Genomic DNA, 57037 nt, shown 5'->3' with positions numbered 1-57037 from the left:
GATACCCATTCGTTGCTCCTCGCGTTTGACAGTTTGTCATTGCCAAAGGCGGGGCGGGTTTCCGCTGGTCGCGAGTTGTCGCGGATTGTCATCAATGCTGCTTGCGCGAATGTGTCTGCGCAGCTAGATGGCCATTTCCAGCAGTTTCGCAAGTGGTTCGAATCCCCTTAGCTCCACTGTTTGACCTGGTGAAACACTTGCAGAATCACCCACCGAACCCACATACCCATATGCGTCATCACGTCCCGGCCGCTACCCACTTGGATTCCAGGCCGACAGTCGTGGAATCCATGCCGGTACGTTGCGCCGGTATTCGAGGTATTCGTCGCCGTAGCGCTTTTTGAGATGGGGTTCTTCCCAGCCGCGGATAAACACCGCCAACACTGCGAAAAACGCTACCGCCCACAAGAGCAGCGGTGTGGCCGCGGTGATGGCCGCCTCGGCGAGCAGAATGCAGACCACCCCGGTGATCATCGGGTTGCGCACGTGGCGGTACGGCCCGCGCACCACCAGATGGACAGGCTCTCCGAGTAGTTTGCCGACCCCCAGCGTGCCCTTTCCTGTTCGGTCGAAAAGCGTATTCGTCCACACGAATAGGCCCAACCCGACGACGATCAAGAGACCGCCTATGACCGCCAGCCCGATCCGTGCGGGAGACGTCAGATCCGGTGCACGCACACCATTCGCGGTCGCGATGAACAGGGGTGTCACCAGCGTCATCGTGACCGGCGCGATCAGGAATGAAATCAGATGCCGCCACCACAGACGCCGGTCAGTTGCCTCTGCTACGTCCACCATCTCGCCCCTCCTTGGCCCAGCGATGCGTCGAAACTTCAACTCCTGCTGAACATCAAAGTACGCGCACGGCAAACAATCTTCAATACCCGTTGAAGTATCCTGTTGGCCATGCCAGAAGCGCGGCGTCCGGGCCGCTGGCGGACCGGACAACAGAGCAAGCAGCGCATCCTCGACGCTGCGCGCAAGCGATTCATCCGTGACGGATACGAGCGGGCCACGGTTCGCGCAATCGCTGCGGACGCCGGCGTCGACGTCGCGATGGTCTATTACTTCTTCGACAACAAGGAAGGGCTGATCAACGCGGCTGCGCTCACTGGACCTGAGCACCCGCTGCATCAGCTGGCCACGCTCCTCGATGAGGGGACCGAGCAGATCGGGCTCCGACTGGTGCGTCGATTCATTGAAAGCTGGGACGCAGGAGTCGTTTTCGAGCCACTCGTAGCCCTATGGCGATCAGCGCCGATCCACCCGCGGGCGCGAAACGTATTGCAGGACAACATCGCCGGCCCGGTTGCTCAGCAAGTCGCCGCGGAATTCGGGGTAGCCGACGCCGAACTGCGAGTGGAGTTGGTGGCCAGTCATCTCATAGGACTGGCATTCGCGCGCTACCAATTGAAAATCGAGCCAACCGCCTCCGCTGACATCGAGGATCTGGTCGCATGGGTCGGACCAACGGTTCAGCGCTACCTGGCCGATCCGAGCCCCATCCCCTGAGGAAGGGTGACAACGAAGACCGCAGCTCCGTCTCAGGCAGCCTGGGTGACGGTGACGCTGCGAAAGTGCTCGATACCGTCTTCGTCGGTCAGGTCGTTGACGACTTCGGCGAGTTTGGTTTTGACGTCACTCGGTGATGAGTATCGCGTAGTCGATTGCTGGCCGTCATCGAACTCGATGGTGACGAGGTAGTGGCACACAGTGACCTCCTGACGCAATAAGAGATGGCTCAACGCTAACCCGAAATCGCCGATTTCGCCTCCTGAACAGCTGCGAACCTGCTGTACATCTCGTCAGCCCAACGCCGCTCAGCCCGGCCATCGTCTTGCAGTCGCTACCGACGCGGTGGTCTGACCGGAGTCGGCGAGGCGGCCGCACTCCGCAGTCCCGGGGCGTAGGTCTTTATCAGTGGACCAATTTTTGTGTTATTGCAGGTGGAGGCCTATTTCCTGGATATTTCATGGGGTTATGTCACACCGCAAGCGGTGGCGTTCGCCCGCGCCGCGGTGCGGGCGTGGCGATCCGCCGCAAGATCGACACCACGGTCGTGATCCTCGCTGGATCACAGCCATATCCGCGTTTCGCGGCGCGCCTGAGCACCCAGGCGCCCCCGCCGCGCGGAGGAGTAGGATTCAGTCCTACTCAACAATGGAGGTCGCTCATGCGAACGACGCGGCAATTGAGCATCACACTCCCCAACGACATGGCTGAAGCGCTCCGCGAGCGGGTGCGCTCAGGGGAATACGCCAGCGAAAGTGAGGTGATCCGCGAGGGCCTGCGGGCATTGTTCGCGCGCGATCAGGCTATTGAAGCCTGGCTTCGTGACGAGGTTGCCGCGGCGTACGACGCCGTGGTCGCCGACCCTTCGCGCGCCGTCACTGCGCAGAGGGTGCGGGCGCGGCTGGCCGCCGAGCGGGCTGGGAGCGTGTGAGTCCCAGCGTCGTCTTCACGCCCGAGGCGGAAGATCAGCTCGCCGAGCTGTACCGCTATATCGCCGCCGCGGGGTCGGCCGAAGTCGCGGCGCGGTACACGGAAGCGATCGTTGCTTACTGCGAGGAGCTGGCCGCATTCCCGCATCGCGGCAGCGCGCGCGACAACATCAGGTCCCGACTGCGCACAATCGGCTTCAGGCGACGGTCGTTATTGCATTCGCTGCGTTGGACCAGACCGTGGCGATCATCGGTGTCTTCTACGGCGGGCGCGATTACGAGGCGGTTCTGAGTGACCCAGAGGGTGCTGCGGAGTAGCCGACTCGGCCACGTGTCAATTACCTGTTTCCCAGGTTCGGTGGGGTTCGAGTCCCCTTGCTCCACTCCTGAGCTTCAACCCCAACGTCTGGCAGCCCGAGGTGTTGGCACCTGGGTCGCCTCAAGTGCGACGGAACGGCCAAAGTGCTCGATCTTGGTGATGAAGGGCGATGTCATCGCCCGCACGAGTGCGCCGTAGCCGACACCGAAGTCGATCTCGTCGCCGACCGCGACAGGGTGATCGCCCAGGTCGACCACCAGGTGGTCGCTGCTCATCCCGAGGATGGTGATGCCCTCGGGTGGCTGCAGGCCGTCCGGGTCCACATCCTGGCGGCCGAGCGCCAGGATTGCTTGGGGCACGGTCCGGCTGCCGGTGCGGACCGGCGCCTCGCCGAAGGCCGCCTGAGCACGATCTCCCCAGGGTTGAGCCGGTTTCACGGCGACCTCGATGACCTCGGCGGTCAAGGTGAAGGCGTCCGTGTGCAGGCCGGGGATCGGTGTCCGGTACAGCGGATCGACGCCGAGAAGGATGGCTTCGCCGAGTCGCAGCTCGTTGATCCGGCCGACGTCGTCGGTTTGCAGTGCCCAGCTCAGGTTCGCCGAGTTTCCGCCTGAGACGACGTCGAGCGTGATCCCGTGCTGTGCCTCGATATCGTTCGCGAGCCCGGTGAGGATGCCCATGTTCCGGTCGTCGGGCACGACACCGTTCTGGCACGCGAGGTTGGCGCCCAGCCCGACGAGCCGGAGCGAGGAGTGACCGAGGACGGCCCGCACGGCCTCGGGGACTTCGTTGAGCGCGATGCCCTCGCGTAGGTCGCCCAGCTCGATCATGAGCACGACGGCGTGTATCCGCTTCTGCTGGGACGCGGCCTGATCGAGCGCCGCCAGCACGACGGCCTCGGTGTTCAGGCTGACGTCGGCGACGTCAACGACCTGTGCCGCCTGGCTGAGCATCGGTGAGCGGACCAACATGCGTAACGGTGACCGGTCGAGTCCGGCCAACCGGGCGAGGTTCGGCACCCGGGAATCACCGAGGCCGCGGGCGCCGCCGCGCAGCATCGCCGCGCCGACTCCCGGCGAGCCCAATACGGCCTTGGTGATCCCGGTGACCCGGATGCCCGTCGCGGCGAGCCGGTCAACCAGGATCCGCGTGTTCTGCTCGACCTTGCCCAGATCGGTCTCGATCCGAAGCGTCACACCGGGGTGGTCGTGTCGGCCGCCGCCGCGAGCGCGGGGAAGGCCGTCAGCACCATGTCGACCAGATCCGACGCGGGGCGCGTCAGAGGGTCGGTGACCGGGAGGCCGAGCTGCGAATGATGCTCGGAGATGGCGTTGCTCAGCTCGTCTTCGGTCATCTCTTCGTGGTTGATCGTGACCCCGATGACGCGGGTGTCGACGAACGCCTCGATCAGTGCGATCTCGCTGGCCGCGGTCGGCATCGCCACCATCGGGAAGTCGCCGAGCACCGCGCGCTTCGGCGCGTGCTGCACGATCACGCCGGCCGGGCGGCTGCCGCGCAGGATGTGAGCCGACGTGATGTACGCGGGGTGGCTGAGCGCGCCCTGGCCCTCGACCACGATCACGTCGGGGTCTTCACCCTCGAACGCGGCGACGACCTGGTGCTCGACCTCGCCCGAGCAGAACTGGGGGACTAGCGCATCCAGCGCGACGCCGTACTTACCGCCCTGGATCAAGGTGGTCTGACCGGTGCCGACCATGACCGCTTTGATGCCGCGCGCGTTCAGCGCCTGGACCAGCAAGGTGGCGGTGGTGCGCTTCCCGATCGCCCCGTCGGTACCCAGGATCGCGATCCTGAGGCACGTGACGTCGAAGATCCGGCCGGAGAACAGATGCAGGTCGCGCTTGGCCTTCGGTCGGCGTACATCGGTGATGGTGATGCCGGCGATCACTGCTGCCGCCACGAATTCGGGGTCGTCGTTGAGGAACTCGTGCAGGCCGTTGATGATGTGCATCCCGCGGGCGATGCCGTCGAGCAGCACGATCCGCTGCTCCTCTGACAGCAGGCCGTCGGCGGGCGCCAGCCCACAGATCAGGTAGTCAGGTACGCGGCCGGCGTGAGAGATGGACTCGGCGAGCGAGGCCAGCACCGGGATGCCGTTGGCGGTGCCGTCGAGGAACTTCCCGGCATCGACTCCGGCCCGTAGGCTGTCGATGACGCTGAGGATCTCGTACTTATCCGAGTGCCGGACCAACCCGTTGGCGGTCTTGCCGTCCTGCTCACCGAACTGGCCCTCGCAGTAGACGATCGCGGTGGAACCAGCAGGCAGCGCGAAGGGAGCTCCCCGAAGGGTCCACTCGCCCTGTAAGGACGCGTCGAGAGAAGGGGTACCGCTGGCGAGCGAAGTCATAAGCTCCTCTGAGAAGTCTCAGAAGGCGACGGGATCGTGGCGGGGCGGTGAGCCCAACGCTCAGCGAGAGGTCTGCCCTGAGGGCCGGCAATATTACCGGCGGGTTAACCGTACCGGATCGGTTCTGCAGGCCGCATCTCGGCACGTCCAGGTAGGCCACTAGGGCTCTGCACAGCGAAAGAGGGTTTAGCGCCCGCCGTGGATCGCGCCGACGGTGAAGTCAGCCGCCTGATCGGGCATGCCGTTGGTCTTGTAGGAGCTGTGGGCAGCGCGGCTGAAGCCTTGACCCGATGAGCACACCGGGTCTTGGGATGCGCACAGGTCGATCGTCTTGTTCGCATACAGCGGCCCGATGTTGATCGGTGGGGCATTGCGATCGACCAGGTTCAGAAACCCGTTGGACGGCTTGCCGAACAGGGTTACCGCAGCAACGTGCGAGGCGACGTTGGGCGGCAACGGACCGGCGATGCCTTCGGGCAGTGCGTAACCGGGTGGCACGCTGTCGGCGGTGATGTAGGCCGCGATCGCCGCGCCCTGGGAATAGCCTCCCAGAACGATTTTGCTGCTCGGGCAGGTGTTCACCGTGTCGAGGACTTTGTTGGCGGCGTCGGTGATTCCGTCGGCGGCTTGTGAGAAGTTCAGTGACGCAGGATAATTGACCGGGTATACGTCGACTGAGGTACCGCCCAGGCGGGATGTCAGCGCGTCGGCGAATTGCTGCCCGACCGCGCCGGGGCCGGGTGGCTCCAGGGTGCCGCGGGCGAAAATCACCTCGACGTCCGCGCATGGTCCACCGTCGGCCGCCGTGCTGATCGCTGGGGCAGCGACTGCCGCCGCCCACAGCATCGTCAGGACCGCTGTCCACTGCAGGACCCTCGTCAGTCCATAGCGGGTTGTCTCGTGCACGCTGGTGCCTTTCGCTGGGCGAGGATGCTTTTTGGAGCGGTGGATGACGGACGCGCAATGCGGCCTGGCGACGCTGCCATCAGTCATCTTGATATCGGTGCTGTCAACGGTCAAACTCAGATCGTTGTAACACCCGGTGTGGCCCTGTTCATTCCTGCCGCCGCGGCCGGAAAGGAAACCGCAGGTGACCAGCCGGACTGAAAGTGAAACAACACGTAACGAATCGGCAGTTGAAGCTGCGTTTTTCGGCAACGCGGCGGGAGTCGGTGTCGTCGATTAGGTTTTCGCTTGTATTCGCAATACGCTTGCGCGCGGTTTGTTCTCGACTCAGGAAAGCGGCCATGTCTATTCAGCCCGCGCTGGCGCGCCCACGACGGGTGCGTAGCGCCCGCACACAGCGTTTCGCATCCCGCGTCAAATCTCCAACGGTCGGTCAGTGTTTCGATGTCGAAGTCACTCGCGACGCGGACGGGTGGATGATCCGGATTCCCGAAATCGGCAAAGTCACCCGCGCCAGCCGTCGAGCGGCGGTGGAACCGGCGGCGCGGGAATGCATCGCAACGTGGACCGGCATCCCAATCGGCTATGTCGCCGTCTACGTCACCACCGAGATCGGCTAGCGCCGAATAGCTACTGGCCGTATTTGTTGGCCGAGGTGTATCTCGGGCGTGACCTCACCGCGACGGTGACGAACAACGCTCATCATCATGATGGTTTTCGCGGCATTCGCCGCGTTGGCAATGGCGGCTTGCGTCGGCTACTACTTCGGTCGGCGGGCGCGGTCGCCGTCGACCTGGAAGAAGCGGACGAGTCGGATCGCGTTGGGAAGGATGGCGGCCAATTTGCTCGTGTTGGTAGCTGCGCGCCGCATCCGGCACAGGTTCCGGGCTCAGCCCATGGTCGAGCTGTTCGGGCTGAGAGTTATTGCGCCGCTTGCGTTGTTGCGGAGTAGCGTTACGCGGATGCGCTCCTTCCGGGGTGCGCCAGGGTGGTGAATGAACGTATGCCGGCGCTCGAGGGCAAGATCGCGTTTGTGACCGGTGCGTCGTCGGGCCTCGGTGCCGAGACCGCCCGGCTGCTATCACGCCAGGGCGCAACGGTTTTCGGTATCGGCCGGGACACCGCACGGTTGGCGGATGTTTTCGCCGACGTCGAGCATGGTGCATACGCGTCGGTGGACATCGCATCGGCACAGGCCTGTAGGGATGCGGTCGAGCAGTGTGTCCGAGAATTGGGTGGCCTGGACGTCCTGGTCAACGTTGCTGGCCGACACCAGATGCGCCGCACGGAGTCGATGACCGACGACGACTGGACCCAAGATCTGGCGGTCAACCTCGACGGGCCGTTCCACCTGTGCAGGGCCGCACTGCCTTATCTGCTGGAGCGAGGCGGCAACATCGTCAATGTCAGCTCCATCGCCGGCGTCGAAGGCCAGGCCTATTCGGCCGGCTACTGCGCCGCCAAGCATGGCCTGATCGGGCTCACCCGCGCTCTGGCCGTGGAGTACACAGCGGATCGCCTGCGCGTCAACGCCGTTTGTCCGGGCGGCATGCTGACGCCGCAAATCGAACAGTTCACCGCGCCAGAGAACCCGAACTACGACCTGATCATGCGCACGGCCTCACCGCGCGGCATGATGCAACCCCTCGACGTGGCGAATGTGATCGCCTTCCTGGCCAGCGACGCCGCAGCCGCTATCCACGGCGCCGTCTACCGGGTCGACAACGGCAAGGGGGCCGGGTAGCCGATGTAGCGGTCTCGCCGACCGAGGGATGGGTCAGTCGGCCAACGCCCGTCCCACGATCAACGGATCCGGCTCGCCCACGATGTCAGCGTCCTTGTCGTCGTAGTCGAATTTGGCGAGCAGGTAACGCATGGCGTTGATGCGGGCCCGCTTCTTGTCGTTGCTCTTGACAACTATCCACGGCGCGGCATCGGTATCGGTCGCGGCAAACATCTCCTCCTTCGCCGCGGTGTAGTCGTCCCATCGATTCAGCGACTCCATATCCGTCGGCGAAAACTTCCACTTCCGTACCGGGTCTACGAGTCGGATGGCGAACCGGGTCCGTTGTTCGGCCGGTGAAACCGAAAACCAGAACTTGGTCAAGCTGATGCCGTCGTTGACCAGCATCCGTTCGAAAAGAGGTGCCTGCCGGAGGAATTCAGCGTGCTCCTCGGGGGTGCAGAAGCCCATCACCTTTTCGACGCCGGCGCGGTTGTACCATGACCGGTCGAACAGAACCATCTCGCCGCCCCCCGGCAGGTGGCCGATGTAGCGCTGGAAATACCACTGCGTTTGTTCGCGTTCGGTCGGCTTCTCCAAGGCCACAGCTGTCGCGCTGCGCGGGTTCAGGTGCTCCATGAATCGCTTGATGGTGCCGCCCTTGCCGGCCGCGTCCCTGCCCTCGAACACGATCACGTGACGGGCGCCTGTGCGTTTGCCGTGTTGTTGTAGCTTGAGCAGTTCGATTTGAAGCCGCCGCTTCAGGTGCTCGTATTCATCGTCGGGCATGCGGTGGTCGTAGGGATATCGCTCACGCCAGGTGTCGACATGTTGGCCGTTTCGGTCAAGCAGAACGGGATCGTCGTCATCACTGTCGTCGACGATGTATCCATGCTCGGGCGTCGACAGGGTTCCTAAATCTATCTCTGCCATGACCCGACGCTAGCGCAAATTGGGCAGAGGAGACTCTTGACCTTAAGCATGGTTGAGGTTTTAGCCTCATCGCTATGGCTCAATTGGCATACCCGTCCAACGACGGTTGGCCCGACGAATTGGCGTCGATCGGTGCGCTCCGATTCGCTCGGCGCTCAGCACATTTCGAGGACACCGTGCGCTTCTACCGCGACCTGGTCGGCCTGCCGCTATGCGCCACGTTCGAGGACAGCTATGGCAGCACCGGGGCGATATTCGGCTTGCCGGGATCGGCGCTGACTTTCGAGATCGTCGAGGCCACCGAAGCGGTTGCCGTCGATGATCACGAGCAGTTGTGCCTGTATTTTCCGGGCACCGCGGCCCAACAGCAAGCGACCGCACGACTGACGGCGGCAGGCGTCAGGCCGGTTGATTCTCATCCGTATTGGGAGGCGACCGGATCGGTCACCTATCGCGATCCGGATGGTCGTGAAATTGTGTTCGCGCCGTTCGTTTTCGGCATCAGCGAACCCGTCGAAAGCAACGTCTCCGGCGCGCACTGGACCGCGCCTTGATGACACCAAATCATCGAGTGGTGTTGCTGCCCCGTTTACCGGTGATGCCCACGTAAATCGCGATCAAAACGACGGCGATGATGATCCCGACCAGAAAGGCGGTAAGCGCGAATCCGCCTCGTTCCGAAGGGTAGACGAGCTTGTAGCTGACCCACGATCCAACAAACGAGCCGATGGCACCGAGCAGAATCGTCACGATGACGCCGATGTTCTGCTTGCCCGGCAAGATGAGGCGCGCCAGGGCTCCAACGATCAGCCCGACGAAGATTGCCCCGACAACCGTTCCGATCATTTCCGCTCCTTGGCAGTAGATCCTCGGTTACCCGTTTGCGCCGGTCCCACTCAAGAGGTCCTTGCGTGGTGCCTTGAAAAGCGGAAGGCCACCGGGGTCTGGTGCACCGGTGGCCGTCCTCTCTGCTGGCTCGTTGCAGCTAGTGCTTGAAGGCGTCCTTCACCTTCTCGCCTGCGTCCTTGAGGCTGGACTTTGCCTGGTCGAGCTTCCCCTCGGCGCGCGTGTCGTCGTCACCGGTGGCCCTGCCGAGGGCCTCTTTAGCCTTGCCGGCGACATCGTCGATCTTGTTGCTCGCCTTTTCGTGGGCTCCCATGCGCTTCAGCTCCCTCTGTTCTGAACAGTGCTGCTTTGCGTCGGGATTAATACCCGGCCACCACGGCGGTCAAACCAGGTATGCGAGATTGACACGATGCGGGTCGCGATTCTCGACGATTACCAAAATGTCGCGCTGAGCATGGCTGACTGGTCGGAGGTGGCCGCCAAAGCCGAGATCACCGTGTTCAACGACCACCTCGCCGATCACGACGCCGTTATCCGGCGGCTGGCGCCGTTCGACATCGTCTGCGTGATGCGCGAGCGCACCCCGTTGCTGCGTGACGTCATCGAGCGCCTGCCGCGGCTGAAGATGATCGCCTCGACTGGGCCGTTCAACGCCTCCGTCGACATCGCGGCCGCCAAGGAACGCGGCATCTACGTCAGCACCACCGGTGGCTACGTGGAGTCGACGGTCGAACTCACCTGGGCGCTGATCCTGGCCGCCGCCCGCCGGATCGTCGACGAATCTGTGTCCGTGCGTGCCGACGGTTGGCAGACCGCCGTCGGCCGACAACTGGGCGGCACTGTGCTGGGTGTCCTGGGATTGGGGCGCATCGGCAGCCGGGTGGCCCACGTCGGCAAGGCGTTCGGCATGGAGGTCATCGCGTGGAGCACCAACCTGACCCCCGAGGCCGCCGAACAAGCCGGTGCGACCTACGTGTCTAAAAACGAGTTGTTCAGCCGCGCCGACGTGTTGACCATCCATCTGGTGCTCAGTGAACGCTCCCGCGGCCTGGTCGGCAGCACCGAACTGGGACTGATGAAACCGACGGCGTTGCTAGTCAACACATCTCGCGGCCCGATCGTCGACGAGCCGGCTCTGATCGACGTCCTGCGATCGCGGCGGCTCGGCGGAGCCGGTCTCGACGTCTTCGACACCGAGCCGCTGCCGGCCGGGCACCCGCTGCGGTCGCTGGACACCGTGGTCGCCACGCCGCACATCGGCTACGTCGCCGAGCAGGTCTACCGGGTCTTCTACGGTGAGGCCGCGGCCAAGATCTCCCGTTGGCTGAGCCGGCGTAGCGGCGGCTGATTTCGACGCACGGCGGCGCGACCAGCACGCGTCAACCAGACCGGCTACCGCTGACACCGCCGCCGCAAGCGCCCAGCCCAGCAGGATGTCGACGACGAAGTGTTCGGCGGAGTACACCAGCACGAACGCCATCGCCACGGGATAGATCACCAGCAGCGGCCGCCATCCGCGCCTGACCCGCCGCCACAAGAAAATCGAGATCATCGCGGTCAACGCGGCGTGCAATGAGGGAATCGCCGCGACCAGATTCACACTGGCCTGCCCGGAGTTGACCAGTGCCCCGGCCGACTGCAGATGTAGCGTTCCCCAGCCACGGGTGGAGATCCGCTCGACGAACAGGTTGGCGCCCGGCCGGCTCATATGCATCGCGCCCAGCAGCCCGCCGTCGGGAACACCGGCCGGGCTCCGGTACATGCAGGGCGCGTTGGACGGGCCGGCGGCGATGTCGGCCGGTGTGCAGCGCGCGCCCGCCCACGGCGGGGCCGCCGGCAAGACCACATAAATGACAACAGCGGCGAAGGACAACGCGACGAACCGGCGGACAAATGCCGCCCAATCGGTCCTGTTGTAAAGCCAGAGCACGCCGGCGACCACGTAAGGAAGGATGAAGAACGACATGTAGATGCTGCTGATAAGCACTTCCCACCATGGTGGCTGCGGCAGCTTGATGCGTTCCTGCAACCACACGGTCGGGACGGTGCCGAAGAACAACCAGCGATCCGCGTCGGGCTGGAATCGCCAGAGGGTAGGCGCGCCGAGCATGTCGGCGGCACCCCGGCTGAGGTCATAGAGCACCAGCACAAGCGCGAACGGCAACCAGTCGCGCATGACCGCGAACACCTTGTGCCCGCGGCCGATGCTCGCGACCATGAGTCCGGTGACGATGTAGAGCAGCAACAGTTCGCGGTTGAACGCAACCCCGTTGGTGGCGGTCCGATAGGTCACCACCAGAGCCCAGGTGGCGACGGCCGCGCGGCGTGCCCACGTGAGCCAACGCTCGCGGCCGGCCGGATCGGCTTTGCCGGGGGACTCGGCGTGTTGCGACCGCGCGGTGGACGGCCGACTCAGGCGGCCCCCGGCCTGCGGATCACGCTTGAACAGCCGGACCCGGCGATCGGTTGTTACTGCCACCAGTCCAACCTTATCCTTTTCCGGCTGTTCGCCATCTGTTCATTCTTATCGGCAACTGCCATTAAACCAAACCATCTGCCAAACGCGCTGTAGGCGAAGGGTTTTAACGCAGACGCAGTGCTGCAACATGTGTGGCTATGCGGGGGCTGTGAATTCGCTGGCGGTGGAGATCAGCCCGGATGGTGCGAACAATTGTGACGGTATCGAGTTGCCTTCGGTCAGCGGTATAGCCCTGCCGCGAATTGCCTTGAATGTCATGGTAATTGCGGCTCGCAGCACGGGGAGAACTTCTGCCGCGACCGAACCTGGCCGCTGGCAGCCTAACCCCGATGCAGGGCGCGCACAGTGTCGATGGTGTCGGCATCGTCGGGCCCTTTGTCGTCGCGGTAACGCAGGACCCGAGCGAACCGCAGCGCCAAACCACCGGGGTAGCGGGACGATGCCTGGATGCCGTCAAACGCCACCTCGACCACCTGCTCCGGTCGCACCTGCACGACGTAGCCGTCGGTGCCGCCGACGGCGAGTTCTTGAAACCGCGCCGTCTGCCATTCGAGCATCGCGTCGGTCATACCTTTGAAGGTCTTGCCCAACATCACATAGCGGCCGGCGGCCGGGTCGCGGGCGCCCAGATGAATATTGGACAGCCTGCCCTTGCGCCGGCCCGACCCCCACTCGACGGCCAGCACCACCAGATCCAGCGTGTGGACCGGTTTGACCTTGAGCCAGCCGACCCCGCGGCGGCCCGCCGCATACGGTGCAGTCAGCGACTTGGCCATCACGCCCTCGTGCCCCGCGGCCAGTGTCGTATCCAGGAATTCGCCGGCAGCGGCCGGCTCCGAGGTGATCAGACGGTCGACCCGGTTCTGCGCGGGCACGATGTCGTCGAGCGCCGCAGTGCGCTCGCTGGTCGGTGCGTCGAGCAGGTCGATGCCGTCGCGGTGCAGGATGTCGAAGAAGAAGACCGAAAGCGGCTGTGCGGTGCGGGCTGCCGTGACATCGACCGACCGGCCGAAGCGCGACCCGGTGACCTGGAAGGGCTGCGGTCGGCCATCGGGGCGCAGCGCGATCGCCTCGCCGTCGGCGATCAGCTCGCGGACCGGCAACGCCAGTGTCGCCTCGACCACCTCGGGCAACCGCCCGGTGACGTCGTCGAGGCTTCGGGTGTACACGGTGACCTGATCACCCGACCGGTGTATCTGCACTCGGGCGCCGTCCAGCTTCGCCTCGAAAACCGCTGTGCCGCCGAGCTTCTCCAATGCTTCGGCGACCCCTGCGGCGGTCTGCGCCAGCATCGGGCCGACGGGCCGGCCCACCCGCAGGGTGAAGGCATCCAGTGCCGCCGTCCCGCCGATCAGGCCGGCCGCTGCGACTGCCGGCAGGTCGCCGCCGAGCATGGCCGCCCGCCGCACCGTCGCGGCCGGAATCTCTATCGCCGCGGCGACCGCATCGGCCATCACGCCGACCAGCGCGCCCTGGCGCAGCTCACCGGTCAAAAGGCGCCGCAGAAAGGTCTGCTCGACTTCTGTTGCGGATGCGAACAATTCGCTCACCAGCTTGGCGCGTCGCGACTGCGAGCCCTTGCCCGCGGCCCCGCCGATCGTCGACAGGGTGGCGTCGGCACCGAGAACGGTCAGGCTGGGCTGCGCCGCCGGAGGCGGCAACGACCGCAAAGCCGCCCAGCCCACCCCGATTTGGCGCTGCGGCAGCTCGCCGGAAAGCCACGCCACCACGATCGCGACCAGTGCGGCATCGGACTTCGCCCGATTGAGCAACTCGGCGATCCTCGCGATCTTGGCCAGCCGCGACGCAGAGCCGCCTACGTCAACTGAGGTCGTCGCCACGTCGATCAGCAGCACAGCCCAGCTTTACACGCCTGGCCGACAACGTCACGTCGGGCCGCGATAACGTGCAGCTAAAGCGCGGGCACCCGGTCGCGAACAACCAAGGAGGTTTGGATGGAGATCAACGGCAAGAAGGTCGTCGTCATCGGCGGCGCCTCGGGTATGGGCCGCGCGAGCGCCGAGTTGCTGCATGCCCACGGGGCCAGCGTCGCAGTGCTCGACCGCGAGGGGTCGGACGGAAAGGACGTGGCGGCCGGTATCGGCGGCACCTTCTACCCGGTGGACGTCACCGACTTCGCCGGCACCGAGGAGACCTTGAAGGCCGCGGTCGACAAACTGGGTGGTCTGCATGTCACGGTGACCACGGCCGGTGGCGGCATCGCCAAGCGCACGATGTCGAAATCCGGTCCGCACGATCTCGAGTCGTTCCAGTCGGTCATCGATCTCAACCTCATCGCATCGTTCAACATCAGCCGGTTGGCGGCCAGTTACATGAGCCAGAACGAACCCGAGGACGACGAGCGCGGCGTCATCATCAACACCGCATCGATCGCGGCGTTCGAGGGCCAAATCGGCCAGGTCGCCTACACCGCCGCCAAAGCCGGCATCGCCGGCATGTGCCTGACCATGGCGCGCGACCTCGGGTCGTTGGGTATCCGCGTGCTGGCGATCGCACCAAGCCTGTTCGCCACCGGATTGACCAAAGGAATCCCCGACGAATACGCCACCGCGCTGACCAAAGACGCGGCGTTCCCGAAGCGACTGGGCCGTCCGGAGGAGTACGCCAAGCTGGTCGCGGCCATCGTGGACAACCCGATGCTGAACGGCCAGTGCCTGCGACTGGACGCCGGACAGCGGTTCGCGCCCAAGTGACGATCTAGCGGTCGACCGACCACCCGGTTGGTGGCCATCCGATTTAAGTACACTCCTTTCCACCGGCCAACGGCGTCCAAGAGGAAGGCCCTGCCATGGGTATCGCACTGACCGACGACCACCGCGAACTCGCCGAGGTCGCCCGCGCGTTTCTCACTTCGCAGAAGGTCCGCTGGGCGTCGCGCTCGCTGTTGGATGCGCCCGACGAGGGCCGCCCGCCGTTCTGGCAGAACCTGGTCGAGCTCGGCTGGCTCGGCCTGCACATCGACGAAGAACACGGCGGCTCGGGATACGGGCTGCCCGAGCTCGTGGTGGTCATCGACGAACTCGGGCGTGCGGTGGCGCCAGGGCCGTTCGTGCCGACCGTCATTGCCTCGGCGGTGATCGCCAAAGACGGCTCCGCCGAACAGAAGTCGCGGCTGCTGCCGGGACTGATAGACGGGACCGTCACCGCGGGTATCGGCTTGGACGGCGACGTACGGATCACCAACGGCGTCGCCGACGGTGTGGCCGGCATCGTGCTGGGCGCCGGTGCGGGTGAGCTGCTGCTGGTCGCGGTCGGTGACGATGTGCTCGTTGTCGACCGCGGCCGCTCCGGTGTGTCGGTCGAGGTGCCGGAGAACTTGGATCTGACCCGGCGCTCCGGGCGTGTCCGGCTGCAGAACGTCACCGTCGGCGACGGTGACGTCCTCCGCGGCGCACGAGAATCGGCACTGGCCCGGGCCCGCACACTGCTGGCCGCCGAGGCGGTCGGTGGGGCCGCCGACTGCGTCGACGCCGCCGTCGACTACGCCAAGGTGCGCCAGCAATTCGGCCGCACCATCGCGACGTTTCAGGCGGTCAAGCATCATTGCGCGAACATGGTCGTCGCCAGCGAGTCGGCGATCGCCGCGGTATGGGATGCCTCCCGGGCGGCTTCGGAGGACGAGGACCAGTTCCGGCTCGCGGCCGCTTCGGCTGCCGCACTGGCGTTTCCGGCCTATGCGCGCAACGCCGAACTCAACATTCAGGTGCATGGCGGTATCGGTTTCACCTGGGAGCACGACGCACACCTGCACCTGCGTCGAGCGTTGGTGACCACGGCGCTGTTCGGCGGCGACGCACCGGCCCGCGATGTGTTCGAGCGCACCGCCACCGGCGTCGCCCGGGAGAACAGCCTGGATCTGCCGCCTGAGGCCGAGGAATTGCGGGCCCGGATTCGCACCGACGCCGCCGAGATCGCCGCGCTGGACAAGCAGGCCCAGCGCGACAAGCTGATCGAGACCGGCTATGTGATGCCGCATTGGCCCAAGCCGTGGGGTCTGGCCGCCGACGCGGTGGAGCAGTTGGTGATCGAGGAGGAGTTTCGGGCTGCGGGCATCAAACGCCCGGACTACGGAATCACCGCCTGGGTGATCCTGACGCTGGTGCAGCACGGAACGCCTTGGCAGATCGAAAGATTCGTGGAAAAGGCGCTGCGCAAGGACGAAGTCTGGTGCCAGCTCTTCTCGGAGCCCGAGGCAGGCTCGGACGCGGCGTCCATCAAGACCCGCGCTACCCGGGTGGACGGCGGCTGGAAGATCAACGGGCAGAAGGTGTGGACCAGTGGGGCACACTATTGCGCGCGCGGGCTGGCCACCGTGCGCACCGACCCGGAGGCGCCCAAGCACGCCGGCATCACCACGGTGATCGTCGACATGAACGCCCCCGACGTCGAGGTGCGGCCGCTGCGCCAGATAACCGGCGGGTCGGATTTCAACGAGGTGTTCTTCAACGACTTGTTCGTGCCCGACGAAGATGTTGTCGGGCCGCCTAACTCGGGCTGGACGGTCGCGAGAGCAACGCTGGGCAACGAGCGGGTCAGCATCGGCGGCAGTGGGTCGTTCTACGAAGGGCTGGCGGCGCAGCTGGTTCAGCAGGTCCGGGATCAGCCGGACCGGTTGGCGGGCGGGCAGATTCGGGTGGGGTCATACCTCGCCGAGGAGAATGCTTTGCGGCTGCTGAATTTGCGCCGCATCGCGCGCAGCGTCGAAGGGGCCGGCCCCGGTCCGGAAGGCAACATCACCAAGCTGAAATTGGCAGACCACATGATCGAGGGCGCGGCGATCGCGGCTGCGCTGGTAGGTCCCGAGGTCGCGCTGCTCGACGGGCCCGGCGTGCTGGCCGGCCGCCTGGTCATGGGCGCCCGCGGTATGGCGATCGCCGGCGGCACCTCCGAGGTGACCCGCAATCAGATCGCCGAGCGGATCCTGGGCATGCCGCGCGATCCGCTGATCAACTAGCGGACTCGCCCTGGGTAGCAGACGTAAAAGCTCCCGCACAAGCGGCGTGTCGCGGGCTTTTGCGTCTGCTCGCGCTGGCTCAAGCGGGCGCGAAGCGCGCCGCGCCGCCTGGGCCGGGCTCCGGCAGGGCCTCAACGCGCATCCCGCATGTCACTGAATCAGGTTCGCAGTCAACGATATTGGCTGCGATCCGTAGTCCGCTCTGCTCGGCAAGCTCGACGAGAGCGATGACGTATGGCGTCGCGATCTCGGGGTTGAAGGCGTGGTAGTTGATCGTGTAGGTGAATACGGTGCCCTGACCCGAGACCGGCCGTGCGACCAACGCGCCGCCGCAATCGCGGCATTCGCCGGCCGCGGGGTGGACCCAGTGCCCGCAGTTGTCGCAGTGCTCGATGAGCAGCTGGGACGTCGCCTCGGTTGACACGGGCAATACAGTACACTCAATTGCGTTGGCTTGGTCAGCAGCGGGTTGGTCTAACGGACGGCGCAGATGAGCTACTTCGAAAAAGACGCGATCATTTCCGGCATCGGTATCTCCCGAATCGGCCGCCGCACCGGCATTCCCGGGCTGGACCTGACGATGGAAGCGGTCCGGGCTGCGATCGAGGATGCCGGCTTGGCTGCCACGGATATCGACGGGATCGCCACCCTGGGCGACACTCCCGCCGCCGAGGTCAACGCCGCCCTGGGCATCCATGCGTCCGACTGCGGGTCGGGTTTCAGCACCGGCGGCCTGCTGAACCCGGTGATCTCGGCCTGCCGTGCGGTCTCCGAAGGCCAGGCGCGACACGTGATCATCTACCGGACGATCCAAATGCTGGGTGGCACAGTACCGGTGAAGCAGGACGAGAATGCGCCCACTCCGCCGCTCGCGAAGATGTTCGAAACGCCCGAGGGCGAGCTGCCACCCGCTGTCGGCCCGATGGACGATGTCAACGATCTCGTTGCCGCCCAAGCGTATTCCGCAGCGAACTGGCTGGCGCTGAACTGTCGCCGCCATATGGAGCTGTACGGAACAACCAAGCAGCAGCTGGGCTGGCTGGCGATCAACAGCCGCCGTAACGCGGCGCTGAATCCCCATGCGGTGTATCGCGATCCGATGACCATGGCGGACTATCTGGACGCGCGACCGGTGTCTCTGCCGTTGGGCCTGCTGGACTGCGACGTGCCGATCGATGGTTCGATCGCGGTGGTGGTGTCGACAGCCGGCTATGCCGGCGACTGCCCGCATCGGGCGGTGAAAGTGGAGGCGATCGGGGGCAGCAACGGCGCGGGCGGCTGGTTTCACCGCGCCGACTATCCGAAGATGGCGTCGGCAGATGCGGCGGCACAGATGTGGTCGCGGACCGATCTGGCGCCCGCCGATCTGAACCTCGCCGAACTCTACGACGGGTTCACCTTCCTTACCTTCGCCTGGCTGGAAGCGCTGGGCATTTGCGGCGACGGCGAGGCCGGGCCATTCGTCGAGGGGGCCGAGCGGATCGCCCTGAACGGCACACTGCCGCTGAACACCTACGGTGGCCAGTTGTCGGCCGGCCGCATGCACGGCTATTGGCTGCTGCACGAGGCCTGTGTGCAATTGCGCGGTGAGGCGGGGGAGCGCCAGGTAACGCGGCGGCCCGAGGTCGCGGTGGCCGCGGTGGGCGGCGGCCCGATCGCCGGATGCATGTTGCTGACGTGCTGAGTCACCCTGTGCGAGCGCGCAATTGAGCGTGCCCGCTGCTGCCGGGCGCCGGCCCGATAAGCGAGCGTCACAGATTGCGCGTCGCATCGAGGCCGACATCATCCGACGCGGCTGGCCGGTCGGGCAGTCGCTGGGTTCCGAGCAGGCGCTGCAACAGCGTTACCGGGTGAGCCGGTCGGTGTTGCGGGAAGCCGTTCGACTCGTCGAGCATCACCAGGTCGCACGGATGCGTCGTGGCCCAAACGGCGGGCTGCTGGTCTGCAAGCCCGACGCGGCCCCGGCCACCCACGCCGTCATCATCTATCTGGAATACCTGGGCACCACGATCGGCGATCTGCTGGATGCGCGACTGCTATTGGAACCGTTGGCGGCGTCGCGTGCCGCGCAGCACATCGATGAAGCGGGCATCGAGCGGCTCCGCACTGTCTTGCGCGCCGAGCAAGACCGCAAACCCGATCGGGGGGCGCCGAGCGACGACTTTCACGCCGTGCTGGCCGAGCAGTCCAAAAACCCAGTGCTGCAACTATTTATCGATATCCTGATGCGGTTGACCGTCCGGTATGCCGAAGGCTCGCGATTGGAGTCCGCCAACGACGCGCTCGAGGCGTTCGAGCACCGGCATCGGGAACACTCGGCCATCGTCGCCGCGGTCACCGCCGGTGACGCGGCACGGGCCATGACATTGAGCGAACGCCACGCGGAGTCGGTGACCAAGTGGCTGCAAGACCATCATCACCCCGGCGGCCGTCCGCGCAAACGGCGCGGAGCCGACCGGAAAGCGTCACCGGGCAAGCTCGCCGAAGTGTTGGCCGCCGCCATCCGCGACGACATCGCCAGCAGCGGCTGGCAGGTCGGCAAGGTCTTCGGAAGCGAAGTCGCGCTGCTGGAACGCTACCGGGTGAGCCGGGCAGTGCTTCGAGAAGCGGTGCGGCTGTTGGAGTATCACGCGGTCGCAACGACGCGACGAGGGCCCGGTGGTGGGTTGGTTGTGGCAGAACCTCAGGCGCAGGCCAGCATTGACACCATCGCGCTCTACCTCCAATACCGCCAGCCTCGCCGTGAAGACCTGACCCTGATACGCGATGCGATCGAGATCGACAACGTCGCCAAGGTGGTCAGCCATCGCGACGCACCGGAGGTGCGCGCCTTCCTGAACAGGCATCGGGTGATGATCGAGGAAGCAGGCGATGATCCGCGCAAGGCGGGTGTCGAGGAGTTCCTGTTCCACACCGGGTTGGCGGCACTGGCCGGTAATGCCGTGCTGGAGTTGTTCCTGCGGATCCTCGTCGAACTCTTTCGCCGGCATTGGGCCGGCACCGACCAGCCGATCCCGAGTCACGGCGATCTCGTCGACGTGCGACACGCTCACCTGCGAATCATCGAGGCGATCGCGTACGGTGACGACAGCCTGGCCCGTCACCGCATCCGACGCCACTTGGATGCCGCCGCGTCCTGGCGGCTTTGACCCCTGCTGATAAAAGAAGTTGCATCGTCGGATCATCGGCGGCTAGTGTCGGCAATCGTGCAACATCTTCTCGTAGTAGCCAGCACCCGCAGCGGGGTCTGATCCAGACCGACCCCCCGCTGTGGGTCGGAAGCTACTACCCGTCGGTCACTCCTTCAGACCAGAGAAGACCGGCACATGACAATCAGCCTCGCTCCATCCGAATCGTCGACACTGTTGTTCGACGGCATTCCGCTTCCGCGGGGACTCCGGGAAGACGCCGACACCATGTCGTGGAGCACCTTCACCACCACTTACGCGCCGAGCGCGGGTCCGCTGCGGCTGGGGCAATGGCACTGCACCGACACCGACCGTCCCGCCACCCGGCTGGGGTCGCGAACATTCCATGCCACGTTGGCGCTAGGTGATCGCATCGAGACCGCGACCGCCACCGCGACTGGACCGGTCGCCGCGCTGACCGCGATGCTGTACGAGCACGGCGTCGCGATCGAGATGCTGCGGTTTCATCAGCTGCAGTCGGATGACACGACCGCGACCTTCATCCAGGGCACCGACGGTTGCCGTGCCGAGTGGGCGATGGGGTGCTCGGAGGATCCGACGCAGTCCGCGCTGTCGGCGGTCATCGCCTGCGCGAACCGGCTCTACGCCGGGAACGGTTAGAGCCGGCGCAGCACGATCGGCATACCGTCCATCGGGATCGGCATGCCGCCGTAGTCCCACTTCGCCTGATAACCCGGGCGGGGCAGCTCAAGGCGGTAGCGGCGCAGCAGCCGGTGCATGATCGTCTTGATCTCCAACTGCCCGAACGTCATCCCGATGCACTTGTGCGCGCCGCCGCCGAACGGCGTGAACGCGTAACGGTGCCGTTTGTGCTCGCTGCGCGGCTCGGTGAACCGGTCGGGATCGAATTTCAGCGGATCCGTCCAGATCTCGGGTAGGCGATGGTTCATCCCCGGGTACGCGATGACGTTCGTGCCCGCAGGGAGGTAGTAGCCCAGCAACTCGGTGTCGCGCACAGTCCGGCGCATCGCCCACTGCACCGGTGTCACCAGCCGGATCGCCTCGTTCATCACCAAATCAAGCGACTCCAGCTTTTCCAGTGACTCGATGTCCAGCGGACCATCGCCCAGCCGATCGGATTCGTCGCGGCAGCGTTCCTGCCACTCGGGGTTGGCGGCCAGGTGGTAGGCCATCGTTGTCGTGGTCGATGTCGAGGTGTCATGCGCGGCCATCATCAGGAAGATCATGTGGTTGACGATGTCCTCGTCGGAGAAGCTGTTGCCGTCCTCATCTTCGGTGTGGCACAGGACAGTTAGGAGGTCGTTGCCCTCCTTGCCGCGGCGCTCCTTCACGCGCTCACGGAAGTAGTTCTCCAGCAGCTCACGAGCCTGCAGACCGCGCCACCAGGTAAACGGCGGCACGCTGCTGCGGATGATCGCGTTTCCGGCGCGGGTGGTGACGGTGAAAGCCTTGTTCACCTTGGTCACCAGCTCGTGGTCGGTACCCGGTTCGTGACCCATGAACACCATCGACGCGATGTCGAGGGTGAGCTCCTTCATTGCCGGGTAGAGCAGAAAACGCGGGTCGTTGACCACCCAGTCGTTGGCCACGACCTGCGAGACGACCTGGTCCATCTGCTCGACATAGCCGACCAGCCGGGAGCGGATGAACGCTTCCTGCATGATCCGCCGGTGGAACATGTGCTCTTCGAAATCGAGCAACATCAGGCCGCGGTTGAAGAACGGGCCGATCACCGGCACCCAGCCCTGCTGCGAGTAGTCCTTGTTCCGGTTTGAGTAGATGACCTGGGCTGCGTCTGGACCCAGCGCCGCGACGCCCGGCAGAACCGGTGAGTCACCGAATATGACCGGACCTTTGGTTTGGTACAGGAACAGCAGGTAGTCCGGTCCGCCACGCAGCATCTCGATGATGTGGCCGAGGACCGGCAGACCCCGATCGCCCATGACCGGCTTGAGTCCGCTGCGCGGCGGCGGATCCGCGAGCTTCCTGGGCGTCCAATTGGTGTGCAGCAGTCTCTGTTCGACCGCAGCCATGCCGGGAAAGTTGTTGAACGACGGGGTGAATCGGCGCTTGGCCTGATCGAGCAGATAATCGGTGGTGCTGATGGTCGCCATTGACTGTCCTTCTGTGGGGCGCGCAGAGGGTGGATCGACTGTGTGGCAGAGGTCACCACTTCCCATCCTCAGCTGCAACTTGACGGCTGTCAAGTTTCCTTTTGCGGGTGGCGTAGTGCAAGGTCGAAAGGTGCGCATCGAGCAGGGGGCCGACCGAGCGGCTGAGCAAGCCTCGGTTGTGCCGGTTCCGCGGCGTCGGGGTGACCGGCAGCGGCATGCCATCGTGCAAGCGGTGCGCGAACTGCTCGAGGAGAAGCCGTTCGCGCAGCTGTCGGTGAGCACGATCAGCGACCGTGCCGGGGTGGCCCGGTCGGGGTTCTACTTCTACTTCGACTCCAAATACGCGGTGCTGGCGCAGATCCTCGCCGACGCGACACGTGAACTCGAGGAGCTCACCGAGTACTTCGCACCGCGCGGCGCTGACGAATCACCGGCGGCGTTCGCCGAGCGGATGGTCGGAAGTGCCGCGGCGGTCTATGCCCACAACGACCCGGTGATGTCGGCGTGCAACGCCGCGCGCAACACCGACGCCGAGATCCGCGATCTGCTCGACCAGCAGGTCGAAGGCGTGGTCAGGCAGATCATCGACATCGTCAAAGACGAGCTGCGAGCCGGCACTGCCCACCCGATCAGCGACGACATCCCGACGTTGGTGCGCACACTGTCGGTCACCACCGCGCAGATGCTGTCCGGCGACAGCGCCTTTCTTGGTGACGACGGCGACGTGCAGCGCGGTGTGCGGGTGCTCGAGGCGTTGTGGCTCAACGCGCTGTGGGGCGGCAAGCCTTAGCGGGCTATCAGGCCGCGCCAGGCGACGACGATGCGGCCCGCGGAGCGGGGTGAGGAGGAGGCGGGCTATCAAGCCGCCGTATCGTCTCTGCCCATGGCAAGGACGACATTCGCGGGTAAGCGGTGTTTTATCACCGGCGCGGCCAGCGGTATCGGTCGGGCGACGGCCCTCCGGCTCGCCGGTCAAGGTGCCGAGCTGTTCCTGACCGATCGCAACGCCGATGGCCTGGCCGAGACAGTCAATGACGTTCGCGCGCTGGGTGCACACGTTGCCGAGTACCGGGCGTTGGATGTCGCCGACTACGACGAGGTCGCGTCGTTCGCCGAGGCGATCCACGTCAATCACCCGAGCATGGATCTCGTGATGAACATCGCCGGGGTGTCGGCGTGGGGGACCGTCGACCGGCTGACCCACGAGCAGTGGACGAAGGTGATCTCGATCAACCTGATGGGGCCGATCCACGTGATCGAGAACTTCCTGCCGCCGATGGTGGCGGCGCACCGGGGCGGACACCTGGTCAACGTGTCCTCGGCGGCGGGGCTGATCGGGTTGCCCTGGCATGCTGCCTACAGCGCAAGCAAATTCGGGTTGCGCGGGCTCTCCGAAGTGCTGCGGTTCGACCTGGCCCGGTATCGCATCGGGGTGTCGGTGGTGGTGCCCGGTGCGGTGCGCACCCCGCTGGTCAACACCGTCGAGATCGCCGGTGTCGACCGCGACGACCCGCAGGTGAGCCGTTGGGTCAATCGGTTCAGCGGACACGCGGTGTCTCCGGAAAAAGCCGCCGACAAGATCCTGTCGGGTGTCGCCAAAAACCGCTTCCTGATCTACACCTCGGCGGACATCCGCGCGCTGTACGCGTTCAAAAGAGTTGCGTGGTGGCCCTATAGCGTGGCGATGCGCCAAGTCAACGTTGTCTTCACCAAGGCTCTCAAGCCCGCCCCGGTCGTGGCTCGTTCGGCATCTGCAATTCCAGCCGCACCCCCAGCAGCCGCACCGGACGGTCCAGCTCGAACAGATCCAACACCCGTAACGCCGCCGCGGCAATGACGCCGGCATCGGTGGTGGGCTCGTCGAGTTTGCGGATTTTCGTGCGGGTGTAGAACGTCGCAGTGCGTACGGTGACGGCCACCCGCGTGACGATGCGCGACGACGCCACCACGTCATCCAGCGCGCGTCTCGCTAATTGGGTTATCGCTGAATCTATTTCGGCGCGATCGGACAGATCGTGTGGGAAGGTGACGACGTGGCTGCGGGAGCGGGCCACCCACGGCTCGGAGCTGACCGTGTCGTCGCCACCGCCGTTGGCCAGCAGCAACAACCACAGCCCGGTCCGCGGGCCGAACGTCGATGTCAGCAGCTCGGCGTCGGTGTGCGCCAACTGCCACACCGTCGTGATATCAAGGGCGGCAAGCTTTTTCGTAGTCTTGGGCCCCACGCCCCACAGCGCGTCGACGGGCTGGTCGCCCATCACCGTCATCCAGTTCGACTCGGTCAGCAGGTAGACGCCGGCCGGTTTGGCGAATCCGGTGGCGACCTTGGCGCGCTGCTTGTTGTCGCTGATGCCCACCGAGCAGGACAGTCCGGTCGCCGAGGAGATGACGGTGCGGATCTGTTCGGCGAGTTCGCCGGGTTCGTCCACGTCGGCGCCGAGGTATGCCTCATCCCAACCCCAGACCTCCACTGGGTGGCCCAGGTCGCGCAGCAACGTCATCACCTGCTCGGAGGCGGCGTCATACGCCTCGGGATCGGACGCCAAGAACGTGGCGTCCGGACAGCGCCGGGCCGCGGCGCGCAGCGGCATCCCCGCGTGCACCCCGAATTCGCGGGCTTCGTATGACGCGCAGGTGACCACTTTGCGGGCTTCGGCCGGGTCGCCGTTGCCCCCGACAATGACGGGCAGCCCAACCAATTCGGGGTGGCGCCCCAGTTCGACCGACGCCAGGAACTGGTCGAGGTCGACGTGCAGAATCCAGCGCGGCTTCACGTTCCGCAAAGCTTGCGCGCCAGGCTCTCCCACGCTTCGCCCAGCGCCTGCAGAGATTGGTGGCGTTTCATCAGTTGGTGTTCGACGTAGTCGGCCTCCAACAGCGCCAGTAGGGCATCGGTCTGGGCATCCAGATCACCCGTCGTGCCGGCTGCGCCCAGCAGCATCCCGACATGCGTGCGCAACACCGTTGCCGCGGCGCCGTAGCGGGACCGCGGATCGCGGTTGGCGGCCACCAACAGCTCGCGGTGGGTGTGGGCGAATCGCAGCCGGGCATGCCCGAACGCCAGCAGTCGATCCAGCGGCGCCGCGTCAGGACCCAGCGGGGGAGGACCGAACATGAAGGCTCGCTGGTTGGTCCGCTCGTCCTCGTCGAGCAGCACCATCATCAATCCGGCCCGGCTGCCGAATCGGCGGAACACTGTGCCTTTACCGACGCCGGCGGCTCCGGCAATGTCGTCCATGGTGACCGCGTTGGCGCCCCGCTCGTCGATCAGTCGCCGCGCCGCGTCCAACAACAGGACACGGTTGCGCGCGGCGTCGCCGCGTTCCGCCGGTACGGAAACCGGCAGGTCGCGGACCGGGTCGGGAGCGCTCACAAAATTACTGTAGCGTCATCGGAACAAACCGGACCATAGTCCGGTTAATCCGATGCAAAGTATAGACACCAATTACTGAAGGGACTCAGATCATGCCAGACACCAAAGTGTTGGCGCTGGTAGGAAGCTTGCGTGCCGCGTCGATCAATCGCCAGATCGCCGAGCTGGCCGCCGAGGTGGCCCCGGGCGGCGTCGCCGTCACGATCTTCGAAGGCCTTGGCGATCTGCCGTTCTACAACGAGGAGATCGACGACGTGATGAACGCCGAGGCTCCAGCCTTGGCTCCGGTGGCCGCGTTGCGCGCCGCCGCGGCTCAGGCCGACGCCGCACTGGTGGTCACCCCGGAATACAACGGTAGCTACCCAGCCGTCGTCAAGAACGCGATCGACTGGCTGTCCCGGCCATTCGGCGACAGCGCTCTCAAAGGAAAGCCACTGGCGGTGATTGGGGGCTCCTTTGGCCAGTACGGCGGGGTATGGGCGCACGACGACACCCGCAAGTCATTCGGGATTGCCGGCGCCCGGGTGGTTGATTCGATCAAACTGTCGGTTCCGTTCAAGACGCTGAATGGTGAACACCCGCGCGAGCATGCGGAAGTGTCCGCAAACGTGCGCGACGCGGTAGGCAAGCTGGCTGCCGAAGTCAGCTGATCTTTGCACGCGCCCCAGCGGTTCGGAAGCCGCTGGGGCGCTTTGCTGTGCGGATCCGGCCGGCGGAAGCTGTCGGTGCCGGGTGGTACATCTGTTCCTATACCGCCGCTAGGCCATTTTGTGACCTGCGACACGCCGAAGACACGTCGATGCGAAGGCTTACGACCAGGGAATTCCATGAATGTTTTTCAGAACATCTTGTAGCTATACTTATTGTCGACCACTAGGTGTAGTGTTTCCGACACCGACAGACCCCAGGTTTACCTGGTCGACCGGGACACGCCAACCGGCATCGCATGCCAGCTGACGCGGATCGGCGAGATGGGAATTCTGTGGCCCGGCGGTCTGCTGAATAGCAGTAAAGATGCAGTAACCGAATAGTTGCCAGTCCGTGTCTCGTTCCCACCGTCGACAGAGGAGTCGTACCGCCCATGAGCGTCACTGTTTACACCAAACCGGCATGCGTGCAGTGCAACGCCACCTACAAGGCGCTGGACAAGCAGGGCGTCGCCTACGAGAAGGTCGACATCACCCTGGACTCTGAGGCACGCGACTACGTGATGGCGCTGGGATACCTGCAGGCGCCGGTCGTCGTGGCCGGCAACGAGCACTGGTCAGGCTTCCGGCCGGACCGGATCAAAGGGCTCACCGGGGCAGTGCTGAGCGCGTAACCGGCACCAGGCGCACTAGAACTTAGGAGGGGATCGCCGTGCCGTCCTCCAGCCTGGTGTATTTCTCCAGCGTCTCGGAGAACACGCACCGCTTCGTGCAGAAGCTGGGTATCCCGGCAACGCGGATACCGCTGCACGGCCGTATCGAGGTACACCAGCCCTACGTGCTGGTGCTGCCGACCTACGGGGGTGGCAAGGCGACTCCGGATATCAGTGATGGTGGCTATGTCCCCAAGCAGGTCATCGCTTTCCTGAACAACGAAAACAACCGGTCGTTGATTCGCGGCGTCATCGCCGCGGGCAACAACAATTTCGGTGCTGAGTTCGCCTATGCGGGCGACGTGGTTTCCCGCAAGTGCGGCGTGCCCTACCTCTATCGATTTGAACTGATGGGGACCCCGGACGATGTGGATGCCGTCCGCGCCGGTCTCGCCGACTTCTGGAAGGAACAGACGTGCCAACAACCGTCGCTGCAGAGCCTGTAACCGCCGGCGCGCATGGTTTGCCCGATGAAACGGACTATCACGCGCTGAACGCGATGCTGAATCTGTACGACGCCGACGGCAAGATTCAGTTCGACAAAGATCGCGAAGCCGCACATCAGTACTTCTTGCAGCACGTCAACCAGAACACGGTCTTCTTCCACAATCAGGACGAGAAGCTCGACTACCTGGTCAAGGAGAACTACTACGAGCGTGAGGTTCTCGACCAGTACTCACGAAACTTCGTCAAGACGCTGCTGGATCGCGCGTACGCCAAGAAGTTCCGGTTCCCGACCTTCCTCGGCGCGTTCAAGTACTACACCTCGTACACGCTGAAGACTTTCGACGGCAAGCGCTATCTGGAGCGCTTCGAAGACCGGGTCGTCATGGTCTCGCTGACGCTGGCCGCCGGCGACACCGGGCTGGCCGAGAAGCTCGTCGACGAGATCATCGACGGCCGGTTCCAGCCGGCCACGCCGACCTTCCTCAACTCGGGCAAGAAGCAGCGCGGTGAGCCAGTGAGCTGTTTCCTTTTGAGAATCGAAGACAACATGGAGTCGATCGGGCGCTCGATCAACTCCGCGCTGCAGCTGTCCAAGCGGGGCGGGGGAGTCGCGTTGCTGCTGAGCAACATTCGCGAGCACGGCGCGCCGATCAAGAACATCGAAAACCAGTCATCGGGCGTCATCCCGATCATGAAGTTGCTCGAGGACTCGTTCTCCTACGCCAACCAGTTGGGCGCGCGCCAAGGCGCCGGTGCGGTATACCTGCACGCCCACCACCCCGACATCTACCGCTTCCTGGACACCAAGCGAGAGAACGCCGACGAGAAGATCCGGATCAAGACGCTGAGCCTGGGCGTGGTGATCCCGGACATCACGTTCGAGCTGGCCAAGAACAACGAGGACATGTACCTGTTCTCGCCCTACGACGTCGAACGCGTCTACGGGGTGCCCTTCGCCGACATCTCGGTCACCGAGAAGTACTACGAGATGGTCGACGATGCGCGCATCCGCAAGACCAAGATCAAGGCTCGCGAGTTCTTCCAGACGCTGGCCGAGTTGCAGTTCGAGTCGGGCTACCCGTACATCATGTTCGAGGACACCGTGAACCGGGCCAACCCGATCGAGGGCAAGATCACCCACTCCAACCTGTGCTCGGAGATCCTGCAGGTCTCCACCCCGTCGGTGTTCAACGACGATTTGTCGTATGCCAAAGTGGGCAAAGACATTTCGTGCAATCTGGGTTCGCTGAACATCGCCAAGACGATGGACTCGCCGGACTTCGCCCAGAGCATCGAGGTGGCGATTCGGGCGCTGACCGCGGTGAGCGACCAGACCCACATCTGGTCGGTGCCCTCGATCGAGCAGGGCAACAACGACTCGCACGCGATCGGGCTCGGGCAGATGAACCTGCACGGCTACCTGGCCCGCGAACGCGTCTTCTACGGGTCCGACGAGGGTGTCGACTTCACCAACATCTACTTCTACACGGTGCTCTATCACGCGCTGCGCGCCTCGAATCGCATTGCGATCGAACGCGGTTCGCATTTCAAGGGCTTCGAGAAGTCGAAGTATGCGTCCGGTGAGTTCTTCGACAAGTACACCGAGCAGCTCTGGGAACCCAAGACCGACAAGGTCCGTCAGCTGTTCGCCGACGCGAACATCCGCATTCCGAACCAGGATGACTGGAAGCGACTGAAGGAATCCGTGCAGGTCCACGGCATCTACAACCAGAACCTGCAGGCGGTGCCGCCGACCGGATCGATCTCCTACATCAACCACTCGACGTCGTCGATCCACCCGGTCGCTTCCAAGATCGAGATCCGCAAGGAAGGGAAGATCGGCCGCGCCTATTACCCGGCGCCGTATCTGACCAACGACAACCTGGAGTACTACCAGGATGCCTACGAGATCGGCTACGAGAAGATCATCGACACCTACGCGGCGGCCACCCAACATGTGGACCAAGGGCTTTCGCTGACACTGTTCTTCAAGGACACCGCGACCACCCGCGATGTGAACAAGGCGCAGATCTACGCCTGGCGCAAAGGCATCAAGACGCTGTACTACATCCGGCTGCGGCAGATGGCGCTGGAGGGCACCGAAGTCGAGGGCTGCGTCTCCTGCATGCTGTGACGTCGGATCTCCCGATAACCAGTCTGCCCAGGTCAGCGACCGCACCGAGGTAAGGTGCTTGACGTGGTCAGAATTCCCCGGCCTCCACTGCCTCATCCCGGGCCCAAGCCCGGTGTGAAGGTGGACGCCCGCAGCGAACGCTGGCGCGAGCACCGCAAGAAGGTACGTGCGGAGATCGTGGAGGCCGCGTTCCGGGCCATCGACCGGTTGGGTCCCGATCTCAGCGTCCGGGAGGTCGCCGAAGAAGCCGGCACCGCCAAACCCAAGATCTACCGCCATTTCACCGACAAATCCGATCTGTTCCGGGCGATCGGCGAGCGGCTTCGCGACATGCTGTGGGCGGCGATCTTCCCATCCATCGACTTGGCGACCGACTCGGCCCGCGAGGTCATCCGACGCAGCGTCGCCGAGTACGTCAGCCTCATCGACCAGCATCCCAACGTGCTGCGAGTCTTTATCCAGGACCGCTCCGCGGCTACCTCGCCGTCGACCGTGCGGACCTTCGATGAGGGCCGACAGATCACCTTGGCCATGGCCGACATGTTCGACAACGAGCTCCGGGACATGGAGTTGGACCATGCGGCGGTGGAGTTGGCTGCCCACGCCGCTTTCGGGTCGGCTGCCTCGGCCACCGAGTGGTGGCTGGGATCCGATGTCGACAGTCCGCGACGGATGCCGCGGGACAAGTTCGTCGAGCATCTGACCACGATCATGCTGGGTGTCATCGTCGGCACCGCCGAGCTGCTGGGCATCAAGTTGGACCCTGATCAGCCCATCCACAACGCGATGCCGCACGACTCCGCCGCGAGCTAGCACCGGACGGCGTTGATACCCTCGGTACTGGATACTTGCACACTGGAGGAGGAGCGGCGCACATGAGTATCGCTGAGTCGATTACCCAACCACATGCATCTGCTCCGCCCGTGCGGACGCGTGCGGTCATCATCGGGACGGGCTTCGCCGGCCTGGGCATGGCCATCGCACTGCAGCGCCGGAACGTGGACTTCGTCATCCTGGAGAAAGCCGACGACATCGGCGGAACCTGGCGGGACAACAGCTACCCCGGCTGCGCCTGCGACGTGCCGTCGCATCTGTATTCGTTCTCGTTCGAACCCAAGGCCACCTGGAGCAAGTTGTTCTCGCCGCAGCCGGAAATCCTGGACTACCTCCGCGGCGTCACCGAAAAATACGGGCTGCGCCGCTACATCCAATTCGGGTCGAAGGTCAGCCGCGCACACTGGGACGACAGCGAATACCGCTGGCACGTCTTCACCGACTCCGGCGAGGAGTACATTGCCCAGTTTCTGGTCTCGGGCGCCGGCGCGTTGCACATCCCGCGGCTGCCCGACATCGAGGGCATGGACGAATTCCGCGGCGCTGCTTTCCATTCCGCGCAGTGGGACCACAGCGTCGACCTGACCGGTAAGCGGGTCGCGGTCATCGGCACCGGTGCCAGCGCGATTCAGATCGTGCCGGAGTTGGTGCGCCGCGATGCCGGGGTCGCCGAGGTGCAGCTGTATCAGCGCACTCCGCCGTGGGTGGTGCCGCGGCCCAATAGTCTGCTGCCGGATGCGGTGCGCCGCGCCTTCGCATATGTGCCTGGTCTGCGGTTCGCGGTGCGGTCCGGCATTTACTGGGGGCTCGAGGGTTTGGGCTACGCGATGACGAAACGACCCGGCCTGTTGCGCGCCGTCGACCTGATCGGCAGATGGAACATCCGGCGCAGCGTCCGGGACAAGAATCTGCGGCGCAGGCTCACACCGAACTACCGCGCAGGCTGCAAGCGAATCCTGTACTCCGGCAACTACTATCAAGCAGTGGCCAATCCCAAGGCGACATTGATCACCGATCGAATCAGCCGGATCAGCGCTGACGGCATCGTCACCGACGACGGCGTCGAGCACCGGGCCGACGTCATCGTGTACGCGACCGGATTCCACACCACCGACTCCTATACCTACATCGACGTGAAAGGTCCACGCGGCGAGGACCTGGTGGATCGCTGGAACCGGGAAGGGCTTGTGGCGCACCGCGGTATCACCGTCGCCGACATGCCCAACCTGTTCTTCCTGCTCGGGCCGAACACCGGGCTCGGCCACACCTCGGTGGTCTTCATGATCGAGTCGCAGATCCACTACGTCACCGAAGCCATCGCCGCGGTGGACAAGGCCGGAGCGCAGGCGCTGGCACCCAGCCGTTCCGCCCAGGACCGGAACAACGCCGAGTTGCAGACCAAGCTCGCCGGCTCGGTGTGGAACACCGGCGGCTGCAGCAGCTGGTATCTCGACGAGCACGGTGTCAACCGGACGCTGTGGAGCGGAATGACCTGGCAGTACTGGCGGGAAACCCGCTCGCTCAAACTCGCCGAATACAAGTTCTTCGGGGTGGGCACCGGCTCGCGCGCGGTGGTGAACGCTTAAGCGCTGCGCACTGTGCTCGGCTGACTTCCCTTGGGAGCGAACTGCCGAAGGTTCAGCCGCACGATGCGATCCAGGGCGCGGTCGGAGACGAACCGGCTGATCCGCAGCAGGATCGCGGCGTCGCGTCCGATGGTGTACCGGGTCCGGGGCCGGGACGCGGTCACCGCTTTGGCGATCACTGTGGCGGCGGTTTCGGCGGAGACTCCGGTCTCGTTGAACGAACGAGCTTGTGCCGTAATGGCATCCATGACGTCGCCGTAGCGGGCGAGCTGGGCCGCGGTCATATCCGCCATCAGCCCCTCCGACGTGGCGATCCCGCGCTCGGCGATCTCGGTCTTGACCGCGCCAGGTTCGACGACGACGACCCTGATTCCGGCAGCGCCGACCTCGCGGCGCAGCGCGTCACTGACGGCCTCCAGGGCGAACTTCGAGCCGGCGTAAGCGCCGTACGTCGGCAACACGACCTTGCCGCCGACCGAACTGATATTGACCACGGTGCCCGAACTGTTCAGCAGGGCGGGCAACAGCGCCTGAGTCATGGCGATGTGACCGAACAGATTCACCTCGAACTGCTGGCGCCACTGCGCGATCGGCAGCGTTTCGACGGGCGCGTTGATCGAGATCCCGGCGTTGTTGACCAATGCACGAAGGGGACGCCGCTGCGGATCGTGGGCCACCCGCTCGGCGATCGAAGTGATGTCCGATTCCACGGTGATGTCCAGGATGCGCGGCTCGATGCCCTGGATGCCCAGGCCTCGCAGTGCATTGGCGTCAGCCTCGCGCCGAACGCCCGCCAGTACGTGAAAGCCCCTGTGTGCCAGCTCTTTCACGGTGGCTGCGCCGATACCGGTGGACGCCCCGGTCACGACGATCAGCTCATTGCGGTCGGGGTAGCTGCTGACATTCATCGCGCTCTCCATGCATTTGAGTTGACGTTGTCCACTCAAGCTATCAGTTGTGTTGACGTTGTCAACTCAAATGCAGGCTTATGCTCTGCGGGTGACGACCCGAGCGGAGAGCGCGGCGGCCACCCGACGTTCGCTGATCGACGCGGCGGGCGCGTTGCTCGACCTCGGCGGGCCGGAGGCGGTGACCCTGCGCGAGGTGGGGGCCCGTAGCGGCGTGTCGCGCTCGGCGGCCTACCGGCATTTCGTCGACAAGGAATCTCTGCTCACGGTGGTCGCCACCAATGCGATGACCGAGCTGGGTGATGCGCTGGAAGTGCTTGCGGCCAGCGAGGATTCGGCCGAGGCATGCTTGCGGTCGGGTCTGCTCGCACTGATCGACATCGGCCGCACCCGACCGCACCTGTATCGGCTGATGTTCACCACTCCGGCGGGTGATCCCGCGGCGGCCGTCCGGTCGGCAGAACGCACCCAGAACCTGTTCCTCGACATCGTCGGTCGCATCACAGGTCCGCGGCGCGCCCAACGCTATGGCGCGTTGCTGCTGACGACTGCCCACGGCATTACCGGGCTAGATCTGAGCGGCCATATGGACTTGGACAAGTGGCATACCACCGCCGAAGAACTCGTCGACACCGTCATCTCCGTGTTGCCAAAGTCGAATTAGCCCGACGCATGTGGTCGCCCGCGAAGCAGGCTGACGAACGCCTCCGCGGCCGCGTTCACGCCGGCCTCGTCGCCGGTGGCGACCAGGTCGAGCAGCAGCCCACGAATCACTGCCAGCCCGAGTCGTGCCGCGGCGGGCTCGGCAATACCCTCGGTGAGGGCCAGCCAGTCGTCGACTGCGCCCGGAACCATTCGGTCGAATGGCTGTTCCCCGTTGGCCGCTCGCGCGTAGCACTCGAAGAAAAGGCGTTCGAAGGGGCGCAATTGTGGCCGGCGGACGTCGGCCCACATCGCGGCGAAGTGATCGGCCGGGTTCGCCGGCAGATCCGGCAGGACGGACATCTGGCGCCGCTCGACTTCCTCGACGATCGCCACCAGCATCTCTTCTCGAGACCGGAAGTGGTGCAACAACATTCGATGACTTGTACCGACCGCTTCAGCTACATCGCGTAAGGAGCGGTCGCCGATACCGCCGGCGGCGAACTCCTCGACCAGCGTTTCCAGTAGCTGACGGCGCCGGCTCCGGTCAGGAGAGCGTGCCATCGGCATGGTGGAGCTGCTCGGAGCGGGTCTTGAGCCCTTGGGCTTCGAGTTGGAGGAACCGCTTGGTCTTTTTGACCATCAACCGCGCGACCAGTGCGCCGAGCACGCCACGCTGGTCGAGTTGCTGGCGCACCACGGTGTGCCCGTCGGGCTGGGCGATGACGTCGTGGCGAGCGGTCGCGAGTGCGCCGGGCGCGCGTTGCACCCACGTCCAGGACAGGCCCGGATCGATTTCGGTCACCGTCCATGTCAGCTTCGACATACCCGGCTGCTTGATCGAAAACCGTTTCCCAACAGCCAAGTTGGCGCCATCTCGGCCGACCAGCGACGTCACCGATGCGGTCCATTCGGGCCAGCGTTCGACGTCGCTGAACACTTCCCAGACCAACTGCGCCGGAGCCTCGATCTCGACGCTGTCTTCGATTAGCATGTACCAAATGGTACATCCAAATGGAGGTGCCTAGAGGTGAACAAGTTGTCGATCCCGGGTATCCGGATGCGTAACGGTTATCTGACACGAACCCGTGCGCGACACGCGAACACAAGCACTTGTGTTCCATCGCCCTGTCACACCCCAGGGGTAGTGTTTGTGGCCTAAGCAACGTCGACTATCCGACCTGGTGAAGTGGGGTTCTGGTGACCGATGGAATGAAGCTGATCGACCGCGTCTCCGCGATCAACTGGAACCGTCTGCACGACGAGAAGGACGCAGAGGTCTGGGACCGGCTGACCGGTAATTTCTGGCTGCCCGAGAAGGTGCCGGTGTCCAACGACATCCCGTCGTGGGGGACGCTGACGCCCAACGAGAAGCAGCTGACGATGCGGGTGTTCACCGGGCTGACCCTGCTGGACACCATTCAAGGCACGGTCGGGGCGGTCAGTCTGATTCCGGACGCGCTCACGCCGCACGAGGAGGCGGTGTACACCAACATCGCGTTCATGGAGTCGGTGCACGCCAAGAGTTACAGCTCGATCTTCTCCACGCTGTGCTCCACCGTCGAGATCGACGAGGCCTTCCGTTGGTCGGAGGAGAACCCGAACCTGCAGCGCAAGGCCGAGATCGTGATGCAGTACTACCGCGGCGACGAGCCACTCAAGCGCAAGGTGGCCTCCACGCTGCTGGAGAGCTTCCTGTTCTACTCCGGGTTCTACTTGCCGATGTACTGGTCGAGCCGGGCCAAGCTGACCAACACCGCCGACCTGATCCGGCTGATCATCCGCGACGAGGCCGTGCACGGCTACTACATCGGCTACAAGTATCAAAAGGGCCTGGCGCTCGAAGACGCGGCTCGGCAGGCCGAGCTCAAGGACTACACCTACGAGCTGCTTTTCGAGCTCTACGACAACGAGGTCGAGTACACCCAGGATCTTTACGACGAGGTCGGTCTGACCGAAGACGTCAAGAAGTTCTTGCGCTACAACGCCAACAAGGCGTTGATGAACCTCGGTTACGAGGCGCTGTTCCCGCGCGACGAGACCGACGTCAACCCGGCGATCCTGTCGGCCCTCTCGCCGAACGCCGACGAGAACCACGACTTCTTCTCCGGCTCCGGCTCCTCATACGTGATCGGTAAGGCCGTCGTCACCGAAGACGAGGACTGGAACTTCTAGGAGCCGCGGGCCCCCATGCGTCTTCGGCTGATCTTGCAACCCGCGTGGGTGCGATTCGCGGTGTGGGCGGTGTTCCTCGCTGTCTGGTGGGGTCTGTTCACCAGCCTGCAGTCGGGCTACGGGTTCGAAAGTGCTGTCTTGTCCGCCATCGTCTTCGGCGCCGCGGTTGGCGGATATTTCACGGTGACGACGCAAAGCATGCACCGCGCGGCCCAAGAGGCGGTGTCCGGACTGGACCGATCGGGGCGTTCCGCGGCGATCAACGCGGTGGTGCGGGGCGTCGAGCCCGCTGATCCCGACGTGCGGGCGTCGGCAACCCGGCTCGGCAGGATCTACCTGCGCAACAAGTCGGCTGATGAGTTGAAGCGTACGCAGCTGTGGTCCTGGTTCGCGGTGGGGATCTTGGTCGTCGCGGTCGTCGCTGGGGCAGTGCTGTTCGACAACGACCGGTTGCCCTTCGTTGTGCTCGCCGTCTTGGCCGCGATCTTGCTGCCGGTGTCGTTGCTCAGCGCGCGCCGAATTCAACGAAATGTCGCCCTGCTGACCCGGGGGCCGGTCTGATCTCCTGCTCGCCGCGCACGTGAACGGCGCATGAATTGTGTGACCAGTCAGCTGCGAAAGTGGCGTCGTGGACCCGGCACCCGTGACACTGGTGAGGTGGCGATAACTCCATCTTCCGCAGCGTCCTCGGCGGCTAACTTCTTCCGTTCAGTAGTCCGGTGGCTGCAGGTCGGCTACCCCGATGGAGTACCCGGGCCCGACCGGCTCGCGCTGCTGGCGTTGCTGCGCAGCACACCGCTGAGCGACGAAGAGATCACCGAAGTCGTCGATTCGATCGACGAGGAAGAGCTGTCGAACGGCACGGTCGACCGTGACGTAATCGCGGACTTCATCTCGGACATGACGCACTACGACGCGGGTCCGGAGAACATTGCCCGGGTGGCCGCCAGGCTCGCCGCCGCCGGCTGGCCACTGTCGGGTATCAGCGAGCAGGCCGACGCGTCGGCGGCCTCAAGGACTAACTCACAAAGTTGACGTGTCGATCACGAAGCGGTAGCGCACGTCGCTGGCCAGCACACGCTCGTAAGCTTCGTTGACGTAATCTGCCTCGATCACTTCGATTTCGGGCAAGGTGTTGTGCTCGGCGCAGAAGTTCAGCATCTCCTGGGTTTCGGCGATGCCGCCGATGTTGGACCCCGACAGGCTGCGACGCCCCAGCGCCAGCGGGAAGGCCGGCACCGCCATCGGGTGCTCGGGGATACCCAGCTCGACGAGCGTGCCGTCGACGTCAAGCAGGTTCAGGTAGTCGCCGAGGTCGAGGTTCGCCGAGACGGTGTTCAGGATGAGGTCGAAGCCGTTGCGCAACTTCTTGAAGGTGTCGCGGTCGGCGGTGGCGTAGTAGTGGCCGGCGCCCAGGCGCAGCCCGTCTTCCATCTTCTTCAGCGACTGCGAAAGCACGGTCACCTCGGCGCCCATCGCCGCGCCGAGCTTCACGCCCATGTGCCCCAGGCCGCCCAGTCCGATGACCGCCAGCCGGGTGTCGGGTCCGGCCTTCCAGTGCCGCAGCGGTGAAAACAGCGTGATGCCCGCGCACAGCAGTGGGGCCGCGGCGCCCAGCGGCAGCGAGTCGGGGATGTGGACGACGAAATTCTCGTTGACGACGACTGCCTGGCTGTAGCCGCCCTGCGTCACCGTGCCGTCTTTGTCGATGGAGTTGTAGGTGAACGTCGCGCCGTTTTTGCAGTACTGCTCGAGGCCTGCTTTGCAGCGGCTACATATGCCGCAGGAGTTCACCATGCAGCCCACACCGACGTGGTCGCCGACCTTGTGCTTGGTGACCTCGGAGCCGACGGCGGTTACGACGCCGGCGATTTCGTGACCGGGCACCACGGGGTAGTTGGCCTGGCCCCATTCGCCTTTGGCGGTGTGAATGTCGGAGTGGCAGATCCCGGCGAACTTGATCTCGATGGCCACGTCGTGGGGGCCGGGGTCGCGGCGGGTGATCGTGGTCTTGGTCAGCGGCTGCGTCGCCGAAGTAGCGGTGTAAGCGGAAACAGTGCTCATCAGCAATCCTCTTGAATGCGCGGGGTTTCGTATCGAATTTATTGGATGCGGTCGACTTTAGCATAGATAGACTATGTATTTTGCCCGGTGCGTTCGATCTCACACCGCCGGTCAGTTACTGCGTCAGTTAATTGATGGGAGCGTTGAGCCAGCGCAGGTCGTCGATGATGCCGCGGGCGGCGATTACGCCCTCGCCGGTCTGCCAGATTTCGTTGTTGACCACGAAGACCCGGTTGTCGCGGGTGGCCGACAGTCTGCGCCACGAGTCGCTGTCGAAGATCGTGGGGGCGCGGTCCTTGGCGGTCGGTGAGTCGAACGACACGTATACGACGTCGGCGTCGGCAGCGGAGAAGTCCGCGTTGTTCGCCAAGTCGGCGTCAGTGCTGCCGTGCTCGATGAAAGGCTTGTCGGTAAACCGTTGCGCCGCAGGGCGATCGACGCCGATCGCGGTCAACACGCTGGCCGGGAAGTTGTCGGCCCCATAGATCCGAACGGCGTTCTCGGTGAACTGCACGATCGATGCCTGGAAATGGCCGGCGTCGTGCGCGGCGCCGTCGTCGTGGGCCTTGGTGGTGAACTGGTCGATCAGGCCGCCTGCGGCATCGGACCGCGCGGTCGCCTCGCCCACCCCGCGCAGGTTGTTCCGCCAGGCCGCACCGGCCGAGCCGGTGAACACCGTCGGCGCGACGGCTGCCAATGCCGAGTACAGCTTCGGCGTCAGGGCTTGCGAGCCCAGAATCAGGTCGGGCTTGGCGGCCTTGATCGCGGCCAGGTCGGGGTTGCTGCGGGTGCCCAGGCCCGGCAGCTTGTGCACCACGGTGCCCAGATACGACGGTTGGTCCGGTGAGCCGTCCGGCGTCGCGGCCCCGACAATGCGCAACTGCAGGCCCAACGCACACAGGGCGTCGAGCTGGTCGCCGGCGAGCACGACGATGCGCTGCGGATCATCCGGCACCTCGGCCGTGTCGTGCTGCACTCCGGCCGCGTTGTGGGCAGTCCGCGTCGCCGGTCCAGGATCCGGGCCGGCTGGTTCGGGTGCGCACGACTCGTCCGGCCGGCGCTGGTTGCCCAACACGCCCGCCCCCGCGATCTGGGTGGTGCTGGTGATCACCGACGCCGACGACGCGCCGCGTCCACCGGATGGCCCTGAGCTGCAACCGCTGCACACGGCGGCGACAATCACAGCCGCGGCGGCGACGGACAGCGCGGGTCGGATAGCCCTGAGCAGCACGGGTCCGACGTTAACAGCCGCCCAGCTGAAGCCGGGTTCGGCAAGTGCGCGACCGCGGCGGCCAAAAAATGTTCACCGGCTTATTACGACGGTTTGTAGGACCTGTCCGTCGTCGCGCCTACTCGACGGCTAGACTCAACAGCCACTGATCCCAGTTGCCCTGCTCGACGTTTGGAGGAGCTCTTGACTGCCGAAGCGCCCCCGCTGGGAGAACTCGAGGCCAGTCGCCCGTACCCGCCCCGGACCGGCCCTAAAGGCAATCTGGTCTATCGGCTGATCACCACGACCGATCACAAGCTGATCGGGATCATGTATGTCGTCACCTGCTTCATCTTCTTCTTCATCGGCGGGCTGCTGGCGCTACTGATGCGTACCGAATTGGCCGCGCCGGGACTGCAGTTCCTGTCCAACGAACAGTTCAACCAGCTGTTCACCATGCACGGCACGATCATGCTGCTGTTCTATGCGACGCCGATCGTGTTCGGCTTCGCCAACCTGGTGCTGCCGCTGCAGATCGGCGCGCCCGACGTGGCGTTCCCGCGTCTCAACGCGTTCTCGTTCTGGCTGTTCCTGTTCGGCGCGACGATCAGCATGGCCGGGTTCATTACGCCCGGTGGCGCCGCCGACTTCGGTTGGACCGCGTACACGCCGTTGACCGACGCCATCCACTCACCGGGCGCCGGCGCCGACTTGTGGATCATGGGGTTGATCGTCGCCGGTCTGGGCACCATCCTGGGCGGCGTCAACATGATCACCACGGTCGTGTGTATGCGAGCCCCGGGCATGACGATGTTCCGGATGCCGATCTTCACCTGGAACATCTTGGTGACGTCCATCCTGGTGCTGCTGGCGTTTCCGCTGCTGACCGCCGCTCTGTTCGGGCTGGCCGCCGACCGGCACCTGGGCGCCCACGTCTACGACTCGGCCAACGGCGGAGTTCTGTTGTGGCAGCACCTGTTCTGGTTCTTCGGTCACCCCGAGGTCTATATCGTGGCGTTGCCGTTCTTCGGAATCGTGACCGAGATATTCCCGGTGTTCTCCCGTAAGCCGATCTTCGGCTACACCACGCTGGTCTACGCGACGCTGTCGATCGCCGCGTTGTCGGTCGCGGTGTGGGCACACCACATGTTCGCCACCGGCGCGGTGCTGCTGCCGTTCTTCTCGTTCATGACCTACCTGATCGCAGTGCCGACCGGGATCAAGTTCTTCAACTGGGTCGGCACGATGTGGAAGGGGCAGTTGACGTTCGAGACGCCGATGCTGTTCTCGATCGGCTTCATGATCACCTTCCTGCTGGGCGGCCTGACCGGAGTGCTGCTGGCCAGCCCGCCGCTGGACTTCCATGTCACCGACAGCTACTTCGTGGTCGCGCACTTCCACTACGTGCTCTTCGGCACCATCGTGTTCGCCACCTTCGCCGGCACCTACTTCTGGTTCCCGAAGATGACCGGCCGTCTGCTCGACGAGCGGCTGGGCAAGCTGCACTTCTGGTTGACGTTCATCGGTTTCCACACGACGTTCCTGATTCAGCACTGGCTGGGTGATATCGGAATGCCGCGTCGCTACGCCGATTACCTGCCCACCGACGGGTTCCAGCCCTACAACGTCGTGTCGACGATCGGCGCGTTCATCCTTGGCGTGTCGATGATCCCGTTCGTCTGGAACGTCTTCAAGAGCTGGCGCTACGGCGAAGTGGTCACCGTCGACGACCCGTGGGGATACGGCAACTCGCTGGAGTGGGCGACCAGTTGCCCGCCGCCGCGGCACAATTTCACCGAGCTGCCGCGTATTCGCTCCGAGCGTCCCGCGTTCGAGCTGCACTACCCGCACATGGTGGACCGGCTTCGCGCTGAGGCTCACGTCGGCCGGGCTCACGGCCCGTCGGACGACGACGTCACCCGATCCGACGACCTCAGCGTCCGCACGTAATGGCCTCTAGCGGAGGCAATTTGGGGTGAGTACACCCCGCAAGGTGTCGGCGTTGATCACCGTCACCGGTCACGACAAGCCAGGTGTGACGTCGGCGCTCTTCGAAGTTCTCTCCGGGCATGCGGTTGAGCTGCTCAACGTCGAGCAGGTGGTGATCCGCAACCGGTTGACGTTGGGCGTGCTGGTGTCGGCGCCGCGGGAAGTTGCCGAAGGCAAGGCATTTCGCGATGAAGTCGAGGCTGCGATCCACGCGGTCGGTCTGGACGTGAGTATCGAGCGCAGCGATGATCTGCCGGTGATCCGGGATCCCTCGACGCATACGATCATGGTGCTGGGCCGACCGATCACCGCCGAAGCGTTCGGCGCGGTGGCCCGCGAGGTAGCCGCCCTGGGCGTCAACATCGACCTCATTCGCGGCGTCTCCGACTACCCGGTCACCGGCCTGGAGTTGCGGGTGTCCGTGCCGCGCGGGATCGGGCGCCAGCTGCAGGCGGTGCTGACCCGGGTGGCCGCTGATGTGGGCATCGACGTGGCGCTGGAGGACTACAGCATCGCGCGGCGCGCCAAACGGCTGATCGTGTTCGACGTCGACTCGACGTTGATCCAGCAGGAAGTCATCGAGATGCTCGCCGCCCGGGCGGGCGCCCTGGACGCGGTCGCCGCGATCACCGAAGCCGCCATGCGGGGCGAGTTGGACTTCGCCGAGTCGCTGTACCAGCGAGTCGGCACGCTGGCCGGCCTGCCCGCCGAGGTGCTCGACGAAGTCGCCCAGGACCTGAAGCTGACCCCCGGCGCCCGGACCACACTGCGTACGCTGCGCCGGCTGGGCTACCACGTGGGCGTGGTCTCGGGGGGATTCCGGCAGGTCATCGGACCGTTAGCGCACGAGCTGATGCTGGACTTCGTCGCCGCCAACGAATTGGAGATCGTCGATGGCAAACTCACCGGGCGAGTCGTCGGCCAGATCGTCGACCGCGCGGGTAAAGCCAAGGCGCTGCGGGACTTTGCCCATCAGGCCGGGGTGCCGATGGCCCAAACCGTCGCGGTCGGTGACGGCGCCAATGACATCGACATGCTGGCCGCGGCCGGCCTGGGGGTGGCGTTCAACGCGAAACCCGCGCTGCGGGAAGTCGCCGACGCGTCGCTGAGCCACCCATACCTGGACACCGTGCTGTTTCTGCTCGGTGTGACGCGCGGCGAGATCGAGGCCGCTGACGCGCTCGACGGCGGCGTGCGTCGCGTCGACATCCCGCCCGAATAAGTCGGCGAGCAGACGCAGAATCGCGTCAGCATTGTCGGTTTTGTGCGATTCAGCGTCTGCTCGCGGGAGGTGACGACCCGACAACCGCTGGAGGGTGGCGGTACGGCACGATGGTCGGGTGGCCGACCAGACTAGCGCGGGAGTCGACCCCGATCTGCTGATTGACTTCACCGACGTGTCGCTCCGCCGCGACGGCCACGTGCTGGTCGGACCCGTGACCTGGTCGGTCGAGCTCGACGAACGCTGGGTGATGATTGGCGCCAACGGCGCCGGCAAGACGTCGTTGTTGCGCATCGCCGCCGCCGCCGAGCATCCATCATCGGGGGTCGCGTACGTGCTGGGCGAACGCCTCGGCCGGGTCGACATGTCCGAGCTGCGCTCGCGGGTGGGCTTGAGTTCCTCCGCGCTGGCGCAACGGATTCCGGGCAACGAAGTGGTCCGCGATCTGGTCGTCTCGGCCGGCTACGCGGTGCTGGGCCGCTGGCGGGAGCGCTACGAGGACGTCGACTACGCCCGGGCGGTGGACATGCTGGAAAGCCTGGGCGCCGAGCATCTAGCCAACCGCACCTACGAAACCCTGTCAGAGGGCGAGCGCAAGCGAATCCTGATCGCTCGCGCGTTGATGACCGACCCTGAGCTGCTGCTTCTCGACGAACCCGCCGCCGGTCTCGACCTGGGCGGACGCGAAGAGCTCGTTTCACGGCTGGCCGATCTGGCCGCCGACCCCGACGCGCCCGCGCTGGTCCTGGTCACCCATCACGTCGAGGAGATTCCGCCCGGCTTCAGCCACTGCATGTTGTTATCGGAGGGACAGGTCGTCGCGGCGGGCCTGTTGTCCGACGTGCTGACCGCAGAGAATCTGTCCGCGGCGTTCGGCCAGTCGATCGCGGTGGACGTGATCGACGGGCGTTACTTCGCCCGTCGCACTCGCACCCGCCCGGCCCATCGGAGGCGCAGATGACTGACGACGCGTACGTGCCGTTGCCGGCGCGGCCGGCCGCGACCGTGGTGCTGGTGCGCCAACAGCCAGCGGGCGAAGGCGGTCTAGCCGTCTTTCTGATGCGACGGCATGCCGCAATGGAATTCGCCGCTGGAACCATGGTTTTCCCCGGCGGCGGCGTCGACGACCGCGACCGCAACGCCGACATTGCCTGGGCGGGTCCGGGACCGGCGTGGTGGGCGCAGCGGTTCGGCACCGACACCGAACTGGCCGAGGCGCTGGTGTGCGCCGCTGCGCGCGAGACCTTCGAGGAATGCGGCGTGCTGTTCGCCGGCCCGGCGGACGATCCGGCCGCCATCGTCGGCGACGCGTCGGTGTACCGCGAATCGCGCCAGGCGCTGGCCGACCGGACGCTGTCGTTCGCCGACTTCCTGCGCCGGGAAAACCTTGTGTTGCGGGCCGATCTGCTTCGGCCGTGGGCCAACTGGGTGACCCCCGAAGTCGAGCGCACCCGCCGCTACGACACCTACTTCTTCGTCGGGGCGCTGCCAGAAGGTCAGCGTGCCGACGGCGACAACACCGAATCCGACCGTGCGGCGTGGACGACGCCGCGGGCGGCCATCGCCGACTTCGAAGGTGGTCGCTGCTTCCTGCTGCCGCCCACCTGGACACAGCTGGACTCGCTGAACGGGCACACGGTAGCCGACGTGTTGGCGGTGGAGCGCCAGATCGTGACTGTGCAACCGAACGTTGAAATCGACGGCGACAACTGGGTTTTCGAGTTCTTCGACTCCGACCGCTATCACCGCGCTCGCAAAGCCGGCGGAATGGGGTGGCGGCTTTGACCGAGTTCGTCAGCGTCCACCTGGGCGCCGACCATCCGGGTATCGGGACGTTAGCGCTGACGCGGCCGCCGACGAATGCCATGACGCGGCAGGTGTATCGGGAAATCGAGCGGGCCGCCACCGAGGTCGGCAACCGCGATGACATCGCCGCGGTCATCTTGTTCGGCGGCCATGAGATCTTCTCGGCCGGCGACGACATGCCTGCGCTGAGGAAGTTGACCACGCCGGAGGCCGAGAGCTGGATACGCGTGCACCGCGCCGCGATCGAGGCCGTCGCGGCAATCCCCAAGCCCACGGTCGCGGCGATCACCGGCTACGCGTTGGGCGCCGGCCTGGGCTTCGCGCTGGCCGCCGATTGGCGGGTGAGCGGCGACAACGTCCGGTTCGGCGCGACGGAGATCCTGGCCGGCTTGGTTCCCGACGGCGGCGGCATGGCGCGGCTGGTCCGCGCGGTCGGAACCAGCAGGGCCAAGGAGCTGGTGTACAGCGGCCGGTTCTTCGACGCCGAAGAGGCGCTCGAGCTGGGACTGGTCGACGAATTGGTGGCCCCTGACGCCGTGTACGACGCCGCCGCGGCCTGGGCGAGCCGCTTCCTCGACGGACCGCGGTCCGCGCTCGCTGCGGCCAAAGCCGGCATCGACGACGTCTTCGCGCCGGCCGCGCCCGACCGGTTAGACGCCGAATGCCGTCGCTACCTGGACGTATTCGCCGACAGTCGGCGGTGGCCGGCCGTCCGAACAACTTAAAAATAACTGAGAAATGCCTTTGCATAGCGTGAGAGCTGGCCGGTACTATGGGCTGGCTCACATCGTCGTCGGCGCGAATGGAGGTCGAACTGATCTTCCGGGCAACCCGCCGCAGTCGCGCCGTCGGTATCAGTACCGCGGTCGCGGCGTTCGCTGCGTTCGGTCTGACGGCGACATTTAGCCCGCCCGTCGCGCATGCCGACGACTTCGGCCTCGGCGACCTGATCAGCGACCTCATCGCCGGCGCGAGTTCAGCCGAACTCGGCACCCAAGGCATCGATCAGGCGCTCGCGGTGACCGCGTCGGGCGCGGAAACGTTGTCCGCGGCAGGGCTTTTCCAGCAATACATCTACGACCCGCTGCACGCCGGCGTGGAGAGCTGGATCAACAGCTCCTTCGGTGAGCAGCTCGACCATCTGATCAATACCGCGTCGGGACAATTCTTGATCGGCGACGGCGCCGCGGGCACCCAACTTGACCCCAACGGCGGCGACGGCGGGCTGTGGTTCGGTGACGGCGGCAGCGGCTGGGACAGCAATGAAGCGGGCATGGCCGGCGGCTCCGGCGGCGACGCTGCGGGCTTCTTCGGAAACGGTGGGGATGGGGGACTGGGCGGTCTCGGCGCCGGGGGCGGCGACGGCGGGGACGCCGGCTCGCTGTTCGGTATCGGCGGCGACGGCGGTAACGCGGGCGACGGTGCCACGGCCGCCGGTCTGCCCGCGCTCGGCGGGGCCGGTGGCAATGCCGGTGCGTTCGGCGAGCACGGCATGGTCGGCGACTTCGGCACGCTGACCGCGGGCCAGACCGCGGACCCCGAGGGGTCGCTGCTGCCGCTCGGAACGTCCGGCGACTGGCTGACCAACAGCGACGGCCAGGTCGTCATCCTGCATGGGCTCAACGAGGTGTACAAGGTGGCACCGGGCGAGCCGTCAGCGTCGGGGTTCAGCGACGACGACGCCGCGTTTTTAGCCGAAAACGGTTTCAACGCAGTGCGAGTGGGCGTCATCTGGTCCGACCTCGAGCCCGAGCCCGGCATTTTCGACCCCGAGTATTTGAACTCGATCGAACAAACCGTCCAAACCCTGGGCAACCACGGCATTTACAGCATCATCGACTTCCACCAGGACGCGTACAGCACCGCGTTCGGCGGCGAAGGCGCACCGGACTGGGCGGTGCAGACCGACGGGGTGGCCAACCCCTCGCTGCCGTTCCCGTACAACGAGTTCTTCAATCCAGCAGAGCAGCAGGCCTGGGAGTCGTTCTGGTCGAACGCCGACGCCCCGAACGGTATAGGCCTGGAGAACAACTACAGCCAGATGTTGGAGTATGTCGCCAATGCCTTCAACGGCAACTCCAACGTGGCCGGATTCGAGCTCATGAACGAGCCATCGCCGGGCATATCGTCGTTCCTGTCGACCCTGTTCGGCAACCCGTTCTTCGACAGTCAGCAGCTGACTCCGTTCTACGACCAGGGTGCCGATGCGATCCGGGCGGTCGATCCGAGCACACCGATTTTCTTCGAACCCAACGTCCTTTCCAACGCGGGCGTGCCCACCGACCTTGGCCATGTGGACGCCACGAACACCGTCTTGTCATTCCACGACTACTGCGAGTTCAACCTCGGCCCGCTCGGGTGCATACCGAGCGTCGCCGGGATCGTGGGCAACGCCGAGAACTACGCGGAGGCACAGGGAATCCCGGCCTTCATGACCGAGTTCGGCGCCACCAGCGACCAAGCGGAGATCTTGGCCCCGATGCAGGGAGCCGACCAGCACCTGGTCGGGTGGACGGAGTGGGCCTATTCGGGTCAGGGCGACATCACCACCAGCGCGAATCCGCCGGGTTCGGAGTCGCTGGTCTACAACCCTGAGCTACCTCCGACCGGCGACAACGTCAACACCGCCAACCTGGAGACCCTCGCCGAGCCATACCCGCAGCTGGTCTCCGGTACCCCGGATTCCTACTCGTTCGACAACGGAACCTTCCAGTTCAGCTACTCCACCGACGAGCCCGACGGGCTGGGCAGCTTCCCGGCCGGATCGCAGACCACCATCGCCATCCCCGCCGTCGAGTTTCCGGACGGCTACCAGGTCAGCGTGACCGGTGGCGAAGTGATCTCCGCCCCCAATGCCGCGGAGCTGGTGATCGCTTCGAACGCCGGGGCCGGCGCCGTCACCGTCACGGTCAGCGCCGCCGCAAGCTAGCGGGGCAATCGAATTTAGCCGGGCAATCGAAGAGAGCCAGGGTGCCTGCTGAGCCGGTGGGCCGATAGGCTGGGCGACCATGACCAGTATCGACCCGGCACCGCAGCCGCACGCCACCGCGGAGCAGGTTGAGGCCGCCCGACACGACAGCAAGCTGGCCCAAGTGCTCTATCACGACTGGGAAGCGGAGAGCTACGACGAGAAGTGGTCGATCTCCTATGACCAGCGCTGCATCGACTATGCGCGGGACTGCTTCAACGGCGTCGTCCCCGACGACGAGATTCATCGGCTGCCCTACGACCGTGCCCTCGAGTTGGGTTGCGGCAGTGGCTTTTTCCTACTCAACCTGATCCAGTCGGGGGTGGCCCGGCGGGGCTCGGTCACCGACCTTTCGCCCGGCATGGTCAAAGTTGCCACCCGCAACGGGCAGTCGCTGGGGCTGGACATCGACGGCAGGGTCGCCGACGCCGAGCGCATCCCCTACGATGACGGCATCTTCGATCTGGTAGTCGGACACGCTGTGCTGCATCACATTCCCGACGTCGAACAGTCACTGCGTGAGGTGATGCGAGTGTTGCGGCCGGGCGGCCGGTTCGTGTTCGCGGGCGAGCCCACCACCATCGGCAATGGATACGCCCGGGCGTTGGCGGACCTGACGTGGAATCTCACCATCCGCGCGGTGAAGCTTCCCGGTCTGGGCAGTTGGCGCCGCCCGCAGGCCGAAATCGACGAGAACTCCCGGGCCGCGGCCCTGGAGTGGATCGTCGACCTGCACACCTTCTCGCCGCGCGACCTGGAGGAGATGGCCGCGCGGGCCGGCGCCGTCGACGTCGACACCGCCACCGTCGAGTTCACTGCGGCGATGCTGGGTTGGCCGGTGCGCACATTCGAGTCGACCGTGCCGCCGGGGAAGCTCGGCTGGGGTTGGGCACGATTCGCGTTCGGCAGCTGGAAGACACTGAGCTGGGTGGACGCCAACGTCTGGCGCCGCGTGGTGCCCAAGGGCTGGTTCTACAACGTCGAGCTCACCGGGACCAAGCCGTCCTGACGTTCGGCCTCGACGACGTCGCCTACCTGACGTCGGATGAGGGCTCGGCTGCGCTGGCCGTGGTCGAAGCCCTTCCGCTGACCGACCGAATCAGCGAGATCGCCTCACTACGAGCGCGATTCGGCGACCGAACGCCGGTGTTGGTGGAAACGGTGTTGCTGCGACGCCGCGCGATCGCCAAGCTCTCCGAGCTGCCCGGCACCCGCGATTGGCTGTTCACCGACGAGGCGCTACAGCAAGCCAGCGCTGCGCCGGTCGCGCTGCATCGGTTGAAGCGGTTGCGCGGCAATGCTATTCACGATGTGACTTGCTCGATCGGCACAGAGCTGGCGGCGTTGCGCGGCTCGGCCGCCCGCACGGTCGGCAGCGACGTCGACCCGGTACGGCTGGCGATGGCGCGGCACAATCTCGGCGACGCCGTCGGCCTGTGCCGCGCCGACGCACTCCGCCCGGTTACTCGCGACACAGTGGTGCTGGCCGACCCGGCACGGCGCGGCGGCGGACGGCGGCGCTTCAACCCGCGCGACTATCAGCCCGCCCTGGATGAGCTGATCGAGGCGTACCGGGGCCGGGAATTGGTGGTGAAATGCGCTCCGGGAATAGATTTCGATGCGGTGACGCGGCTTGGCTTCGACGGTGAGATCGAAGTGAGCTCCTATCGCGGGTCGGTGCGAGAAGCTTGCCTGTGGTCGGCGGGCTTGGCCGAATCAGGCGTGCGCCGGCGCGCCAGCATCGTGGACCGCGAGGAACAGGTCACCGACGCCGAGCCGGACGAGTGCCCGGTGCGTACGGCCGGCCGCTGGATCGTCGATCCCGATGGTGCTGTGGTGAGGGCCGGTCTGGTGCGTCACTTCGCCGCACGGCATGGGCTCTGGCAGCTCGACCCGAACATCGCCTACCTGTCCGGCGACCAGCTTCCATCCGGCGTCCGCGGCTTCGAGGTTCTCGAGCAGCTCGCCTTCGATGAGCGCCGACTACGGCAGGCGCTGGCGGGGCTGGACTGCGGCGCGCTGGAGATCCTGGTTCGGGGCGTGGAGGTCGATCCCGATGCGCTACGCCGCCGGCTTGGGTTGCGCGGCAGCGAGTCGCTGTCGGTGGTGATTACCCGGGTCGGCTTGGGTGCTGCTGCGCGCGGGACGGCGTTCGTGTGCCGTCCGTCGCGATAACGGCGCAGACGGATGTACGGCGGAAAAGGCATTTTCCGGAGCAACGGTCCGAATACAAGCTGAGAAAATACTTCAGGTTTTATCAGCTTTTGTTCGGATGTATTGCGCGTCGGTCAATAAACTGAGTCGACCTCAGCGTGGGCGCTGATGAACGAACAACGCGCGCCAATGTGGCGCGGGTGGGGGAAAGGAAATCCGATGTCAAAAGCTGGTGGGATCGTCCGGTTGGGCATGTTGGCCATTGGGTTGGGTTTTGGAGCGGCAGTGGCCGCTCTGCCAGGGACCGCGTCGGCTGACTCCTCCACCGACTGGTTATCTGCGATCGATACTCTTCTGGGGGGCGGTGCCATCATCCCGGCCGCAGACACACCAGGTCTGAATATGGCTATCTCGATTGACGGGGTGTCGCTGATGCAGTCAGGAACCGCGTTCGCCTACTCGGGCAGCAACGGGGACATCGCGATGGCCACCGGCGCGGGCGACACCGCCTACGCTTATGGCACCAACAACTACGCCGACGTCCTCGGCACCAACGACACCGGCATTGCCGGCGGCACTACGGCCGCCAACGCACTCGGCTCGACCGGCGACAACGTCTTCATCGACGGCGATAACGACTACGCGTTCGCCGGAGGCCTGAACGGCATCGATGACGGCGCCGAGATATTCGGTAGCAACGACGCCGCGGAGGCCGGCTCCAGCGCAGTGGGCACGGGCAGCTACGACGTGGCTTACGTCGAGGGCAGCAATCTCGGAAACGCTGATGCGACAGGCGCCAGCTATCTGGTTGACGTGTTGAAGGCCTACGGTGACAGTTCGGCCGACGCCGCCGCTGCCAATAACGCCAGCTTCTGGGCCGACCTGCTGCCCTCAGCTGATGCCACGGGTGCCGCCGCGGGCGGTAACTTCCTGACCGACCTGTGGTCGATATTTGACCCGTCAAGCGCCGCCGCCGACAGTAGCCACCTGTTGTCAGAGATCGCGTCGCTGTTCTGACATCGCTGCCTTCGCGGGTCGGTGGTCTCCGACCCGCGAACGCAGCACGGTGGACACGTTGCCAGCATCTGCTGGCCCGTAGCCGTATCGAACAAAACCTTAGACAAATCGTCCGGTGCGCCGGAACTTCCTCAGCTGTTTCCCAGCCTTTCGCCCTGCTGGGTAGCCGAGGCGTAGGCATGGTCCGTCGTCACGGTGCGGTCGAGAAAAATAGGGAAATCTCCCCATGAACTGCGGCGAGTGCGCGCCGCAGACTGATGTAAGCGCGCCGGGGGCCGGCACGGCTACAGCGAAGCATCACCGGGACATGATGTAGCTGCTGTAGCCTCGCCTACCCCCGGTTGCGCGACAACGTTGGCAGGCGGCGACACGGGCCTGCTTCGGGCTTCCCGGCGGGTTCGCGTTTAGCCACAAGGGTGAACCCGCCAGGATTCGCGCGCGGGGCCAACGAACAGCCCGCGATTTGCCAGCGACGCTAATAGCGTCCAGCGCTGCGGCGCCCGATCGGCCTTTTAGATGGACAAGAACGCATTTTCCGCAATGCCCGTATCGGGCTTGCTGACCCGTGGACCTTTCTCAGGTAACCTGGATTTTACAAAAAGCCCGCCGACTAAACGCTGACCTGCAGCCGGAGCAGATGAACGAATTCCCCTTCCGGTCGACCGGTCGGCGAAAGGGAGTTCACTAATGAACGCTCGCGGCATTGTTCAACTGGGGGCTCTGACATTCGGGATAGCCGCGGCGGTGGCATTGGCGCCCGATCTTGTCGGGTCTGACGATCTGGACATCCACAGCTCAAGCCTCGGCTACGACCTTTCGCCGGTTACCAACAGCGTGGCGAACAATGCGCCGAGCAGCGAAAACATTGTGCCCACCAGTACTTATAGTGGCGGCTTCGCAGTTGATTCCTTGACCGCCGGAGCTGCAGTGCATGCGCCGCAGGGGGGTTGCGAACGGTTACGCCGGCCGAACTGTAATCGCCCGGGGCGACGGTCAGCGCATCGCTAGCAGGGCGGGTGATCAGCCGCGGAAGTCGATCCACCGCCGGTTATCAGCAGCAATAGCCTCCTGGCGGAGGGGCTGCCGAAGTCCTGAACCCGCGCTGGTGAGCCGACGTCGCCGGACGTCCGCGATTTCGGTGGTCAATGCCGCAAATTCGGATGGAGTATCGGTCGAAATGTTCGGTATCTCTCAGGCTGGGCGCAAGGGCTGAACCCAAAGTAAGCAGCGGAAGGCCATACCGGACGTTGCTAATCAGCACAAAAAGCCTGCAAAATCGCCGTGGGCCTGCTCGATCAATACCGGTGACAATCGATATCCGTCTGAACCAGAGCTGAGGACTTTTTCAAGATTTATTAGACTTTGTTCAAACAAAATTGACGCGGACGCATAAGCTAGGCGCACTCGGCGCGGTGGGCGCTGACAGCGATAAGCACGCTTTCTTGGTGTGTGTTGGGGGAAGGAAAATCAATGGGAAGCACTCGTGCTTTGGCTCGGCTGGGGATGCTGGCCATCGGGCTGGGAATTGGCGGAGCAATCGCCTCGTCTCCGGGAATTGCCTCGGCCGACGCGTCAACCGACTGGCTGTCGGCGGTCGATAGTTTTGTCAGCGCTGGGGCCTTCCCGGCGGCCGATACTCCCGAGTTGAATCTGGCCATCTCGTTCGACGGGATGTCGTTGTTCCAAGACGGCACCGCCTACGCCTATACCGGTACCGACGGGGACATCGCTATTGCCAATGGCGCCGGCTCGACCGCTTATGCATTCGGCACCAACAATTACGCCAGCGTCGACGGTGTTGGTTCGACTGCGGTAGCCGGCGCCAACTCCGATGCCCTGGCCGGCGGCTCGTCCGACAACACGGCATTCGTCTTCGGCGACCACAGCTTTGGGTGGGCCGGCACAACCGTTGCCTCGAATCCAGGCAACTTCAACTACGCCGTCATCTTCGGCAACAACGATGGCGCGTGGGCGGGCGGCAACGAGGTAGGTTCCGGAAGTTACGACGGCGCCTATGTCGAGGGGAACGACCTCGGGACAGCGAACGCGCAGGGCGGCGACTACATGGCCGACATCCTGAAGTTCTACGGCGACGGGCCCACTACGACGACGACCGCCGCGGCGGCCGAAAGCGGCAACCATTTGGCTGATCTGCTGGGCAGCGACCCGTCAGGAGCTTTGGCCGACGGCAGTGCCTTCTGGACCGATCTGTTCTCCGGCGACACTGCGGGTGCGTTGTCCGCCGGCCAGGACTTCTGGGCAGACCTGGCGTCGTCGTTCGACCCCGCGGGTGCGGCTGCGGACTCCAGCAACGCCTGGACCGAGCTGTTGTCGGCCTTCGACCCTGCGGGTGCCGCTGCGGACTCCAGCAACTTCTGGACCGAGCTCGCGACGCTGTTCTAAAGGACCAGCCTGCCGGGTCAGCGGCTGCCGTTAGGGAGGACGGTGGCCGCTGGCCCGTGCAGGCGACAACCAACATCGGCCGGGCAGACGTTTGCGGCGCGTCACAACAAGGGCCAGGTACGCTGGCGGCACGGCATTTCAGCCGTTCTGAGTCTGCGAGGACAAGTCGACCGATGCGCAAGATGATGTCGGCCGCGTTGATAGCGGCCGGAGCCCTGCTGGGCTGGTCCGGCGGTGCCCTTGCGGCCGCGGACTCGGCGTGCACCAGCTTGGGCGGCGCGCTCCAGGATGACCAGACCTGCAACGTGCACGCCGCCACGCCCACCTACACGCTGGACATGACGTTTCCGGTGGACTACCCGGACCAGGCGCTGGTCGATTTCCTCACCCAGAATCGGGATGGCTTCGTCAACGTCGCGCAGACGTCCTCGCAGACCTCCGGCCCTCGCGAAGTGCCGTACCAAATGGAAGTCACCTCTGAGCAATACCATTCCGGCCAACCACCCGGCGGAACCCGCAGCGTGGTGCTCAAGGTCTTCGAAGATCTTGGTGGCCCCCGCCCATCGACGTTCTACAAAGGCTTCAACTACGACGTCGGCGGGCAGAAAGCCATCACCTTCGACACGCTTTTCCCGCCGAACACCAAACCGCTCGACTCGATCTACCCGATCGTGCAACGCGAGGTGGGGCGGCAGACCGGCCTCGGCGCGGCGATCCTCCCCGGTTCCGGCCTGGACGCCTCGCACTATCAGAACTTCGCCATCACCGATGACGAGCTGATCTTCTACTTCGCGCCGGGTGAGCTGCTGCCGTCGCTGGCCGGCACCAGCCAGGTCCACGTCCCCCGAAGCGCCATCCCGCCGCTGGCCGTCAAAGGCTAGACCAATTCCCGAATTCCCCGGCCAGTCAGCTCGGGGCGAAGCTGTATACCTGGCCGTCGCTGGTGGCGGTGACGACCCGGCGATCACGGCCGATCGAGACGCCGACGGGATAACCGGTCGCCGCCGGCAGCGGGTAGCTGTTCCGGGTGTGCCCGCTTTCGGGATCGAAGACCAGCAGCGTCATGCCGCGCGCGCCTTCGCCCGGCCCGCCGGTCACCACGGAGTAGCCGATGCCACCGCCGGTCAGGCTCGATGTCGACAGCGGGCTGACGTCGTTGCGTCGCCATAGCTCCTGCGCGTGGTCGCCGGCGTCCTTGAAGGCGACGAGCCGGGTATCCGGCCCGCCCCCCGACACGATCAGGCCGTTCGGTGTCACCGACGGAGGCGTCTGCGCGAGGAACTTCAGCGGAATCGACCATTTCGGTTTGCCGTCGGCGGCGTGCAGCGCCCACAGCCGCTCGTCACGCCCGTTGACGTAAATCGTGGTTCCATCGCTGGACAGCACCGGGCTGGCCAGCACGCCGCCTGCGACCGCGTTGCTGGTCCATTCCCGGGTCAGCAGCGGATTTTGGCCCGGGTGGTACTTCAGGCCGACCAGCGCCGCGGCGGCCGCACCTGGTTCCCACAGGCCGACGATCACCATCCCGGTGGCTTGCGCGAATGCCGGCGCGGCGGCGATCGGGCAACCAGCTCGGGCCGGTCCGCAATCCTCCAGGCCGCGGCTGAAGTCGCTCGGATCGACGTTGTCCACCAGGTCCACCGAATTGCCGACGACGGTGCCGCGATGGCTGTCGAAAACCTGCACCTGACCCAGGTGCGTTACCACCAGCAACTGGCCGTGCTCGAGAATCCTTGGCGTGGAAGGCATTCCCATCACCGGGCGACGCCAGCGGATCCACTGGGTAGGGGGGAAGGACAGGATTGCCCCGGGTTGGCCGACGTAGAGGTTATCGAAGCCGTCGAACAACGGGCTGGCGAGTCCGCCGCCCTGGAAGAGCCGTGTGCACCAGCGCTGCCGGCCGTTGTCGTCGTTCTCCCACTCCATCAGCGAGCAGCCACCCGGTGACTGGGCGTTGGCCGCGAGCCAGTTTCGCGAGCTGAGCGCTACTGCCGCCGCCAGAGACCCCTTCACCGAGCGGGTCCAGCGCAGCGTCAGCTTGTCAGCGCCGGGCATCGCGCGGTAGCTGCTGTTGGCCGCGTCGCCGTACTGCGCCGGCCAACCCTGCGCCGCTGTGGTGTCGACCCACGCATCGGTGTTGCCGCAACCCGCCGCGGCGGCGGTCAGGACAACTGCCGTCACCGTGGATGACCAATGCCGTAGCGCGCGTCGGCGAACTGGCCAGAACACGGTGTAGGTTCCTAATCCTTCCCGGAACGCGATGGCACAGCGGGCATCAGCAGCGATCGAGTACAGCCGAGGGTAACCGGTGCCGGCTCCGGCAGGGCCGATTGCCCGGCGCGCCCCCGCGCCGCAGTAGGCTTTCCGGCCATGACGAGCATGTGGGGTGCCCCGATCCATCGCCGCTGGCGGGGATCGAATCTGCGCGACCCACGCCAGGCCAAGTTCCTCACGCTGGCCTCGCTGAAGTGGGTGCTACGCAACCACGCCTACACGCCCTGGTATCTCGTGCGCTACTGGCGGCTGCTGAAGTTCAAGCTGGCCAACCCGCACATCATCACTCGCGGCATGGTGTTCATCGGCAAAGGCGTCGAGATTCACGCGACACCCGAGCTGGCGCAGTTGGAAATCGGGCGCTGGGTGCACATCGGTGACAAGAACACCATCCGCGCGCACGAGGGCTCGCTGCGCTTCGGCGACAAGGTGGTCTTGGGCCGCGACAACGTCATCAACTGCTACCTCGACATCGAGCTGGGCGATTCGGTGCTGATGGCCGACTGGTGCTACATCTGCGATTTCGACCATCGGATGGATGACATCACCCTGCCGATCAAGGACCAGGGCATTCTCAAGTCGCCGGTGCGTATCGGACCGGACACCTGGGTCGGGGTGAAGGCGACGGTGCTGCGCGGCACCGCCATCGGGCGAGGCTGCGTGCTGGGATCGCACGCTGTGGTCCGCGGCGAAGTGCCGGACTTTGCGATCGCGGTCGGGGCGCCGGCCAAAGTCGTCAAGAACCGGCGGCTGGCATGGGAGACCTCGGCCGCCCAACGTGCCGAGCTGGCGGCGGCGCTGGCCGACATCGAGCGCAAAAAGGCCGCCCGCTGACTTCTGCTCTCAAGTGATGCCTTGGTAGCGGCGCAGCGCCTCGCCGCGCTCGCCGCTGTGGTCGACGATCGGCCCCGGATAGCCGGCTGGCCGATCACCTTTGGTCAGAGTGACGTCATCGACATCGACGAGCTCGGATACCCAGCGCCGCACGTAGCCTCCGGTGGGATCGAACTTCTCGGCCTGCCTGGTCGGGTTGAACACCCGGAAGTACGGCGCGGCATCGGTTCCACAGCCCGCGGACCACTGCCAGCCGTGCTGATTGCTGGCCATATCGCCGTCGACCAGCTGGTCGAGGAACCAGCGCGCGCCCCATTGCCAGGGCAGGTGCAAGTCCTTGACCAGAAACGATGCCACGATCATCCGTACCCGGTTGTGCATGAAACCGGTTTCGCGAAGTTGACGCATGCCCGCGTCGACGATCGGAAACCCTGTCTCGCCGGCTTTCCACACCTCGAAACGCCGCTTGGCTTGCGGGCCGGTATCGGTTTCGATGGCGTTGAAATCGCGGTTCCAGTTCCACCAGACACTATCGGGCCAATGATGCAGCACTGCGGCGTAGAAGTCGCGAAATGCCAACTCCCGCAGGTAAGCTCGCGCGCCGGCACGACGCTGATCCAAGTCGGCGACCATCGTCCGCGGATGGATCGTGCCGAACTTCAGATGCGCTGACATCCGACTCGTTCCATCGTGACCGGGCCGATTCCGTTCGTCGCCGTAGTGCTCGAGCCCTTTGTCGATGAACTTTTTCCACTGCCGCTTCGCGGCCGTCTCACCGGCCGGCAGGTCGAGTTCGACTCCCGAGTCGGGTATCTCTACCGGTTTGGCGCGCTTGCCCAGGCCCTTCGGGTCGACCCAGCTTGCCGACTTGGCGCCGGATTTCGCAGCTGACCGCCAACCGATATCGCGCCATCTGTCGAAGAACGGAGTGAACACCTTGTACGGCTCGCCGTCGTCTTTGGTCACGCGCCCCGGCGACACCAGATACGGCGACCCTGTCGACACCAGCGGCACCTCGCCCAACGCCGAGCGCACGCGATTGTCGCGTTGCCGGCCGTACGGCGCGAAGTCCTCCGAGACATGCACTGACGGCGCCTCGATCTCCTTGGCGAGAGCGGGAATTCGTTCCTCGGGCCGACCCCGCGTCACCAACAGTCGACCGTCGAGATCGTCTCGCAAATTTTGCAGCGAGTCGCACAGAAACTGCATCCGCCGGGCGCCCGATGATGCTTCCAAGCGTGGATCGAGGACAAAGCACGCGAGAACCTCGTCGCTGTCGGCTGCGGCCCGGAGCAGCGGAGGGAGGTCACGCAGCCTGAGATCACGGCGGAACCACAACAACGCGGGCATCAGCGGGTCACCT

General features: G+C 65.1%; 56 protein-coding genes and 1 pseudogene. 36 read left to right on the top strand and 21 right to left on the bottom strand.

From position 1 onward, the window contains the following. Positions 1-252: 252 nt before the first annotated feature. Positions 253-798, bottom strand: a complete 546-nt coding sequence (locus VGG53_RS05275) for an isoprenylcysteine carboxylmethyltransferase family protein (protein ID WP_331516926.1) — start codon at positions 796-798, stop codon at positions 253-255. 108 nt (positions 799-906) lie between these two features. On the opposite strand from VGG53_RS05275, the gene VGG53_RS05270 reads away from it, so the two are divergent. Then, positions 907-1512, top strand: a complete 606-nt coding sequence (locus tag VGG53_RS05270; protein WP_331516925.1) for a TetR family transcriptional regulator — start codon at positions 907-909, stop codon at positions 1510-1512. A gap of 32 nt (positions 1513-1544) precedes the next feature. Here VGG53_RS05270 and VGG53_RS05265 read toward each other — a convergent pair whose 3' ends face one another. Next, positions 1545-1712: a hypothetical protein gene (locus VGG53_RS05265; protein WP_331516924.1), complete on the bottom strand. Its 168-nt coding sequence runs from the start codon at positions 1710-1712 to the stop codon at positions 1545-1547. Between the two features lie 461 nt (positions 1713-2173). Here VGG53_RS05265 and VGG53_RS05260 point away from each other — a divergent pair, with 461 nt between their 5' ends. Both VGG53_RS05260 and VGG53_RS05255 read left to right on the top strand, forming a co-directional pair. Beyond that, positions 2174-2443 carry a type II toxin-antitoxin system ParD family antitoxin gene (locus tag VGG53_RS05260; protein WP_331516923.1) on the top strand — a complete coding sequence of 90 codons (270 nt, stop codon included), beginning with the start codon at positions 2174-2176 and terminating at the stop codon, positions 2441-2443. After that, entirely contained in the window at positions 2440-2733 is a 294-nt protein-coding gene (locus VGG53_RS05255) for a type II toxin-antitoxin system RelE/ParE family toxin (protein ID WP_331516922.1), read from the top strand. The genes VGG53_RS05260 and VGG53_RS05255 overlap by 4 nt, the downstream gene beginning before the upstream one ends. Positions 2734-2834: 101 nt before the next feature. Here the strand turns inward: VGG53_RS05255 and VGG53_RS05250 are convergent, their stop codons facing one another. The 3 genes from VGG53_RS05250 to VGG53_RS05240 form a co-directional block, all read right to left on the bottom strand. Beyond that, complete coding sequence (locus VGG53_RS05250; RefSeq protein WP_331516921.1) at positions 2835-3956, bottom strand: alanine/ornithine racemase family PLP-dependent enzyme; 1122 nt, start codon at positions 3954-3956, stop codon at positions 2835-2837. Then, positions 3953-5128, bottom strand: a complete 1176-nt coding sequence (locus VGG53_RS05245) for a DUF1611 domain-containing protein (protein ID WP_331516920.1) — start codon at positions 5126-5128, stop codon at positions 3953-3955. Before VGG53_RS05245 ends, VGG53_RS05250 begins: the two co-directional genes overlap by 4 nt. 186 nt (positions 5129-5314) lie before the next feature. Then, a complete protein-coding gene (locus VGG53_RS05240; RefSeq protein ID WP_331516938.1) occupies positions 5315-5974 on the bottom strand; it encodes a cutinase family protein in 660 nt (219 codons plus the stop codon). Between the two features lie 536 nt (positions 5975-6510). Here VGG53_RS05240 and VGG53_RS05235 point away from each other — a divergent pair. After that, entirely contained in the window at positions 6511-6654 is a 144-nt protein-coding gene (locus VGG53_RS05235) for a long chain fatty acid-CoA synthetase Faa4p (RefSeq protein ID WP_331516937.1), read from the top strand. Positions 6655-7037: 383 nt separating this feature from the next. After that, on the top strand, positions 7038-7778 hold the full coding sequence (locus VGG53_RS05230; RefSeq protein ID WP_331516936.1) for an SDR family oxidoreductase: 741 nt from the start codon (positions 7038-7040) through the stop codon (positions 7776-7778). Between the two features lie 33 nt (positions 7779-7811). Here the strand turns inward: VGG53_RS05230 and ppk2 are convergent, their stop codons facing one another. Continuing rightward, on the bottom strand, positions 7812-8690 hold the full coding sequence (ppk2, locus tag VGG53_RS05225; RefSeq protein WP_331516919.1) for a polyphosphate kinase 2: 879 nt from the start codon (positions 8688-8690) through the stop codon (positions 7812-7814). Between the two features lie 74 nt (positions 8691-8764). Here ppk2 and VGG53_RS05220 point away from each other — a divergent pair, with 74 nt between their 5' ends. Then, a complete protein-coding gene (locus VGG53_RS05220; protein WP_331516918.1) occupies positions 8765-9244 on the top strand; it encodes a VOC family protein in 480 nt (159 codons plus the stop codon). A gap of 10 nt (positions 9245-9254) precedes the next feature. Here VGG53_RS05220 and VGG53_RS05215 read toward each other — a convergent pair whose 3' ends face one another. After that, entirely contained in the window at positions 9255-9536 is a 282-nt protein-coding gene (locus VGG53_RS05215) for a GlsB/YeaQ/YmgE family stress response membrane protein (RefSeq protein ID WP_331516917.1), read from the bottom strand. A 139-nt stretch (positions 9537-9675) separates the two neighbouring features. Continuing rightward, positions 9676-9849 carry a CsbD family protein gene (locus tag VGG53_RS05210; RefSeq protein ID WP_331516916.1) on the bottom strand — a complete coding sequence of 58 codons (174 nt, stop codon included), beginning with the start codon at positions 9847-9849 and terminating at the stop codon, positions 9676-9678. Between the two features lie 96 nt (positions 9850-9945). Here VGG53_RS05210 and VGG53_RS05205 point away from each other — a divergent pair, with 96 nt between their 5' ends. After that, complete coding sequence (locus VGG53_RS05205; protein WP_414688888.1) at positions 9946-10884, top strand: D-2-hydroxyacid dehydrogenase family protein; 939 nt, start codon at positions 9946-9948, stop codon at positions 10882-10884. Positions 10885-10947: 63 nt separating this feature from the next. Here the strand turns inward: VGG53_RS05205 and VGG53_RS23960 are convergent. Then, positions 10948-11646: pseudogene (locus VGG53_RS23960) on the bottom strand (phosphatase PAP2 family protein); the annotation flags it as partial. 689 nt (positions 11647-12335) lie between these two features. Beyond that, positions 12336-13871, bottom strand: a complete 1536-nt coding sequence (locus tag VGG53_RS05195; RefSeq protein ID WP_331516914.1) for an ATP-dependent DNA ligase — start codon at positions 13869-13871, stop codon at positions 12336-12338. 99 nt (positions 13872-13970) lie between these two features. On the opposite strand from VGG53_RS05195, the gene VGG53_RS05190 reads away from it, so the two are divergent. Both VGG53_RS05190 and VGG53_RS05185 read left to right on the top strand, forming a co-directional pair. Further along, complete coding sequence (locus VGG53_RS05190; RefSeq protein WP_331516913.1) at positions 13971-14729, top strand: SDR family NAD(P)-dependent oxidoreductase; 759 nt, start codon at positions 13971-13973, stop codon at positions 14727-14729. 95 nt (positions 14730-14824) lie between these two features. After that, positions 14825-16990, top strand: a complete 2166-nt coding sequence (locus VGG53_RS05185) for an acyl-CoA dehydrogenase (protein ID WP_331516912.1) — start codon at positions 14825-14827, stop codon at positions 16988-16990. Positions 16991-17069: 79 nt separating this feature from the next. Here the strand turns inward: VGG53_RS05185 and VGG53_RS05180 are convergent, their stop codons facing one another. Next, positions 17070-17420 (bottom strand): Zn-ribbon domain-containing OB-fold protein, encoded by a 351-nt coding sequence (locus VGG53_RS05180; RefSeq protein ID WP_414688887.1) that lies wholly within the window; start codon positions 17418-17420, stop codon positions 17070-17072. Positions 17421-17480: 60 nt separating this feature from the next. Here VGG53_RS05180 and VGG53_RS05175 point away from each other — a divergent pair, with 60 nt between their 5' ends. From VGG53_RS05175 to VGG53_RS05165, 3 genes are all read left to right on the top strand, one after another. Then, on the top strand, positions 17481-18674 hold the full coding sequence (locus VGG53_RS05175) for a thiolase family protein (RefSeq protein WP_331516910.1): 1194 nt from the start codon (positions 17481-17483) through the stop codon (positions 18672-18674). Between the two features lie 22 nt (positions 18675-18696). Next, positions 18697-20139 (top strand): FadR/GntR family transcriptional regulator, encoded by a 1443-nt coding sequence (locus VGG53_RS05170; RefSeq protein ID WP_414688886.1) that lies wholly within the window; start codon positions 18697-18699, stop codon positions 20137-20139. 177 nt (positions 20140-20316) lie between these two features. Continuing rightward, positions 20317-20799 carry a homocitrate synthase gene (locus VGG53_RS05165; protein WP_331516908.1) on the top strand — a complete coding sequence of 161 codons (483 nt, stop codon included), beginning with the start codon at positions 20317-20319 and terminating at the stop codon, positions 20797-20799. On the opposite strand, the gene VGG53_RS05160 is transcribed toward VGG53_RS05165, so the two are convergent. Further along, positions 20796-22274, bottom strand: a complete 1479-nt coding sequence (locus VGG53_RS05160) for a cytochrome P450 (protein WP_331516907.1) — start codon at positions 22272-22274, stop codon at positions 20796-20798. The two genes, VGG53_RS05165 and VGG53_RS05160, sit on opposite strands and share 4 nt — an antisense overlap. 136 nt (positions 22275-22410) lie before the next feature. Between VGG53_RS05160 and VGG53_RS05155 the strand changes: the two genes are divergently transcribed. Together VGG53_RS05155 and VGG53_RS05150 are read left to right on the top strand one after the other, a co-directional pair. Then, positions 22411-23064 (top strand): TetR/AcrR family transcriptional regulator, encoded by a 654-nt coding sequence (locus VGG53_RS05155; RefSeq protein WP_331516935.1) that lies wholly within the window; start codon positions 22411-22413, stop codon positions 23062-23064. A 93-nt stretch (positions 23065-23157) separates the two neighbouring features. After that, the gene (locus VGG53_RS05150) at positions 23158-24111 is read left to right on the top strand and encodes an SDR family oxidoreductase (RefSeq protein WP_331516906.1); all 954 of its coding nucleotides are present in this window, start codon (positions 23158-23160) and stop codon (positions 24109-24111) included. Here the strand turns inward: VGG53_RS05150 and VGG53_RS05145 are convergent. Together VGG53_RS05145 and VGG53_RS05140 are read right to left on the bottom strand one after the other, a co-directional pair. After that, the gene (locus tag VGG53_RS05145; protein WP_331516905.1) at positions 23993-25048 is read right to left on the bottom strand and encodes a DNA polymerase IV; all 1056 of its coding nucleotides are present in this window, start codon (positions 25046-25048) and stop codon (positions 23993-23995) included. The genes VGG53_RS05150 and VGG53_RS05145 overlap by 119 nt on opposite strands. Then, entirely contained in the window at positions 25045-25647 is a 603-nt protein-coding gene (locus VGG53_RS05140) for a helix-turn-helix domain-containing protein (protein WP_331516904.1), read from the bottom strand. Before VGG53_RS05140 ends, VGG53_RS05145 begins: the two co-directional genes overlap by 4 nt. A 92-nt stretch (positions 25648-25739) precedes the next feature. Here VGG53_RS05140 and VGG53_RS05135 point away from each other — a divergent pair, with 92 nt between their 5' ends. From VGG53_RS05135 to VGG53_RS05110, 6 genes are all read left to right on the top strand, one after another. Continuing rightward, a complete protein-coding gene (locus VGG53_RS05135; protein ID WP_331516903.1) occupies positions 25740-26297 on the top strand; it encodes an NAD(P)H-dependent oxidoreductase in 558 nt (185 codons plus the stop codon). 431 nt (positions 26298-26728) lie between these two features. After that, complete coding sequence (locus VGG53_RS05130; protein WP_331516902.1) at positions 26729-26968, top strand: redoxin NrdH; 240 nt, start codon at positions 26729-26731, stop codon at positions 26966-26968. A 38-nt stretch (positions 26969-27006) separates the two neighbouring features. After that, on the top strand, positions 27007-27453 hold the full coding sequence (nrdI, locus tag VGG53_RS05125) for a class Ib ribonucleoside-diphosphate reductase assembly flavoprotein NrdI (protein WP_331516901.1): 447 nt from the start codon (positions 27007-27009) through the stop codon (positions 27451-27453). Positions 27454-27470: 17 nt separating this feature from the next. After that, positions 27471-29588: a class 1b ribonucleoside-diphosphate reductase subunit alpha gene (gene nrdE / locus VGG53_RS05120; RefSeq protein ID WP_331516934.1), complete on the top strand. Its 2118-nt coding sequence runs from the start codon at positions 27471-27473 to the stop codon at positions 29586-29588. Between the two features lie 63 nt (positions 29589-29651). Beyond that, positions 29652-30401, top strand: a complete 750-nt coding sequence (locus VGG53_RS05115; protein ID WP_331516900.1) for a TetR/AcrR family transcriptional regulator — start codon at positions 29652-29654, stop codon at positions 30399-30401. Positions 30402-30463: 62 nt separating this feature from the next. Beyond that, positions 30464-32008 carry an NAD(P)/FAD-dependent oxidoreductase gene (locus tag VGG53_RS05110; RefSeq protein WP_331516899.1) on the top strand — a complete coding sequence of 515 codons (1545 nt, stop codon included), beginning with the start codon at positions 30464-30466 and terminating at the stop codon, positions 32006-32008. Here VGG53_RS05110 and VGG53_RS05105 read toward each other — a convergent pair. Continuing rightward, entirely contained in the window at positions 32005-32916 is a 912-nt protein-coding gene (locus VGG53_RS05105) for an SDR family oxidoreductase (RefSeq protein ID WP_331516898.1), read from the bottom strand. The genes VGG53_RS05110 and VGG53_RS05105 overlap by 4 nt on opposite strands. A 91-nt stretch (positions 32917-33007) precedes the next feature. On the opposite strand from VGG53_RS05105, the gene VGG53_RS05100 reads away from it, so the two are divergent. Further along, complete coding sequence (locus VGG53_RS05100) at positions 33008-33580, top strand: TetR/AcrR family transcriptional regulator (protein WP_331516897.1); 573 nt, start codon at positions 33008-33010, stop codon at positions 33578-33580. Here the strand turns inward: VGG53_RS05100 and VGG53_RS05095 are convergent. Beyond that, complete coding sequence (locus VGG53_RS05095; protein WP_331516933.1) at positions 33577-34122, bottom strand: TetR/AcrR family transcriptional regulator; 546 nt, start codon at positions 34120-34122, stop codon at positions 33577-33579. The genes VGG53_RS05100 and VGG53_RS05095 overlap by 4 nt on opposite strands. Continuing rightward, a complete protein-coding gene (locus tag VGG53_RS05090; RefSeq protein ID WP_331516896.1) occupies positions 34106-34552 on the bottom strand; it encodes an SRPBCC family protein in 447 nt (148 codons plus the stop codon). Before VGG53_RS05090 ends, VGG53_RS05095 begins: the two co-directional genes overlap by 17 nt. 206 nt (positions 34553-34758) lie before the next feature. Here VGG53_RS05090 and nrdF point away from each other — a divergent pair, with 206 nt between their 5' ends. The 3 genes from nrdF (at position 34759) to VGG53_RS05075 (ending at position 36768) form a co-directional block, all read left to right on the top strand. Then, positions 34759-35733 carry a class 1b ribonucleoside-diphosphate reductase subunit beta gene (gene nrdF / locus VGG53_RS05085; RefSeq protein WP_331516895.1) on the top strand — a complete coding sequence of 325 codons (975 nt, stop codon included), beginning with the start codon at positions 34759-34761 and terminating at the stop codon, positions 35731-35733. Between the two features lie 15 nt (positions 35734-35748). After that, positions 35749-36294 (top strand): hypothetical protein, encoded by a 546-nt coding sequence (locus VGG53_RS05080; protein ID WP_331516894.1) that lies wholly within the window; start codon positions 35749-35751, stop codon positions 36292-36294. A gap of 102 nt (positions 36295-36396) precedes the next feature. Beyond that, positions 36397-36768: a DUF3349 domain-containing protein gene (locus tag VGG53_RS05075; protein ID WP_331516932.1), complete on the top strand. Its 372-nt coding sequence runs from the start codon at positions 36397-36399 to the stop codon at positions 36766-36768. On the opposite strand, the gene VGG53_RS05070 is transcribed toward VGG53_RS05075, so the two are convergent. Both VGG53_RS05070 and VGG53_RS05065 read right to left on the bottom strand, forming a co-directional pair. Beyond that, positions 36757-37797 (bottom strand): NAD(P)-dependent alcohol dehydrogenase, encoded by a 1041-nt coding sequence (locus tag VGG53_RS05070; protein WP_331516893.1) that lies wholly within the window; start codon positions 37795-37797, stop codon positions 36757-36759. The genes VGG53_RS05075 and VGG53_RS05070 overlap by 12 nt on opposite strands. Before the next feature lie 127 nt (positions 37798-37924). Then, positions 37925-39028: an iron-siderophore ABC transporter substrate-binding protein gene (locus VGG53_RS05065; protein ID WP_331516892.1), complete on the bottom strand. Its 1104-nt coding sequence runs from the start codon at positions 39026-39028 to the stop codon at positions 37925-37927. 183 nt (positions 39029-39211) lie between these two features. Here VGG53_RS05065 and ctaD point away from each other — a divergent pair, with 183 nt between their 5' ends. From ctaD to VGG53_RS05010, 11 genes are all read left to right on the top strand, one after another. Further along, a complete protein-coding gene (gene ctaD / locus VGG53_RS05060; RefSeq protein WP_331516891.1) occupies positions 39212-40957 on the top strand; it encodes a cytochrome c oxidase subunit I in 1746 nt (581 codons plus the stop codon). Between the two features lie 25 nt (positions 40958-40982). After that, positions 40983-42218 (top strand): phosphoserine phosphatase SerB, encoded by a 1236-nt coding sequence (serB, locus tag VGG53_RS05055; protein WP_331516890.1) that lies wholly within the window; start codon positions 40983-40985, stop codon positions 42216-42218. A gap of 94 nt (positions 42219-42312) precedes the next feature. Next, positions 42313-43179, top strand: a complete 867-nt coding sequence (locus tag VGG53_RS05050; protein ID WP_414688885.1) for an ABC transporter ATP-binding protein — start codon at positions 42313-42315, stop codon at positions 43177-43179. Further along, positions 43176-44003, top strand: a complete 828-nt coding sequence (locus VGG53_RS05045; RefSeq protein WP_331516888.1) for an NUDIX hydrolase — start codon at positions 43176-43178, stop codon at positions 44001-44003. Before VGG53_RS05050 ends, VGG53_RS05045 begins: the two co-directional genes overlap by 4 nt. Beyond that, positions 43991-44749: an enoyl-CoA hydratase gene (locus tag VGG53_RS05040; RefSeq protein ID WP_331516887.1), complete on the top strand. Its 759-nt coding sequence runs from the start codon at positions 43991-43993 to the stop codon at positions 44747-44749. The genes VGG53_RS05045 and VGG53_RS05040 overlap by 13 nt, the downstream gene beginning before the upstream one ends. 47 nt (positions 44750-44796) lie before the next feature. After that, positions 44797-46953, top strand: coding sequence for a cellulase family glycosylhydrolase (locus tag VGG53_RS05035; RefSeq protein WP_331516886.1), 2157 nt, complete (start codon positions 44797-44799; stop codon positions 46951-46953). A 79-nt stretch (positions 46954-47032) separates the two neighbouring features. Then, positions 47033-48001 (top strand): class I SAM-dependent methyltransferase, encoded by a 969-nt coding sequence (locus VGG53_RS05030; protein WP_331516885.1) that lies wholly within the window; start codon positions 47033-47035, stop codon positions 47999-48001. After that, the gene (locus tag VGG53_RS05025) at positions 47959-49167 is read left to right on the top strand and encodes a THUMP-like domain-containing protein (RefSeq protein WP_331516931.1); all 1209 of its coding nucleotides are present in this window, start codon (positions 47959-47961) and stop codon (positions 49165-49167) included. The genes VGG53_RS05030 and VGG53_RS05025 overlap by 43 nt, the downstream gene beginning before the upstream one ends. Positions 49168-49548: 381 nt before the next feature. Further along, positions 49549-50163, top strand: coding sequence for a hypothetical protein (locus VGG53_RS05020; protein WP_331516884.1), 615 nt, complete (start codon positions 49549-49551; stop codon positions 50161-50163). 1470 nt (positions 50164-51633) lie between these two features. After that, positions 51634-52566, top strand: coding sequence for a hypothetical protein (locus VGG53_RS05015; RefSeq protein WP_331516883.1), 933 nt, complete (start codon positions 51634-51636; stop codon positions 52564-52566). Between the two features lie 173 nt (positions 52567-52739). Then, positions 52740-53447 carry an esterase gene (locus tag VGG53_RS05010; RefSeq protein ID WP_331516882.1) on the top strand — a complete coding sequence of 236 codons (708 nt, stop codon included), beginning with the start codon at positions 52740-52742 and terminating at the stop codon, positions 53445-53447. Between the two features lie 25 nt (positions 53448-53472). On the opposite strand, the gene VGG53_RS05005 is transcribed toward VGG53_RS05010, so the two are convergent. Continuing rightward, the gene (locus VGG53_RS05005; protein ID WP_331516881.1) at positions 53473-54747 is read right to left on the bottom strand and encodes a PQQ-binding-like beta-propeller repeat protein; all 1275 of its coding nucleotides are present in this window, start codon (positions 54745-54747) and stop codon (positions 53473-53475) included. Positions 54748-54936: 189 nt separating this feature from the next. Here VGG53_RS05005 and VGG53_RS05000 point away from each other — a divergent pair, with 189 nt between their 5' ends. Then, entirely contained in the window at positions 54937-55674 is a 738-nt protein-coding gene (locus VGG53_RS05000) for an acyltransferase (RefSeq protein WP_331516880.1), read from the top strand. Positions 55675-55683: 9 nt separating this feature from the next. Here VGG53_RS05000 and VGG53_RS04995 read toward each other — a convergent pair whose 3' ends face one another. After that, complete coding sequence (locus VGG53_RS04995) at positions 55684-57024, bottom strand: deoxyribodipyrimidine photo-lyase (protein ID WP_331516930.1); 1341 nt, start codon at positions 57022-57024, stop codon at positions 55684-55686. Positions 57025-57037 lie beyond the last annotated feature (13 nt).

Source organism: Mycobacterium sp. (assembly GCF_036490025.1).
In the GTDB taxonomy this organism is placed as follows: Bacteria; Actinomycetota; Actinomycetes; order Mycobacteriales; family Mycobacteriaceae; genus Mycobacterium.
Note: the sequence above shows the minus strand (reverse complement) of the source record. Positions and strands in the feature narration are given on the sequence as shown.

Excerpts from the sequence above, each read along its gene's own strand:
- VGG53_RS05260 (WP_331516923.1), top strand. The coding sequence starts at position 2,174 with ATGCGAACGACGCGGCAATTGAGCATCACACTCCCCAACGACATGGCT.
- VGG53_RS05105 (WP_331516898.1), bottom strand. The coding sequence starts at position 32,916 with ATGAATGTCAGCAGCTACCCCGACCGCAATGAGCTGATCGTCGTGACC.
- VGG53_RS05020 (WP_331516884.1), top strand. The coding sequence starts at position 49,549 with ATGGCTATCTCGATTGACGGGGTGTCGCTGATGCAGTCAGGAACCGCG.
- VGG53_RS05035 (WP_331516886.1), top strand. The coding sequence starts at position 44,797 with ATGGGCTGGCTCACATCGTCGTCGGCGCGAATGGAGGTCGAACTGATC.
- VGG53_RS05135 (WP_331516903.1), top strand. The coding sequence starts at position 25,740 with ATGCCAGACACCAAAGTGTTGGCGCTGGTAGGAAGCTTGCGTGCCGCG.
- VGG53_RS05185 (WP_331516912.1), top strand. The coding sequence starts at position 14,825 with ATGGGTATCGCACTGACCGACGACCACCGCGAACTCGCCGAGGTCGCC.
- VGG53_RS05095 (WP_331516933.1), bottom strand. The coding sequence starts at position 34,122 with ATGGCACGCTCTCCTGACCGGAGCCGGCGCCGTCAGCTACTGGAAACG.
- VGG53_RS05245 (WP_331516920.1), bottom strand. The coding sequence starts at position 5,128 with ATGACTTCGCTCGCCAGCGGTACCCCTTCTCTCGACGCGTCCTTACAG.
- VGG53_RS05165 (WP_331516908.1), top strand. The coding sequence starts at position 20,317 with ATGACAATCAGCCTCGCTCCATCCGAATCGTCGACACTGTTGTTCGAC.
- VGG53_RS05090 (WP_331516896.1), bottom strand. The coding sequence starts at position 34,552 with ATGCTAATCGAAGACAGCGTCGAGATCGAGGCTCCGGCGCAGTTGGTC.
- VGG53_RS05045 (WP_331516888.1), top strand. The coding sequence starts at position 43,176 with ATGACTGACGACGCGTACGTGCCGTTGCCGGCGCGGCCGGCCGCGACC.
- VGG53_RS04995 (WP_331516930.1), bottom strand. The coding sequence starts at position 57,024 with ATGCCCGCGTTGTTGTGGTTCCGCCGTGATCTCAGGCTGCGTGACCTC.
- VGG53_RS05130 (WP_331516902.1), top strand. The coding sequence starts at position 26,729 with ATGAGCGTCACTGTTTACACCAAACCGGCATGCGTGCAGTGCAACGCC.
- VGG53_RS05235 (WP_331516937.1), top strand. The coding sequence starts at position 6,511 with ATGATCCGGATTCCCGAAATCGGCAAAGTCACCCGCGCCAGCCGTCGA.
- VGG53_RS05230 (WP_331516936.1), top strand. The coding sequence starts at position 7,038 with ATGCCGGCGCTCGAGGGCAAGATCGCGTTTGTGACCGGTGCGTCGTCG.
- VGG53_RS05030 (WP_331516885.1), top strand. The coding sequence starts at position 47,033 with ATGACCAGTATCGACCCGGCACCGCAGCCGCACGCCACCGCGGAGCAG.
- VGG53_RS05160 (WP_331516907.1), bottom strand. The coding sequence starts at position 22,274 with ATGGCGACCATCAGCACCACCGATTATCTGCTCGATCAGGCCAAGCGC.
- VGG53_RS05240 (WP_331516938.1), bottom strand. The coding sequence starts at position 5,974 with ATGCTGTGGGCGGCGGCAGTCGCTGCCCCAGCGATCAGCACGGCGGCC.
- VGG53_RS05150 (WP_331516906.1), top strand. The coding sequence starts at position 23,158 with ATGGCAAGGACGACATTCGCGGGTAAGCGGTGTTTTATCACCGGCGCG.
- VGG53_RS05275 (WP_331516926.1), bottom strand. The coding sequence starts at position 798 with ATGGTGGACGTAGCAGAGGCAACTGACCGGCGTCTGTGGTGGCGGCAT.
- VGG53_RS05000 (WP_331516880.1), top strand. The coding sequence starts at position 54,937 with ATGACGAGCATGTGGGGTGCCCCGATCCATCGCCGCTGGCGGGGATCG.
- VGG53_RS05215 (WP_331516917.1), bottom strand. The coding sequence starts at position 9,536 with ATGATCGGAACGGTTGTCGGGGCAATCTTCGTCGGGCTGATCGTTGGA.
- VGG53_RS05015 (WP_331516883.1), top strand. The coding sequence starts at position 51,634 with ATGGGAAGCACTCGTGCTTTGGCTCGGCTGGGGATGCTGGCCATCGGG.
- VGG53_RS05190 (WP_331516913.1), top strand. The coding sequence starts at position 13,971 with ATGGAGATCAACGGCAAGAAGGTCGTCGTCATCGGCGGCGCCTCGGGT.
- VGG53_RS05220 (WP_331516918.1), top strand. The coding sequence starts at position 8,765 with ATGGCTCAATTGGCATACCCGTCCAACGACGGTTGGCCCGACGAATTG.
- VGG53_RS05205 (WP_414688888.1), top strand. The coding sequence starts at position 9,946 with ATGCGGGTCGCGATTCTCGACGATTACCAAAATGTCGCGCTGAGCATG.
- VGG53_RS05080 (WP_331516894.1), top strand. The coding sequence starts at position 35,749 with ATGCGTCTTCGGCTGATCTTGCAACCCGCGTGGGTGCGATTCGCGGTG.
- VGG53_RS05010 (WP_331516882.1), top strand. The coding sequence starts at position 52,740 with ATGCGCAAGATGATGTCGGCCGCGTTGATAGCGGCCGGAGCCCTGCTG.
- VGG53_RS05070 (WP_331516893.1), bottom strand. The coding sequence starts at position 37,797 with ATGAGCACTGTTTCCGCTTACACCGCTACTTCGGCGACGCAGCCGCTG.
- VGG53_RS05210 (WP_331516916.1), bottom strand. The coding sequence starts at position 9,849 with ATGGGAGCCCACGAAAAGGCGAGCAACAAGATCGACGATGTCGCCGGC.
- VGG53_RS05270 (WP_331516925.1), top strand. The coding sequence starts at position 907 with ATGCCAGAAGCGCGGCGTCCGGGCCGCTGGCGGACCGGACAACAGAGC.
- ppk2 (WP_331516919.1), bottom strand. The coding sequence starts at position 8,690 with ATGGCAGAGATAGATTTAGGAACCCTGTCGACGCCCGAGCATGGATAC.
- VGG53_RS05175 (WP_331516910.1), top strand. The coding sequence starts at position 17,481 with ATGAGCTACTTCGAAAAAGACGCGATCATTTCCGGCATCGGTATCTCC.
- VGG53_RS05110 (WP_331516899.1), top strand. The coding sequence starts at position 30,464 with ATGAGTATCGCTGAGTCGATTACCCAACCACATGCATCTGCTCCGCCC.